General features: G+C 61.4%; 48 protein-coding genes (1 of these 48 running past the window's edge). 22 read left to right on the plus strand and 26 right to left on the minus strand.

The genetic code is table 11. The features are described 5' to 3' along the window. Window positions 1–107: 107 nt before the first annotated feature. From JNA92_RS08410 to gltS, 7 genes are all read right to left on the minus strand, one after another. Window positions 108–596 (minus strand): RDD family protein, encoded by a 489-nt coding sequence (locus JNA92_RS08410; RefSeq protein WP_241804259.1) that lies wholly within the window; start codon window positions 594–596, stop codon window positions 108–110. 91 nt (window positions 597–687) lie between these two features. Then, window positions 688–900, minus strand: a complete 213-nt coding sequence (locus JNA92_RS08415; RefSeq protein WP_012316046.1) for a cold-shock protein — start codon at window positions 898–900, stop codon at window positions 688–690. A 355-nt stretch (window positions 901–1255) separates the two neighbouring features. Continuing rightward, on the minus strand, window positions 1256–2377 hold the full coding sequence (gene gcvT, locus JNA92_RS08420; RefSeq protein ID WP_241804260.1) for a glycine cleavage system aminomethyltransferase GcvT: 1122 nt from the start codon (window positions 2375–2377) through the stop codon (window positions 1256–1258). Between the two features lie 28 nt (window positions 2378–2405). Continuing rightward, window positions 2406–3782, minus strand: a complete 1377-nt coding sequence (locus JNA92_RS08425) for an L-serine ammonia-lyase (protein ID WP_241804261.1) — start codon at window positions 3780–3782, stop codon at window positions 2406–2408. Between the two features lie 148 nt (window positions 3783–3930). After that, window positions 3931–6786, minus strand: a complete 2856-nt coding sequence (gcvP, locus tag JNA92_RS08430; RefSeq protein WP_241804262.1) for an aminomethyl-transferring glycine dehydrogenase — start codon at window positions 6784–6786, stop codon at window positions 3931–3933. Window positions 6787–6797: 11 nt separating this feature from the next. Further along, window positions 6798–7181 carry a glycine cleavage system protein GcvH gene (gene gcvH, locus JNA92_RS08435; protein ID WP_241804263.1) on the minus strand — a complete coding sequence of 128 codons (384 nt, stop codon included), beginning with the start codon at window positions 7179–7181 and terminating at the stop codon, window positions 6798–6800. A 277-nt stretch (window positions 7182–7458) separates the two neighbouring features. Continuing rightward, on the minus strand, window positions 7459–8664 hold the full coding sequence (gene gltS, locus JNA92_RS08440) for a sodium/glutamate symporter (RefSeq protein WP_241804264.1): 1206 nt from the start codon (window positions 8662–8664) through the stop codon (window positions 7459–7461). 798 nt (window positions 8665–9462) lie between these two features. Between gltS and JNA92_RS08445 the strand changes: the two genes are divergently transcribed. Both JNA92_RS08445 and JNA92_RS08450 read left to right on the plus strand, forming a co-directional pair. Next, window positions 9463–11202, plus strand: a complete 1740-nt coding sequence (locus tag JNA92_RS08445; protein ID WP_241804265.1) for an S-type pyocin domain-containing protein — start codon at window positions 9463–9465, stop codon at window positions 11200–11202. Between the two features lie 2 nt (window positions 11203–11204). Continuing rightward, on the plus strand, window positions 11205–11486 hold the full coding sequence (locus JNA92_RS08450) for a bacteriocin immunity protein (protein ID WP_241804266.1): 282 nt from the start codon (window positions 11205–11207) through the stop codon (window positions 11484–11486). Between the two features lie 103 nt (window positions 11487–11589). Here the strand turns inward: JNA92_RS08450 and JNA92_RS08455 are convergent, their stop codons facing one another. The 6 genes from JNA92_RS08455 to arcD (JNA92_RS08480) form a co-directional block, all read right to left on the minus strand. Further along, on the minus strand, window positions 11590–13098 hold the full coding sequence (locus JNA92_RS08455) for a sigma-54-dependent transcriptional regulator (RefSeq protein ID WP_241804267.1): 1509 nt from the start codon (window positions 13096–13098) through the stop codon (window positions 11590–11592). 149 nt (window positions 13099–13247) lie between these two features. Beyond that, a complete protein-coding gene (locus tag JNA92_RS08460; protein WP_241804268.1) occupies window positions 13248–13616 on the minus strand; it encodes a DUF5064 family protein in 369 nt (122 codons plus the stop codon). 56 nt (window positions 13617–13672) lie between these two features. Then, window positions 13673–14602 (minus strand): carbamate kinase, encoded by a 930-nt coding sequence (arcC, locus tag JNA92_RS08465; protein ID WP_241804269.1) that lies wholly within the window; start codon window positions 14600–14602, stop codon window positions 13673–13675. A gap of 119 nt (window positions 14603–14721) precedes the next feature. Further along, window positions 14722–15732 carry an ornithine carbamoyltransferase gene (locus tag JNA92_RS08470; RefSeq protein WP_241804270.1) on the minus strand — a complete coding sequence of 337 codons (1011 nt, stop codon included), beginning with the start codon at window positions 15730–15732 and terminating at the stop codon, window positions 14722–14724. Between the two features lie 67 nt (window positions 15733–15799). Next, window positions 15800–17053: an arginine deiminase gene (arcA, locus tag JNA92_RS08475; RefSeq protein ID WP_241804271.1), complete on the minus strand. Its 1254-nt coding sequence runs from the start codon at window positions 17051–17053 to the stop codon at window positions 15800–15802. A gap of 32 nt (window positions 17054–17085) precedes the next feature. After that, window positions 17086–18513 (minus strand): arginine-ornithine antiporter, encoded by a 1428-nt coding sequence (arcD, locus tag JNA92_RS08480; protein ID WP_241804272.1) that lies wholly within the window; start codon window positions 18511–18513, stop codon window positions 17086–17088. Window positions 18514–18949: 436 nt separating this feature from the next. Between arcD (JNA92_RS08480) and arcD (JNA92_RS08485) the strand changes: the two genes are divergently transcribed. Next, a complete protein-coding gene (gene arcD, locus JNA92_RS08485; RefSeq protein ID WP_241804273.1) occupies window positions 18950–20377 on the plus strand; it encodes an arginine-ornithine antiporter in 1428 nt (475 codons plus the stop codon). Here the strand turns inward: arcD (JNA92_RS08485) and JNA92_RS08490 are convergent. From JNA92_RS08490 to gap, 6 genes are all read right to left on the minus strand, one after another. After that, window positions 20363–20770, minus strand: a complete 408-nt coding sequence (locus JNA92_RS08490; RefSeq protein ID WP_241804274.1) for a YbaN family protein — start codon at window positions 20768–20770, stop codon at window positions 20363–20365. The two genes, arcD (JNA92_RS08485) and JNA92_RS08490, sit on opposite strands and share 15 nt — an antisense overlap. A 54-nt stretch (window positions 20771–20824) precedes the next feature. Next, window positions 20825–21418 (minus strand): biliverdin-producing heme oxygenase, encoded by a 594-nt coding sequence (locus JNA92_RS08495; protein ID WP_241804275.1) that lies wholly within the window; start codon window positions 21416–21418, stop codon window positions 20825–20827. A gap of 249 nt (window positions 21419–21667) precedes the next feature. Beyond that, window positions 21668–24253, minus strand: coding sequence for a TonB-dependent receptor (locus tag JNA92_RS08500; RefSeq protein ID WP_241804276.1), 2586 nt, complete (start codon window positions 24251–24253; stop codon window positions 21668–21670). Between the two features lie 126 nt (window positions 24254–24379). Next, window positions 24380–25342, minus strand: coding sequence for a FecR family protein (locus JNA92_RS08505; RefSeq protein ID WP_241804277.1), 963 nt, complete (start codon window positions 25340–25342; stop codon window positions 24380–24382). 90 nt (window positions 25343–25432) lie between these two features. Continuing rightward, window positions 25433–25945, minus strand: a complete 513-nt coding sequence (locus tag JNA92_RS08510; protein WP_241804278.1) for an RNA polymerase sigma factor — start codon at window positions 25943–25945, stop codon at window positions 25433–25435. A 164-nt stretch (window positions 25946–26109) separates the two neighbouring features. After that, window positions 26110–27111: a type I glyceraldehyde-3-phosphate dehydrogenase gene (gap, locus tag JNA92_RS08515; protein WP_241804279.1), complete on the minus strand. Its 1002-nt coding sequence runs from the start codon at window positions 27109–27111 to the stop codon at window positions 26110–26112. Between the two features lie 264 nt (window positions 27112–27375). On the opposite strand from gap, the gene edd reads away from it, so the two are divergent. The 11 genes from edd to JNA92_RS08570 all read left to right on the plus strand — a co-directional run bounded on the left by edd (window position 27376) and on the right by JNA92_RS08570 (window position 40652). Beyond that, window positions 27376–29202 (plus strand): phosphogluconate dehydratase, encoded by a 1827-nt coding sequence (gene edd / locus JNA92_RS08520; protein ID WP_241804280.1) that lies wholly within the window; start codon window positions 27376–27378, stop codon window positions 29200–29202. Beyond that, window positions 29199–30158 carry a glucokinase gene (locus JNA92_RS08525; protein WP_241804281.1) on the plus strand — a complete coding sequence of 320 codons (960 nt, stop codon included), beginning with the start codon at window positions 29199–29201 and terminating at the stop codon, window positions 30156–30158. Before edd ends, JNA92_RS08525 begins: the two co-directional genes overlap by 4 nt. A 193-nt stretch (window positions 30159–30351) precedes the next feature. Next, on the plus strand, window positions 30352–31077 hold the full coding sequence (gene gltR, locus JNA92_RS08530; protein ID WP_241804282.1) for a two-component system response regulator GltR: 726 nt from the start codon (window positions 30352–30354) through the stop codon (window positions 31075–31077). Next, a complete protein-coding gene (locus JNA92_RS08535) occupies window positions 31058–32512 on the plus strand; it encodes an ATP-binding protein (protein ID WP_241804283.1) in 1455 nt (484 codons plus the stop codon). The genes gltR and JNA92_RS08535 overlap by 20 nt, the downstream gene beginning before the upstream one ends. Before the next feature lie 113 nt (window positions 32513–32625). Next, window positions 32626–33852 (plus strand): AGE family epimerase/isomerase, encoded by a 1227-nt coding sequence (locus JNA92_RS08540; RefSeq protein ID WP_241804284.1) that lies wholly within the window; start codon window positions 32626–32628, stop codon window positions 33850–33852. A gap of 104 nt (window positions 33853–33956) precedes the next feature. Continuing rightward, entirely contained in the window at window positions 33957–35243 is a 1287-nt protein-coding gene (locus tag JNA92_RS08545) for an ABC transporter substrate-binding protein (protein ID WP_241804285.1), read from the plus strand. Window positions 35244–35391: 148 nt separating this feature from the next. Then, on the plus strand, window positions 35392–36300 hold the full coding sequence (locus JNA92_RS08550) for a carbohydrate ABC transporter permease (RefSeq protein ID WP_241804286.1): 909 nt from the start codon (window positions 35392–35394) through the stop codon (window positions 36298–36300). After that, complete coding sequence (locus JNA92_RS08555) at window positions 36293–37138, plus strand: carbohydrate ABC transporter permease (RefSeq protein WP_241804287.1); 846 nt, start codon at window positions 36293–36295, stop codon at window positions 37136–37138. The genes JNA92_RS08550 and JNA92_RS08555 overlap by 8 nt, the downstream gene beginning before the upstream one ends. A 3-nt stretch (window positions 37139–37141) precedes the next feature. Beyond that, a complete protein-coding gene (locus JNA92_RS08560; protein ID WP_241804288.1) occupies window positions 37142–38296 on the plus strand; it encodes an ABC transporter ATP-binding protein in 1155 nt (384 codons plus the stop codon). A 91-nt stretch (window positions 38297–38387) separates the two neighbouring features. Next, window positions 38388–39680 carry a carbohydrate porin gene (locus JNA92_RS08565; RefSeq protein WP_241804436.1) on the plus strand — a complete coding sequence of 431 codons (1293 nt, stop codon included), beginning with the start codon at window positions 38388–38390 and terminating at the stop codon, window positions 39678–39680. 117 nt (window positions 39681–39797) lie between these two features. Further along, entirely contained in the window at window positions 39798–40652 is an 855-nt protein-coding gene (locus JNA92_RS08570) for a D-hexose-6-phosphate mutarotase (protein WP_241804289.1), read from the plus strand. On the opposite strand, the gene hexR is transcribed toward JNA92_RS08570, so the two are convergent. Then, window positions 40645–41508 carry a DNA-binding transcriptional regulator HexR gene (gene hexR / locus JNA92_RS08575; RefSeq protein ID WP_204920633.1) on the minus strand — a complete coding sequence of 288 codons (864 nt, stop codon included), beginning with the start codon at window positions 41506–41508 and terminating at the stop codon, window positions 40645–40647. The genes JNA92_RS08570 and hexR overlap by 8 nt on opposite strands. A 211-nt stretch (window positions 41509–41719) precedes the next feature. Between hexR and zwf the strand changes: the two genes are divergently transcribed. Genes zwf through JNA92_RS08590 form a run of 3 tightly spaced genes read left to right on the plus strand, consistent with a single transcriptional unit; the run spans window position 41720 to window position 44581 of the window. Further along, entirely contained in the window at window positions 41720–43189 is a 1470-nt protein-coding gene (zwf, locus tag JNA92_RS08580; RefSeq protein ID WP_241804290.1) for a glucose-6-phosphate dehydrogenase, read from the plus strand. Then, the gene (gene pgl / locus JNA92_RS08585) at window positions 43176–43889 is read left to right on the plus strand and encodes a 6-phosphogluconolactonase (protein WP_241804291.1); all 714 of its coding nucleotides are present in this window, start codon (window positions 43176–43178) and stop codon (window positions 43887–43889) included. The genes zwf and pgl overlap by 14 nt, the downstream gene beginning before the upstream one ends. A 17-nt stretch (window positions 43890–43906) precedes the next feature. Next, a complete protein-coding gene (locus JNA92_RS08590) occupies window positions 43907–44581 on the plus strand; it encodes a bifunctional 4-hydroxy-2-oxoglutarate aldolase/2-dehydro-3-deoxy-phosphogluconate aldolase (RefSeq protein ID WP_241804292.1) in 675 nt (224 codons plus the stop codon). Between the two features lie 27 nt (window positions 44582–44608). Here the strand turns inward: JNA92_RS08590 and JNA92_RS08595 are convergent, their stop codons facing one another. The 3 genes from JNA92_RS08595 to aepX form a co-directional block, all read right to left on the minus strand. Further along, window positions 44609–45355 (minus strand): PHP-associated domain-containing protein, encoded by a 747-nt coding sequence (locus tag JNA92_RS08595; RefSeq protein ID WP_241804293.1) that lies wholly within the window; start codon window positions 45353–45355, stop codon window positions 44609–44611. Between the two features lie 162 nt (window positions 45356–45517). After that, the gene (locus JNA92_RS08600) at window positions 45518–45919 is read right to left on the minus strand and encodes an HD domain-containing protein (RefSeq protein ID WP_241804294.1); all 402 of its coding nucleotides are present in this window, start codon (window positions 45917–45919) and stop codon (window positions 45518–45520) included. Further along, a complete protein-coding gene (gene aepX / locus JNA92_RS08605; RefSeq protein WP_241804295.1) occupies window positions 45900–46784 on the minus strand; it encodes a phosphoenolpyruvate mutase in 885 nt (294 codons plus the stop codon). The genes JNA92_RS08600 and aepX overlap by 20 nt, the downstream gene beginning before the upstream one ends. Window positions 46785–46994: 210 nt before the next feature. Here aepX and JNA92_RS08610 point away from each other — a divergent pair, with 210 nt between their 5' ends. After that, entirely contained in the window at window positions 46995–48188 is a 1194-nt protein-coding gene (locus tag JNA92_RS08610; RefSeq protein WP_241804296.1) for an MFS transporter, read from the plus strand. Between the two features lie 111 nt (window positions 48189–48299). On the opposite strand, the gene leuA is transcribed toward JNA92_RS08610, so the two are convergent. The 3 genes from leuA to xseA form a co-directional block, all read right to left on the minus strand. Further along, window positions 48300–49973: a 2-isopropylmalate synthase gene (gene leuA, locus JNA92_RS08615; RefSeq protein WP_125924466.1), complete on the minus strand. Its 1674-nt coding sequence runs from the start codon at window positions 49971–49973 to the stop codon at window positions 48300–48302. Window positions 49974–50340: 367 nt separating this feature from the next. Continuing rightward, a complete protein-coding gene (locus JNA92_RS08620) occupies window positions 50341–51168 on the minus strand; it encodes a M23 family metallopeptidase (RefSeq protein WP_196996972.1) in 828 nt (275 codons plus the stop codon). A gap of 3 nt (window positions 51169–51171) precedes the next feature. Next, window positions 51172–52551 carry an exodeoxyribonuclease VII large subunit gene (gene xseA / locus JNA92_RS08625; RefSeq protein ID WP_241804297.1) on the minus strand — a complete coding sequence of 460 codons (1380 nt, stop codon included), beginning with the start codon at window positions 52549–52551 and terminating at the stop codon, window positions 51172–51174. A 192-nt stretch (window positions 52552–52743) separates the two neighbouring features. Here xseA and JNA92_RS08630 point away from each other — a divergent pair, with 192 nt between their 5' ends. The 4 genes from JNA92_RS08630 to JNA92_RS08645 all read left to right on the plus strand — a co-directional run. Continuing rightward, a complete protein-coding gene (locus JNA92_RS08630) occupies window positions 52744–53301 on the plus strand; it encodes a sugar ABC transporter ATPase (RefSeq protein WP_241804298.1) in 558 nt (185 codons plus the stop codon). 86 nt (window positions 53302–53387) lie between these two features. Further along, entirely contained in the window at window positions 53388–54857 is a 1470-nt protein-coding gene (gene guaB / locus JNA92_RS08635; RefSeq protein ID WP_241804299.1) for an IMP dehydrogenase, read from the plus strand. Between the two features lie 119 nt (window positions 54858–54976). After that, complete coding sequence (gene guaA / locus JNA92_RS08640; RefSeq protein ID WP_241804300.1) at window positions 54977–56554, plus strand: glutamine-hydrolyzing GMP synthase; 1578 nt, start codon at window positions 54977–54979, stop codon at window positions 56552–56554. A gap of 169 nt (window positions 56555–56723) precedes the next feature. Beyond that, window positions 56724–57508 carry the 5' portion of a multicopper oxidase family protein gene (locus JNA92_RS08645; protein ID WP_241804301.1) on the plus strand. 601 nt of this gene lie beyond the right edge of the window, so 785 of the gene's 1386 nt are visible here — the first part of the coding sequence; its start codon is at window positions 56724–56726; its stop codon lies beyond the right edge, outside the window.

A 57508-nucleotide genomic window follows, 5' to 3' on the forward strand; every position in this document is an offset into this window, starting at 1 on the left:
CAAGCCGGCTCCCACCGGTACAGCGCAGCCCTCAAGCGATGCGCGGTACTTGTGGGAGCCGGCTTGCCGGCGATGGGCCGCAAAGCGGTCCCCTAATTGCTTGGCTGTCATTTCGTCTGTTTTGGCACCCGCACCAACTCGGTTTGCGAGTAAATGTCATGCCAGCCGCGCTTTCGCTTGTCGATCAGCGACCAGAGAAACCCCAGCCCCAGGCACAGCCATGAGGCGATCGACACGATAAAGCGCAGCAGCGCCTGCCACAGGCTGATTGCGCTGCCGTCAGGGTTTTGCACGCGCACGCCCCATACCTGCATGCCCAGAGTCTGCCCGCCGTGGGTCCAGAACTTGGCAAAGAAACCGAACAGCGCAAACAGCAGGAACGTCGACAGCAGCGGGTCGCCGTCCAGGGCACCAGCCTCGGTCAGTTCGCGCATGCGCGCCTCGCCGATGATCGCCATCTGGATCATCTTGTAGGCCCCTGCGGTGACGATCAGCAGGGCCGTACACAGCAGGAAATCGTAGAACATCGCCGCCAGGCGCCGGCCCAGGCCGACCGGCGGGAAATCACCTTGGGGTGAAAGCAGAGGCTTGGGCATGCAGGACAGCTCCGGAGGGGGAAGCCGTCATTCTACGGGCAAAAAAAAGCCCCTGCACAGGGCAGGGGCTTTCTTCGAAGTCGCGACCGGCTTAGCCGAGGACTTGAACCTTGTCAGCCTGCAGGCCTTTTTGGCCCTGAACTGCTTCGAAGGTGACCTTCTGGCCTTCTTTCAGGCTCTTGAAGCCGTTGCCCTCGATGGCACGGAAGTGCACGAACAGATCAGCACCGCTTTCTGGGGTGATGAAGCCGTAACCTTTCTCGTCATTGAACCACTTGACGGTACCGTTCTGACGCTCAGCCATTGTCTTATTTCCTATGAAGCTTAAATTTGAATGACAGTTACTTTCACGTTATCGAAAGTGAAAGAGTACTGGGCTGGGTTGCAGGAAAGTAAGTCACGTCGAACGGGTTGTAGCAGATTGCGGCTACTGGCCCAGGTCACGAACTGTTGCGACCCATGCAAACACAGTGCATTGACTCTACGCCAACTCCCAAGAAAAAAACAAGCCCTTGATCAGCTGGAAAATCGGGCTTTTTTCGATAACTGGAAAATTCGTCGCAAACGGCATGACGCCTGGCCTGGCGCCATGTTCATAAGTTATGGAGCAGGTTCGAAAACGAATAAGTCGACCTGCCCGCAAACCTCATGTACCGCGTTCAACCGCGATAGTAACGTTGCGCCACAAAAGGCGTTTTGCTGACTTTCAGGGCAACCTTCTTGCCGCGCACCAAGGCAAACAGTGGCGTGTCCAGCGCACCATGTTCGATATCGACATAACCCATGGCCACCGGCGCGCCAAGTGTCGGGCCGAAGCCGCCACTGCTGACGTTGCCCACAGGCTTGTCAGCGGCATCGACAATCTCTGCGCCTTCGCGCACAGGTGTACGTTCCTGTGGCAGCAGGCCCACACGCTTGCGGGCCACGCCTGCTTGCTGCTGGGCAAAGATCACCTCGGCGCCGGGGAAGCCGCCGGCACGCGCCCCTTCGGCACGGCGAACCTTGGACATGGCCCAGAGCAGGCTGGCCTCGACCGGCGTGGTGGTGGTATCCATGTCGTGGCCATACAGGCACAGGCCAGCTTCCAGGCGCAGAGAGTCGCGCGCGCCCAAGCCGATCGGCTGCACCTGCGGATCGGCCAGCAGGTGGCGGGCCAGGGCTTCGGCGGCCTTGGCCGGCACCGAAATCTCATACCCGTCTTCGCCGGTGTAGCCAGAGCGGCTGACGTAGCAGTCTTCGCCCAGCAGGGTGACGGGGCGTACCTGCATAAAGGTCATGCCGGCTACTTCCGGGGCCAGGCGCGCGAGCACGGTGACTGCGGCCGGGCCTTGCAGGGCGAGCAGGGCACGCTCCTCGAACAGTGGCTGAATCTGGCAACGGTCACCGATATGCTGCTGCAGGTGGGCCAGGTCCTGCGCCTTGCAGGCGGCATTGACCACCAGGAACAGCGTGTCGTCGCCCAGGTTGGCAACCATCAGGTCGTCGAGGATGCCACCTTGCTCGTTGGTGAGCATCGCATAGCGCTGCATGCCCACCGGCAGGTCGATGATATCCACTGGCACCAGGCTTTCCAGGGCCTGGGCGGCATCCTTGCCGCGCAGCATGATCTGGCCCATGTGCGAGACATCGAACAGCCCGGCCTGCTCACGGGTGTGCAGGTGCTCCTTGAGTACGCCCAGCGGGTACTGCACCGGCATGTCGAAGCCGGCGAATGGCACCATGCGCGCGCCCAGTTCCAGGTGCAGGGCGTGCAGCGGGGTCTTGTGCAGTGTTTCGGACATCGGTGACTCCTTGGGTTTTGTTGTCGGGTCAACATTCGATGATGTTGACGGCCAGACCGCCGCGGGCGGTCTCCTTGTATTTGCTTTTCATGTCGGCGCCGGTCTGGCGCATGGTACGGATGACCTTGTCGAGCGAGACGTAGTGCTGCCCGTCGCCACGCAGGGCCATGCGCACCGCATTGATGGCCTTGACCGAGCCCATGGCGTTGCGCTCGATACAGGGCACCTGTACCAGCCCACCGATCGGGTCGCAGGTCAGGCCCAGGTTGTGCTCCATTCCGATCTCGGCGGCGTTTTCCACCTGTTGCACGCTACCGCCCATCACCTCGCACAAGGCGCCGGCTGCCATCGAGCAGGCCACGCCGACTTCGCCCTGGCAGCCGACCTCGGCCCCGGAGATCGAGGCGTTTTCCTTGTACAGGATGCCGATGGCCGCGGCAGTCAGTAGAAAACGCACCACGCCGTCTTCACTGGCGCCGGGGACGAAGCGCATGTAGTAGTGCAGTACCGCCGGTACGATGCCCGCTGCACCGTTGGTCGGGGCAGTGACCACGCGCCCGCCGTAGGCGTTTTCCTCGTTGACCGCCAAGGCATAGAGGTTGACCCAGTCAAGTACCGACAACGCATCGCGAAGGTTGGCTTCCGGGTGCTGGCTGAGTTGGCGGTACAGTGCTGGTGCCCGGCGTTTGACCTTGAGCCCGCCCGGCAGGATGCCCTCGTGCCGGTAGCCGGCGGCGACGCAATCCTGCATCACCTGCCAGATCCGCAGCAGACCTGCACGGGTTTCGGCCTCGGGGCGCCAGGCCGCCTCGTTGGCCAGCATCACCTGGCTCACCGAGAGGTGATGGGCGGTGCAGTGCCCGAGCAGTTGCTTGGCGGTCTTGAACGGGTAGGCGAGAACGGTGCTGTCTTCGACGATACGGTCCAGCCCGGCGGCCTCTTCATCGACCACGAAACCGCCGCCTACCGAGTAGTACTCCCGGCTGCGGATTTGCAGGCCGGCCGCGTCGAAGGCGCGAAAGATCATGCCGTTGGGGTGGTAGGCCAAAGGCTTGCGGATCAGCGCCAGGTGCTGTTTCTCAATGAAGGCGATGCTGTGTTCACCGAGCAGGCGCAGGTGGCCGCTTTCACGGATTGCTTGCAGGCGGGCGGGAATGGCTTCGGTGTCGACGGTATCGGGGTGCTCGCCTTCCAGGCCAAGCAATACCGCCTTGTCGCTGCCATGGCCTTTGCCCGTGGCCCCCAACGAGCCATACAGTTCGGCCTTGACGCTGGCGGTGCTGGCCAGCAGGCCGTCGCGGCGCAAGCCTTCGGCGAACCGCGCGGCAGCGCGCATCGGGCCGACCGTGTGGGAGCTGGAGGGGCCGATGCCGATCTTGAACAGGTCGAAGACGCTCAGTGACATGGTGCTTGCTCCAGAGGTATCCGGTTATCCCATTGGGGCTGCTGCGCAGCCCATCGCCGGCAAGCCAGCTGCCACAGGTGCTGCAACCTGCCGCGTGACCTGTGGGAGCCGGCTTGCCGGCGATGGGCCGCGCAGCGGCCCCACGCGGTCAGGCGTCCTGGTAGCTCTCGATCGACGGGCAGGCGCACACCAGGTTGCGGTCGCCGAACACATTGTCGACCCGGCCCACAGGCGGCCAGTACTTGCCTTCCACCAGGCTTGGCAGCGGGTACACCGCCTGTTCGCGGCTGTAGCCGTGGCCCCACTCGCCAGCCAGCTCGGCAGCGGTGTGCGGCGCGTTCTTCAGCGGGTTGTCATCCTTGTCCAGGCTACCGTTCTCCACCGCGCGAATCTCTTCGCGGATCTGGATCATCGCATCGCAGAAGCGATCCAGTTCTTCCTTGGCCTCGCTTTCGGTCGGCTCAATCATCAGCGTGCCGGCCACCGGGAAGGACATGGTCGGGGCATGGAAACCGAAGTCGATCAGGCGCTTGGCCACGTCGTCGACGCTGATGCCGCTGGTGTCCTTGAGCGGGCGCAGGTCGAGGATGCACTCGTGGGCGACCAGGCCATTGCCGCCGGTGTACAGAACAGGATAGTGCTCTTCCAGGCGGCGGGCGATGTAGTTGGCATTGAGGATCGCCATCTGCGAGGCACGCTTGAGGCCGGCACCGCCCATCATGCGGATGTACATCCAGGTGATCGGCAGAATGCTGGCGCTGCCGAACGGTGCGGCGCATACCGCGCCGTCACGGTTGTCCAGTTGCGCGTGGCCGGGCATGAACGGCGCCAGGTGCGACTTGACGCCGATCGGGCCGACGCCTGGGCCACCACCGCCGTGCGGAATGCAGAAGGTCTTGTGCAGGTTCAGGTGCGAGACGTCGCCGCCGAACTTGCCCGGTGCGCACAGGCCCACCATGGCGTTCATGTTGGCGCCGTCGATGTACACCTGGCCGCCGTTGTCGTGAATGATCGCGCAGATCTCGCCGATCGCTTCTTCGAACACGCCGTGGGTCGACGGGTAGGTGATCATGATCGCGGCAAGGCGCTCGCGGTGCTCGATCGCCTTGGCGCGCAGGTCCTCGACATCGACGTTGCCACGCGCGTCACACGCGGTGACCACGACGCGCATACCGGCCATGTGTGCGGTTGCCGGGTTGGTGCCATGAGCCGAGGACGGGATCAGGCAGATGTCGCGATGGCTTTCGCCGCGGCTGCGGTGGTAGGCACGGATGGCCAGCAGGCCCGCGTATTCACCCTGGGAGCCGGCGTTGGGTTGCAGCGACACGGCGTCATAGCCGGTGGCGGCGCAGAGCATGGCTTCCAGCTCGGTGGTCATCTGCAGGTAACCCTGGCTTTGCTCGGCCGGGGCGAACGGGTGCAGGTTACCGAACTCGGCCCAGGTCACCGGGATCATTTCACTGGCGGCGTTGAGCTTCATGGTGCACGAGCCCAGCGGGATCATGCTGCGGTCCAGCGCCAGGTCCTTGTCGGCCAGGCGGCGCAGGTAGCGCATCAGCTCGGTTTCGCTGTGGTAGCGGTTGAACACCGGGTGTTCGAGGATGGCCGACTGGCGCAGCAGGGCGGCAGGCAGACGCGAGCCGGTACTGGCGGCCAGGGCGGCGAAGTCCGGTTGGGCCTGCTGGCCACCGAACAGCTGCCACAGTGCCTCGACGTCAGCCTGGGTGCTGGTCTCGTCGAGCGACAGGCCCAGGTGGGCGGCGTCGATCTGGCGCAGGTTGATGCGCTGGGCGCGTGCCTTGTCGTGCAGGCTTGCGGTAGCGCTGCCGGTGGCCAGGGTCAGGGTGTCGAAGGCGGTCTCGCCGACCACTTGCACGCCGAGGGTTTTCAGGCCGGCAGCGAGGATCGCGGTCAGCGCATGGGTGCGTTCGGCGATGCGCTTGAGGCCCGCAGGGCCGTGGTACACGGCGAACATGCTGGCAATGTTGGCCAGCAGCACCTGGGCGGTGCAGATGTTGCTGGTGGCCTTTTCGCGGCGGATATGCTGCTCGCGGGTTTGCATGGCCAAACGCAGGGCAGTCTTGCCGAAACGGTCGATCGACACACCGACCAGGCGGCCCGGCATGTCACGCTTGAAGGCGTCGCGGGTGGCGAAGTAAGCCGCGTGCGGGCCGCCAAAGCCCAGGGGTACGCCAAAGCGCTGGGCGCTGCCGATGGCCACGTCCGCTTCGAACTCGCCTGGTGGGGTCAGCAGCGTCAGCGCCAGCAGGTCGGCGGCCACGGCGACCAGGGCGTTGGCGGCGTGGAAGCGCTCGACGACTTCACGGTAATCGAACACTTCGCCGTTGCTGGCCGGGTACTGCAGCAAAGCGCCGAAGAAGGCGCTGACATCGCCCAGCTCACGCTCGTCGCCCACCACGATCTCGATACCCAGCGGCTCGGCACGGGTGCGCAGCACGTCGAGGGTCTGCGGGTGGCAGTGCACGGACGCGAAGAAGGCATGGCTGGCCTTGTTCTTCGACAGGCGCTTGCAGAAGGTCATGGCTTCGGCGGCGGCGGTCGCTTCGTCGAGCAATGAGGCGTTGGCGATCGGCAGGCCGGTCAGGTCGCTGACCAGGGTCTGGAAATTGAGCAAGGCTTCCAGGCGGCCTTGGGAGATTTCTGGCTGGTAAGGCGTATAAGCGGTGTACCAGGCCGGGTTTTCCAGCAGGTTGCGCAGGATCGGCGCTGGGGTGTGGGTGTTGTAGTAGCCCTGGCCGATGTAGTTCTTGAACAGCTGGTTTTTACCGGCGATAGCTTTCAGCGCGGCGAGGGCATCGGCCTCGCTCTGGCCGTCTTCGGCGCCCAGTACACTGGTGCCCTTGATGGTGTCGGGGATGACTGCGGCGGTCATCGCCTCCAGCGAGTCGAACCCCAAGGTGGCCAGCATGGCCTGCTCGTCTGCGGCGCGCGGGCCGATGTGGCGGGCGATGAATTCGTTGGCGGTGCCGAGGTTGATGGTCATGGTCGGGCTCCTCAGGCGTCGTCGTTGGCTTTGATCAGGCGGTCGTAGGCGTCCTGGTCGAGCAGGGCTCCGACTTCGCTCATGTCGGCAGGCTTGAAGCGGAAGAACCAGCCTTCGCCCAGCGGATCTTCGTTGACCAGCTCCGGGCTGTCGTTGAGCCCATCGTTGACGGCGACCACTTCACCGGCCAGTGGCATGTACACACCGCTGGCGGCCTTGACCGACTCGACGGTGGAGGCTTCGGCACCTTTGTCGTACTGCTGCAACTCCGGCAGTTGCACGTAGACCACATCGCCGAGGGCGTTCTGGGCGTAGGCGGTGATGCCTACGGTGACGCTACCGTCGGCTTCGACGCGCAGCCATTCGTGATCTTCAGTGAAACGCAACTCGCTCATGGGGAATCCTCGGGAAGCAGGGCGTTGGGCGCGGTGGGTTCGCGCTCTTGGGGTTGCTTTCCCTTAGCAATAATGCGGCCAGCCTTAAAAAATCCTTAAAAAACAGGTAGTTATTGAAATTTCATGGTGGTTGTAAAACGTTTTTGGAATGAAAACGCTACAGTTGCCCAGGCGGGGAAAAGCGTTGGAGGATCAAACCCTTGCGCAGAGTGATCTGCAGAGGTGTGTATTGATTTCAATACATCGTATTGAAATCAATACAGGGTCGAGCGCGGGCTTAGCCGGTCACAAAAAACGGTAATGCCAGATACAGCTTGATGACGATGACATTGATGATGTCGATGAAGAATGCGCCCACCATCGGCACCACCAGAAACGCCAGCTGCGAAGGGCCGAAGCGGTGGGTGACGGCTTGCATGTTGGCGATCGCCGTAGGCGTGGCGCCGAGGCCGAATCCGCAATGCCCCGCCGCCAATACCGCTGCGTCGTAATTGCGGCCCATGACCCTGAAGGTGACGAAGATCGCGAACAGTGCCATCAGCAACGTTTGTGCGGCCAGGATAATCAGGAAAGGCAGGGCCAGTGCCGCCAGGTCCCATAACTTGAGCGACATCAGCGCAATGGCCAGGAACAGCGACAGGCTGACATTGCCCAGCACTGATACTTCGCGTTCGAACACCTTATACACCCCCAGTGCAGAGAGGCCGTTGCGTAACAGGACACCCACAAACAACACGCAAACGAAAGTCGGCAATTCGAACGCAGTGCCCTGCAGTTGGCTATTCAACAACGTGCCACCCAACAGGCTCACCGAGATGAGCGCCAGCGTCTCGATGATTGAGAACGGCGTAATCAGGCGTTCTTTTTCAGGCTCTTCAAAGCCTTTAGGAAAGTGCACGACCGCCTGATTCACGCCGGGTGTCTGCACGCGCTTGATCAACAGCCGGGCGACCGGGCCCCCGATCAGGCCGCCCAGTACCAAACCAAAGGTGGCGGAGGCCAAGGCCAGTTCCGAGGCGGAGGCCAGGCCGTGTTTTTCGCTGAAGATGCTGCTCCAGGCGGCCCCTGTGCCGTGGCCGCCGGACAGCGTGATGGAGCCTGTCAGCAAGCCCATCAACGGGTCCAGCCCCAACGCCCTGGCCAGGCCGATGCCCATGGCATTCTGCACCAGCAGCAAGCCGGTCACCGCGATCAGGAAGATGCCGACCACGCGCCCGCCTTTTTTCAGGCTGGCGAAGTCTGCGCTCAGCCCGATGGTGGCGAAGAACGCCAGCATCAGCGGTGCTTGCAATGAAGTATCGAATTGCACTTGCAGATCGAAACCGCGTAATACCAGCAACATCAGGGCAACGACCAGGCCGCCTGCAACAGGTTCGGGGATATTGTAGGTTCGCAGGATAGCGACACGCGCCACCAGGCCATGGCCCAGTAACAGCACCAGGGAGGCGGCGACCAATGTGCCATAGAAGTCGAGTTCAAGCATGAGAGGCGCTCTCTCCATCAACCAAAAAGAGCGTCATTCTCGCAGCAGTGCTTGTTGAAGTATTGGCTCGCCCTGTAGGGATAGTCTGAAACCTGATCGCGGAAAGTTCTAATCCTTGCCCGGACTACCATGATTTGCGCAACGTGTGCGTCATCGGGTCTGCGATGTTTGCAGCAGTCCCGCTGTTTATCCAGGAAATCAGACGCGGCCGGTAGATCAAATCGTTGTCAGCTCGCATTCAAATGATCGGACATTACAAATGCTACCGTCTACCCAAATCGATACGCATCAGATTAGTCATGTGCTTTTAGTGCAGGAAGAAGCATGGTGCCGGCCGATCATGCAGTGTTTCCCTATGATGGAATAGTTACCTATCTTTAATAGGCAGGTGGTTGGGGTAAGTATCTGTGTATCAGTTATTTGTTCCTTGCTTGTAGGATTTGTCTATTTTCAGATGCTCATCTCCTTTTTCTTGATCTGGCGTATTAGGCTCGGTGCTGCGGTGCAACACTTTGTGCATTTTGTTGAGGGTGGTTGGGGAGTTGGCTAAGCCACTTTTCTCGGTTTTGCTCGCCCTGAAATTTATCAATAGCAATCGCAAGTGTTGTGGCGGGCGCATCCGAGGCTAATGAGAGTTTATCAAGGAGATATAATGGCCCGAAAAAAAGACAAGTCATATTGCCGCCAACCTATGTCGGGGCTCAACCTTCACGCCCTGGGGCTTCTGCTCCTGGAGGCGGCGTCGCCAATCATGTGGGACCGATTTTGGACGGGTTTAAGATATCAGCCGCTGGCGCAATGAAAATCGCTGATGAGGCAGCCAGGGTCGTTTATCTTAAAAGCTTATCTGCACTGGTTGGCCGGCTTGAGCAAGAAATCGCTGTTATACGTAAGGAACGGGGTAGCGGTCAGCGGTCACCAATCGAAAGCCTCCAGGAAGATATCGCTGCTCGGTCAGTCTTTTTGGGTCGAAAAATAGCAGATCTGGAGCTGCAGCGAACACGGGCGAATAGTTATTACGGGGGTTCTCCGTTTGGAAGGAAGGCTGAGGAATATGCCCAGGCTACCTTCAAGAATATTGCAACAGGTCTTATCAAAATAGCGAGTGCTCAAGAAGCTCTCAATGCTGCGTATCGTGCCGCTTATATGGTGCAGTTGCGAGAAGCCGAAATACCGATGCTTCAAGCGCAAATAGCAACGCTGCAACAAGCTCTTCACACTGGGCAGGAGCAACTCGGAGCGGAAGCTGAGGCCCACGCTCGGGCCAAGGTAGAGGCAGAGGCAGAAGCTGCGGCTCGGGCCAAGGCAGAGGCAGAAGCTGCGGCTCGTGCCCAGGCGGAGGCAGAAGCTGCAGCTCGAGATCAGGCAGAGGCCCGTGCCGAAGCTGAAGCGCATGTTAAAGCCCAAGAGGCGGCTGAGAGGGCGTTGGCAGAGCAAGCCATGCGCCAAGCCAACACTTATAAAGCGCTGCTATCTGAGGTAGCGGCAAAGCCAGCCATCGTCATGGCTACGGCAGCGGCTCCAGTGCTAGAGGCTGGTGTAGCACTGGGTACGGCCATTCGCTCAGCCGTCGCATCGTTGAGTGTCGCTTCGATCGAAGCTGTGGCTGGGCCTTTCCTCGTGGGTACCTTCGCACTGCTCTACGCCCCCAAACTGGGGAATGGGGAGTTACCAGACAACTATGTCCTGACCTCGCCGCTGACCGACCTGACGGTTGAATTGAATCCTGCATCTCAAGCTGCCGCCCTTGAGCTTGGCACGGTCGATCTTCCAGTGCGGATGGGCGACAAGCGCGAGCAAGTCGGGTCTATCGAGCTGTTCGCCGCCCGCACCGGGGGGGCCGTCATTCCTTCCACAGTGCCGGTACTGGCGGCAGCGTATGACGCCCCAAGCGGTCAGTACACCGTCACCACCGGTGACATACCGTCCAGAACACTGACATGGACGCCCGCAGTCGAGCCGCAGGACAGCTCGACAACCTTACCAGCGACTCCTCCATCTGGAGCGGCACTGGTTGGACCGACGCTCGAGCCACTTGAGGGCCGGCTCGACATTTACCCTGAGCTGCAAGATTTTGGGTTCGATGACTACGTCATCATTTTCCCCGCCGATTCGGGATTGCCGCCGCTTTATGTGATGTTCAAAAGCTCGCGGAATAAACCGGGGGTTGTGTCGGGTAACGGAGTATTGCACAAAGGCCCGCTGCTGGTTGAAGACAGTGAGAATGGGGCCGCTATACCGACTTCGATTGCCGATCAGTTACGAGGGAAAAGCTTTAGTAGTTTTGATGCGTTCCGAAGACAGCTCTGGAAAGTAATTGCAGATAGTTCCTACTCTGATCAGTTTGATGAGGCTGCCTTGTACATGATGCGTAAAGGCTTGGCCCCCCTCGCTTCCGCATCTGAGCAAGTGGGGGGTAGAATTAAGTACGAAATTCATCATAAAATAAAGATTGTGGAAGGGGGTGCTGTTTACGATGTGGATAATATCGTTATCTTGTCTCCGAAATTTCATATAAATATTCACAGGAAAGGGTGAGCGTGGTGAAGGAAATATCTGACTATACTGAAGCTGAATTCTTGAGTTTTGTGTTGGGAATATATACTGCCAATTCAGAGCTTTATCCTACTGAGCGCGCACATACTAAAGCGATACTGGAGTTCAAGCGATTGTCTGGACACCCGCTTGGAACTGACCTCATGTATTATCCAACCAAGCATGGGTTGAAGGACTCTCCTGAGGAAGTTGTGCGCGTCGTTAAGGAGTGGAGGGCTGCGCAGGGCCTGCCGGGTTTTAAGGCTGAACAGCAGTCTAGCGAATGACTTAGACTTAGCAATTCAGGTGGTGTTGCTAGCGTTCGCAATACCACCTGAGTTATGTATCTGCCATCAAATAAGGGTTTTGTCAGGTTGATGGCGTGAATACTCAACTTTTGCTACGAATTCCGTATTTGCGCAACCGCTGGGCGATGGCCGTATGCGAAGTCTGCAGTCTTCCCGCCAACTGCCGGGTCGAGGGATAACTGGCATACAACCGCTGCAGCAGTTCACGCTCGAAATCACCCACTGCCTGCTCAAGGCTGCCCACCTCACCATCCTGCCCGCGCGCTACCGAGGTACCGGCAATGTCGAGGTCGCCGATATCCACCAGGTTGCTTTCACAGATGGCCGCCGCGCGGAATATCACGTTCTGCAACTGGCGCACGTTGCCCGGCCAAGGGTTGGCCAGCATCGCCGAGTGGGCAGCTGGGGTCAGGCGGCAGGCGGGGCGCTGGATCTGCGTGCAGGCCTGCTGCATGAAGTAGTGCGCGAGCATCAGGATGTCCTGGCCGCGGTCACGCAGTGGCGGCACCTGCAGGTTGAGCACGTTGAGGCGGTAGAACAGGTCTTCGCGGAACGTGCCCTCGGCAACCATGCGTTCCAGGTCGCGGTGGGTGGCGCTGATGATGCGCACATCGACCTTTACCTCGCGGTCGCCGCCCACGCGGCGGAAGCTGCCATCGCTGAGAAACCGCAGCAGTTTGGCCTGCAGGTACGGCGACATCTCGCCAATCTCGTCGAGAAACACCGTGCCCTGGTTGGCCAGCTCCATCAGCCCGGGCTTGCCACCCCGTTGGGCGCCGGTGAAGGCGCCGGGGGCATAGCCGAACAGCTCGCTCTCGGCCAGGCTTTCGGGCAGCGCGGCGCAGTTTAGGGCCAGGAAAGGCGCCGCTTGGCGGCTGCTGATGGCATGGCAGGCACGGGCCACCAGCTCCTTGCCGGTGCCGGTCTCGCCATTGACCAGCAGGGGCGCATCCAGGGCCGCTACCCGCAGGGCGCGGGCCTTGAGGGTGCGGATCGCCGGGGACTCGCCGAGCAACCCATCAAAGCCCTCTGCATGGTCGTGGTGCAGGGCCGACAGGCGTTCGCCCATGCGGTTGGGCGGGTACAGGGTCAACAGGCCACCGGCGTTGGTGATGGGCGTAGCGTCCAGCAGCAGGCTCTGGCCGTTGAGCTGCATCTCGCGCATCGGCAGATGGAAGTTGTTGTCCAGCAGGGCCTGCAGCAGGCCGGGGTCACCGAACAGCTCGCCAACAGACCGCCCCGCTGACTCACGCCCGCACAAGGCGATCAACGCGGGGTTGGCCAGCAGCACCAAGCCTGCGCTGTCGACGGCCAACACCGGGTCACTCATGGCGGCCAGCAGGGCATCGAGCTGCAGGTGGCGGCGCTGGCCGGGGAGGATGTCGACCACGTCTACCGACTGCACGCCATGTACCTCGAACAGCGCGTCGTGCAGTTCTTCGAGCACGGCTGGGCTCAGGGTTGGGGCGTCGATATAGACGTTCGGTGGGACCATCTCCACGGCGTCCAGGTTGAGGTTGCGGGCACCGAGCAGGGCGAGGACTTCCTGGGTGATGCCGACGCGGTCGATGAAGCTGACGTGGATGCGCATGGGGAGGCGGGGGTCATGGCCGGGGAGGGCGGTAGTATGCCTTGGGATCAGGGTCGAACCCAATCGCCGGCACGCCGGCTCTCACAGATGCCCCGCTTTTCTGAGGCTCGGCGGGGTGCCTGTGGGGGCCGGTTTGCCGGCGATTGGCTTCACTCTAAATGTTCAGGCTTGATCGGATCGCCGGACTTCACATCCAGTTTGGCGCGGATGTCCTCGAACATCTGGTCGTAGATCTTGTGCGGTGAACTGAGCGTTTCAAATTTCTTGGGTGGTGTGAGGTGATTCTGCGCCTTGCGGCTGAGCACCATCAAAAAGCTCGGCAAGACCTGGTCTTTGGCCAGGAAGAACGTTTCATCCACCGGTTTGCCCTCGATGCTTCCATGCAGGCGAAACTGCACACCTCGGCCTTCCTTGGGATCCTGGGTCGCTTCGTACTCGATGTTGAGGTCGTAGCTGTGGTCATGGGTATTCAGCGCAGTGCGCTCGATATGCACGTGACCAGGTTCGAACTGGGCCATGGCGGAATCCTCCGAAGGGTCGAAAATGGCGGGCGGCCTGCGCCCGCCTACTGCAGTCAACGGTAGCTGATGCCTGGCTTGGCGGTTGAAACACGGGTGCCGGCGGTGCCTTTGACGATATCCTCGATATTCTCCAGCGAGCTGATCACCGCGACCTTGCCGGTGGCGCGGGCGAAATCGCTGGCGGCCTGCACCTTCGGCCCCATGGAGCCGGCGGCGAAGCCCAGGCGTTCGAGTTCGTCGGGGTGGGCCTGGGCAATGGCTTGTTGCGTGGGCTTGCCCCAGTCGATATAAGCCGCATCGACGTCAGTGGCGATTATCAGCAGGTCGGCTTCCAGTTGCTCGGCCAGCAGCGCCGAGCACAGGTCCTTGTCGATGACCGCTTCGATGCCTTTGAGCTTGCGGTTTTCATCGTACATGGTGGGGATGCCGCCACCGCCGGCGCAGATCACGATGCTGTTTTTTTCCAGCAGCCACTTGATCGGGCGGATCTCGAAGATGCGCTTGGGTTTGGGGCTGGCCACCACGCGGCGGTACTTGTCGCCGTCGGCCTTGACCACCCAGCCTTTTTCCTTGGCCAGGCGTTCGGCTTCTTCCTTGCTATAGACCGGGCCGATGAACTTGGTAGGGTCCTTGAAGGCCGGATCGTTGGCATCGACCTCGACCTGGGTCAGCAGGGTGGCGAACGGCACTTCGAACGCCAGCAGGTTACCCAGCTCCTGTTCGATCATGTAGCCGATCATGCCTTCGGTTTCGGCACCAAGTACGTCCAGCGGGTAGGCTTCATCAGGTTTGTACGACAGGGCCTGCAATGACAGCAAGCCAACCTGGGGGCCGTTACCGTGGGCGATGACCAGCTCGTTGCCGGGGTGAATCTTGGCGATCTGCTCGGTGGCGGTGCGGATATTGGCGCGCTGGTTGTCAGCGGTCATGGGCTCGCCGCGACGCAGCAGGGCGTTGCCGCCCAATGCAACAACGATACGCATGGGAATGTCCTTGTGTGGGCAGCTTCAAGCGCCAAGCTACAAGCTCAAGATGAGGCGGGCTGCAGTCATGTGCCGCTGTTCTTGCAACTTGGAGCTTGAGGCTTGCAGCTATTCAGCGTTTAGAGATCAGCCAGGGTCGACACCAGGATCGCCTTGATCGTGTGCATGCGGTTTTCCGCCTGTTCGAAAGCGATGCAGGCGGGCGACTCGAACACGTCGTCGGTCACTTCGATGCCATTGGCCAGGTCCGGGTACTGTTCGGCGATCTGCTTGCCGACCTTGGTCTCGGAATTGTGGAACGCCGGCAGGCAGTGCATGAACTTGGTCCGCGGATTGCCGGTGGATTTCATCAGTTCCGTGTTCACCTGATAGGGTTTGAGCTGCTTGATGCGCTCGCCCCAGGCTTCGATCGGCTCACCCATCGACACCCAGACGTCGGTGTGCACGAAGTCCACACCTTTGACCGCGGCTTTCGGGTCCTCGGTCAGGGTGATGCGTGCACCGCTTTCCTCCGCGTACTTCTTGCAGCGCTCGACCAGGTCGTCATGCGGCCACAGCGCTTTGGGCGCAGCGATACGCACGTCCATACCGAGCTTGGCGCCGATCAGCAGCAGCGAGTTGCCCATGTTGTTGCGGGCGTCGCCCAGGTAGGCATAGCTGATGTCGTGCAGCGGCTTGTCGCTGTGCTCACGCATGGTCAGCACGTCGGCGATCATCTGGGTAGGGTGGTACTCGTCGGTCAGGCCATTGAACACCGGCACCCCAGCGAACTTGGCCAGCTCTTCGACGATTTCCTGCTTGAAGCCGCGATACTCGATGGCATCGTACATACGCCCCAGTACCCGGGCGGTGTCCTTCATGCTTTCTTTGTGGCCGATCTGCGAAGAGTTGGGATCGATGTAGGTGACGTTGGCACCCTGGTCATAAGCGGCCACTTCGAAGGCGCAGCGGGTGCGGGTCGAGGTTTTCTCGAAGATCAGGGCGATGTTGTTGCCCTTCAGATGCTGCTGCTCGGTTCCGGTGTACTTGGCACGCTTGAGGTCGCGGGACAGGTCCAGCAGGTACTTCAGCTCGCGGGTGGTGTGGTGTTCCAGGCTGAGCAGGTTGCGGTTGTGAATGTTGAACGCCATGGTGATTCTCCTTGAGTTCGGTAATCGGCCCGGCCACCGCCTTGTGGGGCAGCAGGGAAAATGGTCGTTAGTAATCGATGGGGTCACGCACGATCGGGCAGGTCATGCAGTGGCCGCCGCCACGGCCCCGGCCAAGCTCGCCGGCACTGATGGTGATGACCTCGATGCCAGCCTTGCGCAGCAAGGTGTTGGTGTAGGTGTTGCGGTCGTAGCCGATGACCACGCCAGGCTCCATCGCCACCACGTTGTTGCCGTCATCCCACTGTTCGCGCTCGGCGGCGAAGCTGTTGCCGCCGGTCTCGACCACGCGCAGCTTTACCCCCAGTTGCTCGCCCACCACTTCGATGAACGACTTGTTCTCGCGGCGCACGTCCATGCCGTAGGGCTTGCTTTCGTCCGGCCGGATGATGAACGGCACGATTTCTTTCACCACCTCGGGGAAGATTGTCACCAGGTCGCGGTCGCAGAAGCTGAAGACGGTGTCCAGGTGCATCGCCGCGCGGGATTTCGGCAGGCCGGCAACGATGACCTTCTCCACTGCGCCCTTGGCGAACAGGTTCTGCGCCAGCTGCCCGATGGCCTGGCGTGAAGTGCGCTCGCCCATGCCGATCAGCACGATGCCTTTGCCGATCGGCATCACGTCACCGCCTTCAAGGGTGGCGTTGCCGTGTTCTTTGTCCGGGTCGCCGTACCAGACCTGGAAGTCGGCACCGGTGAACTGCGGGTGGAATTTGTAGATGGCGGTCGTCAGCAGCGTTTCCTGGCGTCGTGCCGGCCAGTACATCGGGTTCAGCGTAACCCCGCCGTAGATCCAGCAGGTGGTGTCGCGGGTGAACTGGGTGTTCGGCAGCGGTGGCAGAATGAAGCTGGAGTGGCCCAGGTAGTCGTTGTACATCTTGACCACGTCGGCGCCCTCGCTTTGCGGCAGGTCCTGGCCGGCCACACCGCCGATCAGAAACTCGGCGAGGTGGCGCGGCTCCAGGCCTTCGAGCCAGCTGCGCACTTCGTTGGTCAGCCCCACACCTACGGTGTCAGGGGTGATCTTGCGGTCAAGGATCCACTTCAGCGCGTCTTTGTTCTGCACGATATCGGTCAGCAGGTTGTGCATCTCCAGCACATCCACGCCGCGCTCGCGCATCTTGGTGACGAAGTCGAAATGGTCGCGTTTGGCCTGGTCGACCCAGATCACATCATCGAACAGCAGTTCGTCGCAGTTGCTCGGGGTCAGGCGCTTGTGCGCAAGCCCTGGGGCGCACACCATTACCTTGCGCAGTTTGCCGGCTTCGGAGTGCACACCGTACTTCTGTTTTTCAGCGGACATGGTTCTTTCCTCCAATTGAACGATGACGTGGGTCACAGGGTCAGGAAGCCGTCATACAGGCCATAGGCCGCCACCAGGGCGCCGATGACCACAGCCGCGAAGATCAGTTTTTCCACGTTGGTGAAGATCGGTTGGCCAATTTCACGCTTGGCCTTGGCGAACAGGATGACCCCAGGGGCATACAGCAAGGCCGAGAGCAGCAGGTACTTCATGCCGCCTGCATACAACAGCCAGATGGCGTAGATCAGTGCGATGGCGCCGATGAGCAGGTCTTTATTGCGTTCGCTGGCGGCCTGCTCGTAGGTTTCACCGCGCATGGCCAGCAAGAAGCCATAGGCTGCCGACCACAGGTAGGGCACCAGAATCATCGAGGTGGCGAGGTAGATCAGTGACAGGTAAGTGCTGGCGGAGAACAGTGTGATCACCAGGAAGATCTGCACCATGGCATTGGTCAGCCACAGGGCGTTGGCCGGCACCTGGTTGGCATTTTCGCGGCGCAGGAACTCCGGCATGGTGTGGTCTTTGGCTGCGGCGAACATGATCTCGGCGCACAGCAGCACCCACGACAGCAGTGCGCCGAGCAGCGAGATGATCAGGCCGACGCTGATCAGCACCGCGCCCCAATGGCCAACCACGTGCTCCAGCACGGCCGCCATCGACGGGTTTTGCAGTTTGGCCAGTTCCGGTTGAGTCATCACACCCAGCGACAACACGTTGACCAGCACCAGGAACAGCAACACGGTGATGAAGCCGATGACCGTGGCCTTGCCGACGTCGGCGCGTTTTTCCGCTCGCGAGGAGAAAATGCTCGCACCCTCGATGCCGATGAACACCCAGACGGTGACCAGCATCATGTTGCGCACCTGGTTCATCACGCTGCCCAGTTCCGGCGTACCGGTGGCCCAGATGTCAGCGGTGAAGATGTCGAGCCGGAAGGCGAACAGGCAGATCAGCGCGAACAGCACCAGCGGCACCACCTTGGCAACGGTGGTGACCAGGTTGATGAACGCCGCTTCCTTGATGCCGCGCAGGACCAGGAAATGCACTGCCCACAGCAGCACCGATGCGCCGATGATGGCGGCCGGGGTGTTGCCTTCGCCGAAGATGGGGAAGAAGTAGCCTAGGGTGCTGAACAGCAGCACGAAGTACCCGACGTTGCCCAGCCAGGCACTGATCCAGTAGCCCCAGGCCGAGGAGAAGCCCATGTAGTCACCGAAGCCGGCCTTGGCGTAGGCGTATACCCCGCCGTCCAGATCAGGCTTGCGATTGGCCAGGGTCTGGAACACGAAGGCCAGGGTCAGCATGCCCACTGCGGTGATTGCCCAGCCGATCAGTACGGCGCCAACGCCTGCGCTCGCGGCCATGTTTTGCGGCAACGAGAATATACCGCCACCAATCATCGAACCGACGACGAGTGCAACGAGTGCGCCAAGTTTAAGTTTTCCGGAAGAATCAGACATTTAACAACTCCATACCAGGAGAACGTTGACGACAGAATAAAACCGTCGCCGTGGCCATGATCTGACATGGATCAGTTCATGGCGTTGTGAAGTAGGAAATTTCCTTCACTTGACTCCTGGAGCGTGCCGACAGCCCTGTTGCAGGCCCTGTACCCTGGCACCTCCATGTACAACCAAAGCAAACGCCGTGTTCAACCTGCGAACTCTGACGCTAGTCGCTTTTGCAGTTTTCGCAAACTTTTCTCAACAAATCCCAGGGGGGATCGAGGGATTAAAGTTGCACGTCGGACAAGCGCTTATCTGGGGTGGCTGGTATAGACAAAAGAGTTATGAGTGCTATAGCTTTAATGGCTTTGTCTATTATAAGCAGCCGTATTCATATACTGATAAAGCTGTTTCAGCGGTATGACAACACGAACGACAGACGGGGAATCGCATGAGCGAACCAGGACAGAAACTGCGCCTAGGCGCGTTGATAGCACTGGTGGTCGGTTCGATGATCGGCGGCGGTATATTCTCGTTGCCACAGAACATGGCCGCGCGCGCGGATGTCGGTGCCGTGCTGATTGGTTGGGGTATCACGGCGGTGGGCATGCTGGCGCTGGCCTTCGTGTTCCAGACCTTGGCCAACCGCAAGCCTGAGCTGGACTCAGGGGTGTATGCCTATGCCAAGGCAGGGTTTGGCGATTACATGGGCTTTTCGTCAGCGTGGGGGTACTGGATCAGCGCCTGGCTGGGCAACGTGGGGTACTTCGTGCTGCTGTTCAGTACCCTTGGCTTCTATTTTCCGGTGTTCGGTGAGGGCAATACGCCCATTGCCATCGGCTGTGCCTCGTTGCTGCTGTGGTCGGTGCACTTTCTGGTGCTGCGTGGCATCAAGGAGGCGGCGTTCATCAACCAGGTGACCACCGTGGCCAAGGTGGTGCCGCTGCTGATCTTCATCGTCATTGCCGCCTTCGCCTTCCGCGCCGACATCTTCACTCGGGATATCTGGGGCGTGAGCAACCCGCAGTTCGGCAATGTGCTGGACCAGGTGCGCAACATGATGCTGGTCACCGTATTCGTGTTCATCGGCATCGAAGGCGCCAGCGTCTATTCGGGGCGGGCGCTGCGCCGGACGGATGTGGGCAAGGCCACGGTGATCGGTTTTCTCGGGGTACTGGCGCTGCTGGTGCTGGTCAACGTGCTGTCGCTGGGGGTGATGACCCAGCCGGAACTGGCCGGCTTGCAGAACCCCTCACTGGCCTCGGTGCTTGAGCACATCGTCGGGCCATGGGGCGCGTTGCTGATCAGCATCGGCCTGGCAGTTTCGCTGCTTGGCGCCTTGCTCTCCTGGGCGCTGCTGTGTGCCGAAATCCTCTTCGCCACGGCCCGGGACAAGACCATGCCGCGCTTTTTGGCCAAGGAAAATGCCAACCATGTGCCGGCCAATGCCCTGTGGCTGACCAACTGCATGATCCAGGGGTTCTTGCTGATCACCCTGGTTTCGGCGGGTACCTACACCAGCCTGATCTACCTGGCGTCGTCGATGATCCTGGTGCCGTACCTGTGGTCGGCTGCCTATGCGGTGCTGTTGGCGCTGCGCGGGGACAGTTATGCCGGGCAGGAGGCGCTGCGCCGCAAGGACCTGTTGGTGGCGTTGGTGGCGCTGTTGTATGCGGTGTGGCTGCTGTATGCCGGCGGGCTCAAGTACCTGCTGCTCTCGGCATTGCTGTACGCGCCAGGGGTGATCCTGTTCGCCCGGGCCAAGCGTGAGCAAGGCCAGGTGCTGTTCACCACGTGGGAGAAGGTGATCTTTGCCGCGGTGCTGATTGGCGCGGCCCTGGCCGCTTATGCGCTGTATTCAGGGCTACTGAGCCTGTGACGCAGGCGGGCATGCCTGCTCTGGCCGTGACCAGATCCACAGGTTGCCCAGGGCCATGCCGGCGATGGCCAGAAACACCGGCCAGTGATGGTCGAGGAAGGCCAGCATCAGGCCAGCGCACAGCAGCATGCTGAGGGTTGCGCTGACCTTCGCCCGGCGTTGGATGACCTTGCCATTGCGCCAGTTGAACAGGATGGGCCCGAACAGCCTGTGGTTCTCCAGCCATGCCGACAGGCGCGGCGAGCTGCGTGTCGCTGCCCAGGCAGCCAGGAGGATGAACTCGGTGGTCGGCAGGCCTGGAATGACGATGGCGACCAGGCCGATACCCAGGCTCACGTAAGCCAGGATGCCATAGAGCAGGCGCGAAAGTTTCGAGCGGGCAGGTCGGGTCATGGTCTCACTGCAGAAAACGGTCCGGCCACCGGAAGGGCGGCCGGGTAGAGCATATCAGGCCAGCGCGCTGTCGGCGGCGTAGGCATGTTTGAGCAGTTCGGTGAAGCGCTCGAAGGCGGACACTGCGCCGCGCTCGGCTGCAGCGTCGTCTTCGGCAGACAGCGCCAGGCCATCGAGGGTTCGGATGAACTGCTTCCAGCCTTCGGCGCGGCCTCCGGCCGGTTCGCCCAGGTGGCGTGCGCCAAAGCTGTCGGACAGCCCCAGGGCCACGGCCCGTTTGATCAGAAATGCGGCGCCCAGTTTGGAGCCTTCGGAGACGAAGATCCAGCCCAACGCCTCTGCCAGGCTTGGGGCGCGCAAGGCGCCGGGTACTGCAGCCGGTACTTCGGTGTTGAGGTCTGCCAGGTCCAGGCGGGCTTGTTCGGCGCGGCAGCGCTGGGCCAGGTCAGGCACGATGGCGATCAGTTTCGGGTCGTTGTACAGGGCCTGCAGTTCGGATTGGAACAGGTACTGGGCGACGACGAAGCGGGCGAAACTCTCGCGGCTGTCGAACGGCGCATGCGATTTGACCAGCGCATCGAGCTCGGTGTGCGGTGCGTGGGTGACCTGGTTGAGACGTTGCGAGCGCAGGGCTGGGCGGTCGGTCATGGTGTTTCCTTGGGAATGGGTGGCGTCTAGGGACAAGACGAAACAGCGGCGTGAGGACAGTAAAAATAACTGGGCGTTGTGTTGTGATTTCCGGCCCTATCGCCGGCAAGCCGGCTCCCACTGGGATCGCGCCAGCTTTTAGACATTGAGCAAGACAGTTGCTCCCATAGGTACAGCGCAGTTCTTCAGCCTTGCGCGCTGCCTGGGGAGCCGGCTTGCCGGCGATAGGGCCAGTACCGATCAGCTCAGTCAGATATCCCACACCACATTGATGGCGAAGTTGCGCCCTGGCATGGTCAGGCGGTCGAGGTTGGCCGGCTGGGTCACGCCCGCCTCACCCTGGCCGTCGTAGCCGCGCACCGAATCCCACTGCCAGTATTTCTTGTCGGTCAGGTTGTACAGCCCAGCGTTGACCGTTACGTCGTCGGTCACCTTGTAGAAACCGCTCAGGTCCAGCACGCCGTAGCCAGGGGTACGGAACTGCGAGCTCTGTCCGTCCGGGGCGAAGAACGTAGTGTCGTCGACGCGGGTCTTGCGCTTGACCAGGGTCCAGCTCAACAGACCACCGTAATTGGGCTGCTCATACCCCAGGCCGAACACGCCGGTCAGTGGGTTGACGCTGTTCAGCGGCTGGCCGTTGTCGTCGTTGCGGCCGTGGGCGTACGCGATCGAGCCTTGGGTGTAGAGCCCCTCCGGAGCACCGAAATGGTCGAGGTTGAGGCGGCCTTTGACCTCTGCGCCCTTGATGGTGGCGTGCTTGATGTTGTTGGCCTGGAAGGTGGTTTCCAGGTTGGCCGACTGCACGGCGTCTTCGTCGATGAAGTCGCGGTACTTGTTGTAGAACACCGCAGCGCTGAAGTTACCGGCGTCGAAGTTGCCGCGCAGGCCGGTCTCGTAGCTCTTGCTCTTCTCCGGCTCAAGCCCGGGGTTGCCCTGCACGCTGTAGCCCAGTGTCGGGTTCTCGAAGCGGCCGTACATCGACTTGGCAGTCGGTGTGCGGAAGCCTTCGGCGTATTGGCCGTACCAGGTGTAGTTTTCGTTGAAGGCGTAGGTCAGGCCGAACTTGGGCGACAAGCGGTGCCACTTCTTGTCCGAATCATCGAGGCTGCCAGGTGCGGCTCCGGAGCCTTGGATGCCCCGCAGGAATTCGTCGGTGAATTTCGGCTCCATGCGCGTGTAGTCGTAGCGGGCACCGGGCAGGAAGGTCCAGTTGTTCCAGCGGATCTCATCCTGCACGAACAGGCTGTAGGTGTTGATGGTCGGGTCCGGGAAATCGCTGACCAGGGCCTGGCCGTCGCGCGAGCTGTCCTGGCCGATGGCGGTGCAGGTACCACCAATGGCCACACAGGTGCCGGAGCCGCTGCGTGAGCCGGTCACTTCTTCATGCTTTATGGTGGTGCCGTAGGTCAGCAGGTGATCGGTCTGGCCGATGCTGAAAGCTTTGTCCAGCTGGGCATCGAACACCCATTGGCGGTCCTTGTAGGTGGTCTGGCGGTCGCGCAGCACCTGCCGCCCCGACGCGACATACAGCTCATCGGTACGCTGGTCGGTCTTGGCGATCTGGTAGTTCAGGCTCCATTTCACGTGGTCGGCGACCAGGCTGTCGAGGCCGAACTCGTGGTTGATGCCGAAGCGCTCGCGGGTGACGGTGTCGTTGCCCTGGCGCGTGCGGTAGGCGTTCATGGCAGCAAAGCCTGGAATGAACGGCCCTCCCACGGCGCTGAGGATGTTCTGGTCGCGGTCGTCCTTGTAGCGCTCATAGGTCAAGCCAAAGCGTGCGTCGTCGGCGTAGTTCCAGCCCAGCTTGGCCAGCACGTTGGTGGTGCGCACATCTTCCGGGTTGGCTTCGGTGCGTGACAGCCCGGTGCCGCCGTGTTCGCCATACGATTCGGTTTCGTGGCCATTGCGCTGGCTCACATGCAGCAGGCCGTCGAAGTCGCCCTGGCGGCCGGCCACGGTGGCAGAGGTCAGCCAACTATCGTCGGCCGAGCTGTAGCCGGTCTTCAGGCGCGCGCCCACATCCCTGCCGGGCTTGATGATGTCGTCCGGGTCGAGGGTGAAGTAGCTCACCGCGCCACCGATGGCGTTGCTGCCATACAGCACCGAGGCCGGGCCGCGCAGGATCTCCACGCGCTTGACGATTTCCGGGTCGACGTAGTTGCGCTGCGTCTGGGCGTAGGGGCCGTAGAAGAAGCTGTCGGGGATCGACACACCGTCGATCTGGGTGAGGATGCGTTCGCCGTCGATACCGCGGATGTTGTAGCCGTTCAGGCCACTGCGCTGGCCAACGCCGCCGACCGACACGCCAGGCTCGTAGCGCACCAGTTCCTGGATGTCATTGACGTTCTGCCGGTCCAGCTGTTCGCGGGTCTGCACGCTCACGGTGCTGGGTACCTGGCTGACATCCTGAGCGCTGCGAGTCGCGCTGACGGTCATTTGCTGCAGGGCAATGGCGTTGCCCGCCTGACGCTCCAGCACCACATTACCGTTGCTGATCTTGCGATAGCCCAGGCCGGTACCTTGCAGCAGTTGTTTCAGCGCTGCTTCCGGAGGCAGCGAGCCGCGGACGCCTGGCGAATCCACACCCTCGGCCAGTTCGGCGCTGAAGCCCACCTGCCAGCCGGTCACCTGGCTGAAGGCATTGACGGCCTCGACCAGGGGCTGCTGGGCGATGCTGAAGCGGTAGCCGCCCATATGCGGGGTTGTTGCCTGCGCAGGTTCCGCGGCCAGCGCCGGGAGGCCGCAGGCGCCACTGGCGAGCAGGGCCAGGGTCAGCAGGGACAGTTGGCCGGTACGGCGGGGAAGGTGGGACGGGCGAGTTGGACCTGTGGACATCGAAAGCGCTCCCTGACGCGCGAACTGTTATAGGTGATTACCGTTCCTGTTTTCAAACAAGAATCAGTTGCATTGGCTATAACGAGACGGGCGGGCCAGGGCGATCGCGTAAAAATAATGTTCAGGTCAGTTGAGGATGACCACGGCGGGGTATTCGTGCAGTTGCGCCGAGGTGATATGGGCCAGCGCGCGCAAGGTCTCCAGCGGCTGGTCGAGGCGGTAGTTGCCGGTGACCGCGATATCGCCGAGGTGGGCGTTGCGGTTGATGATCCAGCCCGGGTAATAGCGCCGCACCTCGGCCAGCACCTGGCTAAGTGGGCAGTTTTCGAACACCAGGCGCCCATCGACCCAGGCGAGGTCCTTGTGCATGTCCGGGCGCTGGCGCTGGCCGAAGCCTTTCGGGCCGACGCTGATACTGTCGCCAGCGCTCAGGCGGATCCGCTGGTCGCTGGCGGCCTGCAGGTCGACATCGCCGCGCTGTACCCGGACCTGTGCTTCGCCATCGAGGTAGCGCACGGCAAAATCGGTGTCGCGCACCTGTGCCCGTAGCGGGCCGGCCTGAACTTCCAGGGGGGGTTGGCTGCCACCGGGTACCTGGAAATACGCCTCGCCTTGTAGCAGCCGGGCCACCTGACGGCCGTCGCGCAGGTCGCTGGCGAAGGCCGAGTCGGTATTGAGCAGCACCTTGGCGCCGTCATCGAGTTGCAGGCGCTGGCGCTCGCCCACCACGGTCAGATGATCAGCTTGCAGGCGCATCGGCAGGTTGCCGACGGTGAACAGGCCGACCAGCAGCACTGCGGCAGTGGCCAGGGGTTTCCAGTGGGCGCGCAGGCGCCCGCCTACCGAGCGTCGCCGGCCCTGGTCCATCTTCATGGCAGCCTGACGCAGGGGGGAACCGTTCCACAGGGCTTCGGCTTCGACGTAGGCTTCGGCGTTTTCCGGCGCAGCACTGAGCCACTGCTCGAAGGCCAGGGTGTCGGCTTCTGTGGCGCATTGCAGACGTACCAGCCAGTCCAGCGCTTCGTCCATCGCTCGGGCACGGACATTGGGCCCGTTGGTGGGCGGGCGAGGGGCGCAGCTGTCGGTCACGGTGAATCCTTGAAATGATTTTCCCGAATGATCAAGGCTAAGGCGGGGCGTGGCAAGCGCTTCGCCGAAGTAGGGTGGCCAGCGGTCGCCTCACTTCAAGCGTTCGGCCACACCCATGCAGATTGCCATGATCAGCTTCAGTTCCTTCTGGACCGTGCTGGCCGAGACATTCAGTTGCTCGGCAATTTCCAGGTAGCTGGCACCGTGCAGGCGGCTGAGGATGAAAATACGCTGCTGACGTTCACTCAACTGGTTGAGGCTGACGCTCAGGTGCTTGAGCAGCTGCTCGGCGTGTGCCGCATCTTCGCTGCTGCTCAGCGGCGCGGCGACGTTGTGGAGGATTTCTTCGGGCACATCGTCCACCAGCATGCGCGCCTGCACCCGGCGTGCGCGCAGATGGTCCAGGGCCAGGTTGCGCGCGGTCTGGAACACGAAAGGCTCAAGGTGCTCGATGGGCCGCTCCCCCAGGGCGCGGGACACCCGCAGGTAGGTTTCCTGAAGCAGGTCCTCGGCGGTGCTGGGGTTGCCCACCATGCGTTGCAAGGTTCGCAGTAGGGGGAGGCGCTGAACGAGGAAGACAGAATTGAACCGGGACTGACTCACAGGGGGACCTGGCCGACGAAAGGTTAATGATAATGCTTATCATCTTGCCTGGAGGTCAAGCCTGGAATTGTTAGGAAACGGTAAAGATTGTCTGAGGGCGCGGCGTGAAGGCGCGAAAGGGCTGCTGAGCAGCCCCAACGTCGTTCCAAGCGCAACGGGCGTGCTCAGCGAGCGCTGCACAACGCCAGGCAGTTATCCAGCATGCGGTTGGAGAAGCCCCACTCGTTGTCATACCAGGCCAGCACCTTGAGCATCCTGCCGTTGGCGCGGGTATGGTTGGCATCGAAGATCGACGACAACGGGTTGTGATTGAAATCGCAGGAGACCAGCGGCAGGGCATTGTAGCCGAGCACTTTGGAGTGCCGGCTGGCTTCGAGGAACAGCTGGTTCACCTGCTCGGCCGTGGCCTCGCGCTTGAGGTTGACGGTGAGGTCGACCAGCGACACGTTGATCACCGGCACCCGTACCGCCATGCCGGTGAGCTTGCCGGCCAGCTCTGGCAAGACCAGGCCCACGGCTTCGGCGGCGCCGGTCTTGCTCGGGATCATCGATTGGGTGGCCGAGCGCGCCCGGTACGGGTCGCTGTGGTAGACGTCGGTCAGCACCTGGTCGTTGGTGTAGGCATGGATCGTGGTCATCAGCCCCTGCTCGATGCCGAACTCGCGGTCCAGTACCTGGGCGATCGGCGCCAGGCAGTTGGTGGTGCAGGAGGCGTTGGAAATGACCTGGTGCGAGGCACGCAGGATGTCGTGGTTGACGCCGTACACCACGGTGGCGTCGGCGCCCTTGGCCGGTGCCGAGACGATCACCTTGCCAGCCCCCGCAGCCAGGTGCGCTGCGGCCTTGGCGCGGTCGGTGAACAGCCCGGTGCACTCGAACACCACGTCGATCGCCTCCGCCTTCCAGGGCAGCTCGGCCGGATTACGGATGGCGCTTACCGCGATACGGTCACCATTGACCGTCAGGCTCTCGTGATCGGCTTGCACCGACGCATCGAATGTACCGTGTACGCTGTCGTACTTGAGCAGGTGGGCGTTCATGCTGCTGTCGCCCAGGTCGTTGATGGCGACGACCTGCAGGTCGTGGCGGTAGCCTTGGGTATACAGTGCGCGCAGGACATTGCGACCGATGCGGCCGAATCCGTTTATGGCGATACGTAGTGTCATGGCAGTACCTCTGGCAGTTCGAGTGAAACCTTTGGCACGAAGCAGCTTCACTGAAACGGTTTTGTTGTTGGAATTACAAGATTATTCACTGAGCGATAGAAAACAAGCCTTTTTACTGGCAGTATTTTGTTTAAATATACAACGAGTGGTCGGGCATGCCACCGTCTCGATGCGCAGGGTCTCTTACACAGGAGCCTAGGCCGCAATCGTTTGGAGGGGAAATGCCTGGTAAACCGCCCTTACCGCTAGCCTGGAGTCCAGTACATGCACCCGCGCATCCTTGAGGTCACCCAACGGCTGACCGAACGCAGCCGTGCCACCCGTGAACGCTACCTGCAGCTGATTCGCGGCGCGGCCAGTGACGGACCCATGCGGGCCAGCCTGCAGTGCGCCAACTTCGCCCATGGCGTGGCCGGGTGTGGCGCCGACGACAAGCAGAGCCTGCGCCTGATGAATGCCGCCAACGTGGCCATCGTCTCGGCCTACAACGACATGCTCTCAGCGCACCAGCCGTACGTGCATTTCCCCGAACAGATCAAGAAGGCCCTGCGCGAGGTTGGCTCCGTCGGCCAGTTCGCCGGTGGTGTGCCGGCCATGTGCGATGGCGTGACCCAGGGTGAGCCTGGCATGGAACTGGCCATCGCCAGCCGTGAGGTGATCGCCATGTCCACTGCAGTGGCACTGTCGCACAACATGTTCGACGCTGCGCTGATGCTGGGCATTTGCGACAAGATTGTTCCCGGCTTGATGATGGGCGCGCTGCGCTTCGGCCATCTGCCGACCATTTTCGTGCCGGGTGGGCCAATGGTTTCCGGTATCTCCAACAAGCAGAAGGCCGATGTGCGCCAGCGCTATGCCGAGGGCAAGGCCAGCCGCGAGGAATTGCTGGAGTCGGAGATGAAGTCCTACCACAGCCCGGGCACGTGCACCTTCTACGGCACCGCCAACACCAACCAGTTGGTGATGGAGGTGATGGGGCTGCACCTGCCGGGCGCCTCCTTCGTCAACCCGTACACGCCACTTCGCGACGCGCTTACCGCCGAGGCCGCGCAGCAAGTGACGCGCATGACCAAGGCCAGTGGCAGCTTCATGCCCTTGGGCGAGATCGTCGATGAAAAATCGCTGGTCAACTCCATCGTGGCCCTGCATGCCACCGGCGGGTCTACCAACCACACCCTGCACATGCCGGCGATCGCCCAGGCGGCAGGTATCCAGCTCACCTGGCAGGACATGGCCGACCTGTCCGAGGTGGTGCCGACCCTGTCCCACGTCTACCCCAACGGCAAGGCCGACATCAATCACTTCCAGGCTGCCGGCGGCATGTCGTTCCTGATCCGCGAGCTGCTCGATGCCGGCTTGCTGCACGAAGACGTCAACACCGTCGCCGGCCATGGGTTGCGCCGCTACACGCAGGAACCGTTCCTCGACAACGGCAAGCTGGTCTGGCGCGAGGGCCCGCAGCAGAGTCTGGACGAGAGCATCCTGCGGCCAGTGGCGCGGCCGTTCTCGGCCGAAGGCGGGCTGCGGGTGATGGAAGGCAACCTTGGGCGCGGCGTGATGAAGGTGTCTGCGGTGGCCCCCGAGCATCAGGTGGTCGAGGCTCCGGCACGGGTGTTCCAGGACCAGCAGTCGCTGGCTGACGCGTTCAAGGCCGGCGAACTGGAGTGCGACTTCGTGGCTGTGGTGCGCTTCCAGGGGCCGCGTTGCAACGGCATGCCGGAGCTGCACAAGCTGACGCCGTTCCTCGGTGTGCTGCAGGACCGCGGCTATAAAGTCGCACTGGTCACCGATGGGCGCATGTCGGGTGCATCGGGCAAGATCCCGGCCGCTATCCATGTCTGCCCTGAAGCCTTCGATGGTGGGCCGCTGGCACGGGTGCGCGATGGTGATATCGTGCGGGTAGATGGTGTCGAAGGCACGCTGCAGCTCAAGGTGTCGGCCGTGGAACTGGCCAGCCGCGACCTGCCCCCGCCGCCCCAGGGCAACGACCTGGGCTGCGGGCGCGAGCTGTTCGGCTTCATGCGCATGGCGTTCAGCTCGGCCGAGCAGGGCGCCAGCGCCTTTACCTCGGCCCTGGAGAACCTCAAATGAAGGACCTGCTGGTTGGCGACATCGGTGGCACCAATGCCCGTTTTGCGTTGTGGCGTGACAACCAGCTGCACCAGGTGAAGGTTTTCGCTACCGCTGACTACACCAGCCCGGAGCAAGCCATCGAAGCTTACCTGCACGGCCAAGGCATCGCCCGTGGCGGGTTGTCGGCGGTGTGCCTGGCGGTGGCCGGGCCGGTCGACGGTGATGAGTTTCGCTTTACCAACAATCACTGGCGGCTGAGCCGCAGTGCGTTCTGCAAGACATTGCAGGTTGACCAGCTGCTGCTGATCAACGACTTCACGGCGATGGCCCTGGGCATGACCCGGCTGCAAGCGCACGAGGTGCGCCAGGTGTGCCCCGGCAAGGCCGACCCGGCGCGACCTGCACTGGTGATCGGGCCGGGCACCGGCCTTGGCGTCGGCAGCCTGCTGCGCCTGGGTGAGCAGCATTGGCTGGCGTTGCCCGGTGAGGGCGGGCACGTCGACCTGCCGGTAGGCAATGCCCGCGAAGCGGCGATCCATCAGCAGATCCACGGGCAGATTGGCCATGTCAGCGCTGAAACCGTGCTCAGCGGTGGCGGCCTGGTGCGTTTGTACCAGGCCATCTGTGCGCTGGACGGTGATACGGTCCGGCACAAGACACCCGCAGACATCACCGATGCCGCCCTGGGTGGTGAGCCACGGGCTCTGGCGGTGGTCGAACAGTTCTGCCGCTTCCTCGGGCGTGTTGCAGGTAACAATGTTCTGACCCTTGGGGCGCGCGGTGGGGTTTATATTGTCGGCGGTGTGATTCCACGGTTTGCCGAGCTGTTCATGCGTAGCGGGTTTGCTGCAAGTTTTGCCGACAAGGGCTGCATGAGCGGGTATTTCGCGGGTGTGCCGGTGTGGTTGGTGACGGCAGAGTTTTCTGGACTGCTGGGCGCTGGCGTGGCATTACAGCAGGCTCTGGATCATTGAGAGGGGGCCGCTTTGCGGCCCAATCGCCGGCAAGCCGGCTCCCACGCAGGTCGCTACAGCACTGGGTATCAGTGAGAGCACTCGGTAACAATGGGGGCACTCGGTATCGGTGGGAGCCGGCTTGCCGGCGATTGGGGCGCGAAGCGGCCCCGAAGCAGGCAAAAGACCTGCGACAACAAGAGGGCGGGACACCTTGAGCACTGCCGGTAAATCGATCCTGATGGTGGATGACGATCAGGAAATCCGCGAGCTGTTGCAAACCTACCTGAGCCGCGCTGGCTTCCAGGTGCATGCCCAAGCCGATGGGCAAGGTTTTCGCCACGCTCTGGAAAACACTCACTGCGATCTGGTCATTCTCGATGTGATGCTGCCCGACGAGGACGGCTTCAGCCTGTGTCGCTGGGTGCGCCAGCACCCGCGCCAGTCGCGGGTACCGATCATCATGCTGACCGCCAGTTCCGACGAGGCCGACCGGGTCATCGGCCTTGAGCTCGGGGCGGACGATTACCTGGGCAAGCCGTTCAGCCCGCGGGAGCTGCAGGCACGCATCAAGGCCCTGCTGCGGCGCGCGGAATTCGGCCAGGCCGCCCCAGCCAGCGCGGTGCTGGCCTTCGACGACTGGCGCCTGGACACGGTCAGCCACCGGCTGTTCCACCGTGATGGAGAAGAGGTGATCCTTTCCGGTGCCGACTTCGCCCTGCTCAAGCTGTTTCTCGATCACCCCCAGCAGATCCTCGACCGCGATACCATCGGCAACGCTACCCGTGGCCGTGAGCCGATGCCGCTGGACCGTATCGTTGACATGGCGGTCAGCCGCCTGCGCCAGCGTCTGCGCGACACCGACAAGCCGCCACGGCTGATCCGCACGGTACGCGGCAGTGGTTACCTGCTGGCTGCGCATGTCTGCTGTGCGTCCTGAGCGGCGCTGGCGCTTGCTGCCGCGCTCGCTGCTGGGGCGCATGCTGCTGTTGACCTTGCTGGTGGTGCTGCTGGCGCAGGGCTTGTCCAGCGTCATCTGGGTCACGCAGCTACGTGCCAGCCAGGTGCAAGGCCTGCGCGCCAGTGCCGGCAGCCTGGCCCATTCGATGAGTGCCAGCGTCAGTTATTTCCGTTCTTTGCCGGTGGCCTACCGGCCGATGGTACTGGACCAGTTGCGCAGCATGGGGGGGACGCGTTTTTTCGTGTCGCTCAACGACAAGCCCCTGGACATGCCGGTATTGCCCCTTACCCCACGCAAGCGGGCGGTGATCGAAGTGTTTCAGCAGGTACTGCATGAACGGCTGGGCGCCCAGATGGAAATTTCCGTCGAGTTCGTCGCCCCCGATGACCTGCGCATCTTCAACAGCGGCCTCAAGCTCGATGAGCTGCCGCGTTCCTGGGCGCATTACTCGCTGACCCTGGAGCCACTCAACCCGCCCGTACTGGTCACGCAGATTCGCCTGGGCGAAGACGAGTGGCTGTACATCGCCTCGTTGCTGCCTGAGCCCTACACCGGCCTTGAAGCCGAGCGCCTGCCACGCCAGCAGATCGGCTTCATCGTCCTGACCACCGCCTTGCTGCTGTTGTTCATCGGCCTGCTGGTGCACTGGCAGAGCTGGCCACTCAAACGCCTGGCGCGGGCTGCGCGGGATCTGTCGCTGGGCGCCGATGTGGCGCCAGTGCCCGAGGGCGGTGGCAGCGAGGTGGTCGAGGTCGGGCGAGCGTTCAACAGCATGCGTGAGCGTATAAGCCGCTACCTTACCGAGCGCAGTCAGTTGTTCAGCGCCATTTCCCACGACCTGCGCACGCCTATCACCCGGCTGCGGCTGCGTGTGGAACTGTTGGAAGATGAGCGCATGCAGGCCAAGTTCAGTCAGGATCTCGATGAGCTGGAGCTGTTGGTCAAAGGCGCTTTGCAATGCGTGAAAGACACTGACATCCACGAGAACATCGAGCCGGTCGATCTCAACCAGGTCCTGGAGATTCTCGCCGAGCCGTATCTGGGGGATGGCCGCATCACCGTGGAAGGCCAGGCCCTGGCGCCGTACCCGGGCAAGCCGCTGGCCTTGCGCCGCTGCATCGGCAACCTGATAGACAATGCCATCAAATACGGCGAGCGTGCCCACCTGCGCATCATCGACAGCGCGCAGGGTTTTGTCCTGCAGGTGGATGACCAAGGCCCGGGCGTGCCACAGCAGCGCCTTGAGCAGGTGTTCGAGCCGCATTTCAGGCTGGCCGGGCAGCAGCAGGGGTATGGCTTGGGCTTGGGGATTGCACGCAACATTGCCCACAGCCATGGGGGGGAGGTGAGCCTGCTCAACTTGCGCGAGGGCGGGTTGCGCGTGACCCTCCATCTGCCGCGTGGCGTTGAGTGAAGGTAGGGTGACGCTGTGTCACCGATCGGTGACACAGCCGCAAGCCTTCGTGACATCCCAGCCAGGACGGCTGGCTAGAATCTGCAAACCTCACACAGGGAAGAAGCAGGAGCATGGACTACATCGATTCCCCGGAACATACCGCCTGGCTCGCAAGCGAGGGCCAGCGGCTGCTCCGTTTCGCCAAGGCCTCGCAAGCCCCCGAAGGTTTTGGCAATCTCGACGCCCGCGGCAATCTGCCCCCTACGGCTGTCGCCGAGACCATGAACACCGCACGCATGACCCACAGCTTCGCCTTGGCCCACCTCCAGGGGGCGCCTGGCTGCCTGGCATTGGTGCAGCACGGTGTACACGCCTTGTGCGGGCCTTTGCGCGACGCCGAGTACGGCGGTTGGTTCGCCCGGCCGCACGGGCAGGGCGACAATGGCAAGGCGGCTTACCTGCATGCCTTCGTCGCGCTTGCCGCCAGCTCTGCCGTGGTGGCGGGCGCTGCGGGCGCACAGGGGTTGCTGGCGCAGGCGATACAGGTCATCGAGGAGCGCTTCTGGAGCGAAGAGGAGGGTGCAATGCGCGAATCCTTTTCCAGCGACTGGCAGCAGCCCGAAGCCTACCGCGGTGCCAACAGCAACATGCACGCCACCGAGGCCTTCCTCGCCCTGGCAGACGTGACCGGTGATGTGCGTTGGTTAGAGCGCGCCTTGCGTATCGTCGAGCGCATCATTCACGGCCATGCTGGCGCCGGTGGCTACCGGGTAATCGAACATTTCGATGCCCACTGGCAACCGCTCCCCGAATACAACCAGGACAATCCTGCAGACCACTTCCGCCCTTACGGCACAACGCCAGGCCATGCATTCGAGTGGTCCCGTCTGGCCCTTCACCTCGAAGCTGCACGACGTCAGGCCGGGCTTCCCGTTCCGGCATGGCTGCTGGCCTGTGCGCGGGGCTTGTTCGCCAACGCCTGCACCCATGCCTGGAGCGTCGACGGTGCCGAGGGCATCGTCTACACCTTGGGCTGGGACGATCGGCCCAGGGTGCGCGAGCGCCTGCACTGGGTGCATGCCGAAGCCTGCGCCAGCGCCGCAGCGCTGCTGCGGCGGACCGGCGAGCAACAGTACGAACGATGGTACCGGCGCTTCTGGGCCTTCATCGACACCCACTTTATCGACCGCGCAGCCGGTAGCTGGCACCACGAACTCGGCCCGGACAATCAGCCAGCGGCGACGATCTGGGCTGGCAAGCCAGACCTCTATCACGCCTACCAGGCTGTACTGCTGCCAACGCTGCCCCTGGCTCCCAGCCTGGCCAGCGCACTGGCGCGCAATGTAACCAAACGATGACATTCATGCATCGCTTCGTTACCTGACGCAGCGGGCACTCTGATTAGACTCCATGCAATGCAAGCGCTCGACTTGCCCGGCATAACAACAAGAAAGGTACTCCGATGAATTCGACTCTCCGCCTCGCTGCCGCCATTTCCTTCGCCTCCCTGTTCCCGCTCAGTGCCTTCGCCGCCGACTCCAAAGGCAGTGTCGAAGTGGTGCACTGGTGGACTTCCGGTGGGGAAAAAGCGGCGGTCGATGTGCTCAAGGCCCAGGTCGAGAAGGATGGCTTCACCTGGAAGGATGGGGCTGTTGCCGGCGGTGGTGGGGCCACGGCCATGACCGTGCTCAAGAGCCGCGCGGTGGCCGGTAACCCGCCGGGTGTCGCCCAGATCAAGGGGCCGGACATCCAGGAATGGGCTTCCACCGGCCTGCTGGACCCGGATGTGCTCAAGGATGTGGCCAAGCAAGAAAAGTGGGACTCGCTGCTCGATAAGAAAGTCGCCGATACCGTCAAGTACGAAGGTGACTACGTGGCCGTGCCGGTGAACATCCATCGCATCAACTGGCTGTGGATCAACCCAGAAGTGTTCAAGAAGGCCGGCATCGACAAGGCGCCGACCACCCTCGACGAATTCTACGCCGCCGCCGAAAAACTCAAGGCGGCCGGCTTCATCCCGCTCGCCCATGGCGGCCAGCCATGGCAGGACAGCACGGTGTTCGAGAGTGTGGTCCTGTCGGTGATGGGGGCAGACGGTTACAAGAAAGCGCTGGTCGACCTCGATGAAGCCACGCTGACCGGGCCGCAGATGGTCAAGTCGCTGACCGAGCTGAAGAAGGTCGCCACCTATATGGACCCCGACGGCAAAGGCCAGGACTGGAACCTGGAAGCGGCCAAGGTCATCAATGGCAAGGCCGGCATGCAGATCATGGGGGACTGGGCCAAGAGCGAATGGACCCTGGCCAAGAAGACCGCTGGCAAGGACTACCAGTGTGTAGCGTTCCCTGGCACCGACAAGGCTTTCCTGTACAACATCGACTCGCTGGTGGTGTTCAAGCAGAACGACGAAGGCACGGCCGCTGGCCAGCAGGACATCGCCAGAAAGGTGCTGGGCCAGGACTTCCAGAAGGTCTTCAGCATCAACAAAGGCTCCATTCCCGTTCGTAACGACATGCTCGCAGACATGAGCGCCTACGGCTTCGACGCCTGCGCCCAGACGTCTGCCAAGGACTTCATGGCCGACGCCAAGACCGGCGGCCTGCAGCCGAGCATGGCGCACAACATGGCCACCACGCTGGCCGTGCAGGGCGCCTTCTTCGATGTGGTGACCAACTACATCAACGACCCCAAGGCAGACCCTGCAGATGCAGCGAAGAAGCTGGCTGCGGCGATCAGATCGGCCAAGTGAAAACCTGATGGCCCCATCGCCGCCAACCCGGCGCCCACAGTTGCTTCGATCCCTTTGAACACTGTGGCGTACCGGTGGGCGCCGGCTTGCCGGCGGTGAGGCCAGTACCGTCAATACAGGGGCTGCCCAGGCCCCGGGTAATCACATCATGACTACAGCAACCGCCCAACTGCGGGCCTCCCCCCTGGATGCGCTGCAGCGCTGGCTACCCAAGCTGGTGCTGGCACCGAGCATGTTCATCGTCCTGGTGGGCTTTTACGGCTACATCCTGTGGACGTTCGTCCTGTCCTTCACCACCTCGACCTTCCTGCCGACTTACAAGTGGGCGGGCCTTGCGCAATACGCCAGGCTGTTCGACAACGATCGCTGGTGGGTGGCGAGCAAGAACCTGCTGGTGTTCGGCGGGCTGTTCATCGGTATCAGCCTCGCCATCGGCGTACTGCTGGCGGTGCTGCTCGACCAGCGCATCCGCCGCGAAGGTTTCATCCGCACGGTCTACCTGTACCCCATGGCCCTGTCGATGATCGTCACCGGTACCGCTTGGAAATGGCTGCTCAACCCAGGCATGGGCCTGGACAAGCTGTTGCGTGACTGGGGCTGGGAAGGGTTCCGCCTGGACTGGCTGATCGACCCCGACCGCGTGGTGTACTGCCTGGTCATCGCCGCCGTGTGGCAAGCCTCGGGTTTCATCATGGCGATGTTCCTTGCCGGCCTGCGCGGGGTCGACCAGTCGATCATCCGTGCTGCACAGATGGATGGTGCAAGCCTGCCACGCATCTACTGGACCGTGGTGCTGCCGAGCCTGCGCCCGGTGTTCTTCAGTTCGCTGATGATCCTCTCGCACATTGCGATCAAAAGCTTCGACCTGGTGGCCGCAATGACTGCCGGTGGCCCGGGCTACTCGTCCGACCTGCCGGCCATGTTCATGTACTCGTTCACCTTCAGCCGCGGCCAGATGGGCATGGGCTCGGCCAGCGCCATCCTCATGCTCGGGGCGATCCTGGCGATTCTCGTGCCTTACCTGTACTCGGAGCTGCGGAGCAAACGCCATGCATAGCCCCATCGAAAAACCGCTGCCAAGCATCAGCCGCATCGCCATCCACGCGGTGTTGCTGATCGCCGTGCTGCTTTACCTGGTGCCGCTTGTGGTGATGCTGCTGACCAGCTTCAAAACCCCGGAGGACATCAGTACCGGCAACTTGCTGAGCTGGCCGACCGTGGTCAGCGGCATCGGTTGGGTCAAGGCCTGGGGCACGGTCAGCGGCTATTTCTGGAACTCGATCATGATCACCGTGCCAGCGGTGCTGATCTCGACCGCCATTGGTGCACTCAACGGATATGTGCTGTCGATGTGGCGTTTCCGTGGGTCCCAGTTGTTTTTCGGCCTGCTGTTGTTCGGTTGCTTTTTGCCGTTCCAGACCGTGTTGCTGCCAGCCTCGTTCACCCTCGGCAAACTGGGCCTGGCCAGCACCACCAGCGGGCTGGTGCTGGTGCACGTGGTCTATGGCCTGGCCTTTACCACGCTGTTCTTCCGCAACTTCTATGTGAGCATTCCCGATGCGCTGGTCAAGGCCGCACGCCTGGACGGTGCCGGGTTCTTCACCATTTTCCGCCGCATCATCCTGCCGATGTCGACACCCATCATCATGGTCTGCCTGATCTGGCAGTTCACCCAGATCTGGAACGACTTCCTGTTCGGCGTGGTGTTCTCCAGCGGCGATTCGCAACCGATCACCGTGGCGTTGAACAACCTGGTCAATACCAGCACCGGGGCCAAGGAGTACAACGTCGACATGGCGGCGGCGATGATCGCCGGCCTGCCAACCCTGCTGGTCTACGTGGTGGCAGGCAAGTATTTCGTTCGCGGGCTTACAGCCGGCGCGGTCAAGGGGTAAGTCATGGCAACGCTTGAACTTCGTAATGTGAACAAGACCTACGGCAGCGGCCTGCCGGACACCCTCAAGGACATTCAGCTGTCGATCAAGGACGGCGAATTCCTGATTTTGGTCGGCCCTTCGGGCTGCGGTAAATCGACGTTGATGAACTGCATCGCGGGCCTTGAAAACATCACCGGCGGCGCGATTCTCATCGATGATCAGGATGTCAGTGGCATGAGCCCCAAGGATCGTGACATCGCCATGGTGTTCCAGTCCTACGCGCTGTATCCGACCATGAGCGTGCGCGAGAACATCGAATTTGGCCTGAAGATCCGCAAGATGCCGCAGGCCGCGATCGACGAGGAAGTGGCCCGTGTGGCGAAGTTGTTGCAGATCGAACACCTGCTTGCACGCAAGCCGGCGCAGTTGTCCGGTGGCCAGCAGCAGCGGGTGGCGATGGGCCGCGCGTTGGCGCGGCGGCCGAAGATCTACCTGTTCGACGAACCGTTGTCCAACCTCGACGCCAAGCTGCGCGTCGAGATGCGCACGGAAATGAAACTGATGCACCAGCGACTGAAAACCACCACGGTCTATGTCACCCACGACCAGATCGAGGCCATGACCTTGGGCGACAAGGTTGCGGTGATGAAGGACGGCATCATTCAGCAGTTCGGTACCCCGCAACAGATCTACAACGACCCGGCCAATCAGTTCGTCGCCAGCTTCATCGGCTCACCACCGATGAACTTCATTCCGGTGCGCCTGGCCAGGCAGGACGGGCGCCTGCTGGCCCTGCTCGACAGCGGCCAGGCACGGTGCGAGCTGCCGTTGGGCATGGCCGTCGACGAACTCGACGGGCGCGAGGTCATCCTCGGCATCCGCCCGGAGCAGATCAGCCTGGGTACCGGCGAGGGCAATGGCCTGCCGGGCATTCGCGCCGAGGTGCAGGTAACCGAACCCACCGGCCCCGACCTTTTGGTCTTCATCACCCTCAACCAGACCAAAGTGTGCTGCCGCCTGGCGCCGGATGTGGCGTGCCGAGTTGGTGACAGCCTTAACCTGCAGTTCGACCCGGCTCGGGTGCTGCTGTTTGACGCCGCCAGCGGCGAACGCCTGGACTTGAATACTGCCAACGTTTCAGTGAAGGACAACGTGACTCACCTCAAGAGCCGTTGAATCGTCGACACCATCAATAAGAAAAAGAGGACGCAAAGGGATGGAACAGCGCAATCGCATAAGGACCTTGGGCTCGCTGGCCCTGCTGGCCATGGTTGGGAGCAGTGGAGCTCAGGCCGCCGAGGCCTTCTCCAGCGAATCGAAATGGATGACCGGCGACTGGGGGGGAACCCGTACCGAGCTGCTGGAAAAAGGCTACGACTTCACCCTCGACTATGTGGGTGAGGTCGCCGGTAACCTCAATGGCGGCTACAACGACGACAAGACCGCGCGCTACAGCGACCAGTTCGCCCTCGGCGCGCATCTGGACCTGCAGAAGATCTTTGGCTGGCACGATGCCGAGTTCAAACTGGCGATCACCGAGCGAAGTGGCCGCAACCTTTCCAATGACCGCATCAGCGACCCGCGGGCCGGCCAGTTCAGTTCGGTGCAGGAGGTATGGGGGCGCGGCCAGACCTGGCGCCTGACCCAGATGTGGATCAAGCAGAAGTACTTCGACGGTGCCCTGGATGTGAAATTCGGCCGGTTCGGCGAAGGCGAGGACTTCAACAGCTTCCCCTGTGACTTCCAGAACCTGGCCTTCTGTGGATCGCAGGTGGGCAACTGGGTCGGCGGCATCTGGTACAACTGGCCGGTCAGCCAGTGGGCGTTGCGGGTCAAGTACAACATCACGCCGGAGTTCTTCGTGCAGGTCGGCGCGTTCGAGCAGAACCCTTCCAACCTGGAAACCGGCAACGGCTTCAAGCTCAGCGGCAGCGGCACCAAGGGCGCGATCCTGCCGGTGGAGGCGGTGTGGTCACCGCACGTCAACGGCCTGCCGGGCGAGTACCGCCTGGGCTACTACTACAGCACGGCTGATGCCGAAGACGTCTACGAGGACGTCAATGGCAACCCGCAAGGGATCAGCGGCGCCGGCTTCAAGTCACACTCCAGCAAGCATGGCTGGTGGGTGGTTGCGCAGCAGCAGGTCACCGCCCATGGTGGCGACACCAGCCGCGGTCTGAGCCTGTTCGCCAACTTCACCGTGCATGACAAAGCGACCAACGTGGTCGATAACTACCAGCAGGTAGGGCTGGTCTACAAAGGCGCCTTCGATGCGCGGCCCAAGGACGATATCGGCTTTGGTATCGCCCGCATCCACGTCAACGATGACGTGAAAAAACGTGCCGAACAGCTCAATGCCCAGAGTGGCATAAATGACTACGACAACCCGGGCTTCGTGCCGCTGCAGCGTACCGAATACAACGCCGAGCTCTATTACGGCTTCCACGTCACCAACTGGCTGACCGTTCGCCCGAACATTCAGTACATCAAGAGCCCCGGCGGGGTGGACGAGGTGGACAACGCGCTGGTCGCTGGTTTGAAGATTCAGTCGTCATTCTGAGCCTGTTTGTTGTAAATTTACGCCAATCCAAAAACGGCTCCCGGCATCCACTGGCTTGCAGTGGTTGTCGGGGATAGGCCGAGACAGCGCTATCTCAAACAACAAGAGCTTGGAACCATGCCTGAACATCCGCTACATCGCTTCTTTACCGCACAGCGGCCCAGGCCGACATTCGAGTGGGAGCGTTACCAGCAGCGCGATGTGCTGATCATTGACCACCCCCGTTGCCAGGCGGTGTTCAGCCGCCAGGGTGCGCAACTGCTGCACTTCCAGCCGGCCGGTGAGCGGCCCTGGTTGTGGTGTGCCGAGCAGTGGCCGCAGGTGGGGGCGATCCGTGGGGGCGTGCCGGTGTGTTGGCCGTGGTATGGTCGCCACCCCAGCGAGGACCTGTGGCCTGCCCACGGCTGGGCGCGCCTGCTGGACTGGAAGCTGGTGGACAGCCGTGAGGACGAGGAGGGCGTGAGCCTGAAGTGGCGCCTGGACTTGTGCGACTGGCAGGTCGACCTGCATGCTCGCCTGGGCAGCCGCATGGAACTGAGCTTGAGTACCGAGCACCAGGACAGCGAACCCTGCCAGTTGAGCCATGCACTGCTGGCCTACTGGCGTATCAGCGACGTTTCCGAGATAGCGCTGTCCGGGCTTGAAGATATCCAAGGCTATGACCGTCTGAGCCGGCAAGCCTGCCGCGAAGACGGCGCGTTGAAGCTCAAGGGCGGCTGCCAGAAGGTCTATCCCGGCACGCCGCGCGTACAGCTGCAGGACCCGGCCTGGCAGCGAGAACTGTGCATCGATACGGGTGACAGTGACGATACCGTGGTCTGGCACCCCGGCAACCGCCCGTTGATGGGGGTGAGCGGGCGCGAGTGCCAGGGTTTCGTCTGTGTCGAGGCGGCCAGCGGCAGCGGTGAAGGCCTGAGCCTGGCGCCGGGGCAGCGCGCCCATTTACGGCTGCAGGCGCACCGGCTCAGTTGAGTTCGTCGTCCTCGATCGGGTAGCGGCTGGCGTTGAGGCTTTCCTTGATCTTGCGCAGGTGCGGCTGGAAGTCCACACCGCGGCGCAGGGTCATCCCGGTGGCGAGCACATCGAGCACGGTAAGCTGGATGATCCGCGACGTCATCGGCATGTAGATGTCGGTGTCTTCCGGTAGCGGGATGTGCAGGCTGAGGCTGCACGCTTGGGCCAAGGGGGAGCCGGCGGCGGTCAGGCCGAGCACCGAGGCGCCGTTTTCACGGGCCAGGCGCGCTACCTCCACCAGTTCGCGGGTGCGCCCGGTGTAGGAGATGATCACGAACAGATCGCCAGTGTGAGCCACCGAAGCCAGCATGCGCTGCATCAGCACGTCGGCGTGGGCCGAGACGGCGAGGTTGAAGCGGAAAAACTTGTGTTGGGCGTCCAGGGCTACCGGGGCGGACGCGCCCAGGCCGAAGAAGTGGATCTGCCGGGCCTGGATCATCATGTCCACGGCGCGGCTGACCTGCTGCGGGTCAAGCTGCTGGCAGGCGCTGTCGAGCGAGGCGATTGCACTGGCAAAGATCTTCTGGGTGTAGGCTGCAGGATCGTCATCGGCCTCGACCGCGCGGCTGACATAGGCCGCACCACTGGCGAGGCTTTGCGCCAGCTGCAGCTTGAGCTCGGGGTAACCGCTGACGCCGAACGAGCGGCAGAAGCGGTTGACGGTCGGTTCGCTGACCTTGGCCGCCTGGGCCAGTGCGGCAATGCTGAAACGGGTGGCTTGTTGCGGGTTGAGCAGGATGACTTCGGCGACTTTGCGTTCGGCCTTGTTCAGCTCGTCGAGGCGTCCCTGGATCTGCTCCAGGAGGTTTCGCACGCGGTCCATGGGTGTGTCCTTGGGTCGAGAAGACAGCCGGCTGGCGGAGCAGCAGGCTTTTTGCACAGTCGTCTATCGTACTGTCGGTGCGGGTGGCGCACCACTTATCTGTAACACTTGTGTGTAATGTTGTGGTTTTTACTACATTTTCTCTTGAAAACCGTATGTGAAAGCGGTATTCCTAGGCCAACTTTAGGAAAGAACCAACATCATGGCTGCGATCAGTGTTGAACCTTGCACCTTTGCCCTGTTTGGCGCCTTGGGCGACCTGGCATTGCGCAAGCTGTTTCCTGCGCTCTACCAGCTCGACCGCGCCAATTTGCTGCACGCCGATACTCGCCTGCTGGCGCTGGCACGCGAGCCTGGCAGCGTACAGGAGCACCTGAATACCATCGAGGCCCATCTGCGCAAGCACGTGGCGGAGGCTGATCTGGAGCCTGCGGCGCTGGCGCGTTTTCTGGGGCGTCTGAGTTACCAGCACCTGGACTTCCTGCAGCCGGAGGGCTACCAGGCCCTGGCTGAGCAGGCACCTGCCGGGCTGCCGTTGATTGCCTATTTCGCCACTGCGGCGGCCGTGTATGGCGCAATCTGCGAAAACCTCGACAAGGCGGGCCTTGCCGCGCGCACCCGGGTGGTGCTGGAAAAGCCCATCGGGCACGATCTTGAGTCATCGCGCCGGGTGAACGACGCCGTGGCGCGGTTCTTCCCGGAAAGCCGTGTTTACCGCATCGACCATTACCTGGGCAAGGAGACGGTGCAGAACCTGATTGCCCTGCGCTTCGCCAATAGCCTGTTCGAAACCCAGTGGAACCAGAACTCGATCTCCCACGTGGAAATCACCGTGGCCGAGAAGGTCGGCATCGAAGGCCGTTGGGGCTATTTCGACAAGGCCGGCCAGCTGCGCGACATGATTCAGAACCACCTGCTGCAGCTGTTGTGCCTGATCGCCATGGACCCGCCCAGCGAGCTTTCAGCCGACAGCATCCGCGACGAGAAGGTCAAGGTGCTCAAGGCCCTTGCCCCGATCACTGGCGAGGGCTTGAGTACCCGCGTGGTGCGCGGCCAGTACATCGCCGGCTACAGCGACGGCAAGCCGGTGCCGGGTTACCTGGAGGAAGACAACGCCAACGCCCAGAGCGACACGGAAACCTTCGTCGCCCTGCGTGCCGATATTCGTAACTGGCGTTGGTCGGGGGTACCGTTTTACCTGCGTACCGGTAAGCGCATGCCGCAGAAGCTGTCGCAGATCGTCATCCACTTCAAGGAGACGCCGCACTACATCTTCGCCCCGGAGCAGCGCTTGCAGGTCGGCAACAAACTGATCATCCGCCTGCAGCCGAGTGAAGGCATCTCTCTACGTGTGATGACCAAGGAGCAGGGCCTGGACAAAGGCATGCAACTGCGCAGCGGCCCCTTGCAACTGAATTTTTCCGACACCTGGCGCACCGCGCGGATTCCGGATGCCTACGAACGCCTGCTGCTCGAGGTGATGCGCGGCAACCAGAACCTGTTCGTGCGCAAGGATGAAATCGAATATGCCTGGAAGTGGTGCGACCAGTTGATCGCGGGCTGGCAAAGCGCCGGCGATGCGCCCAAGCCGTATGCGGCTGGGTCCTGGGGGCCGATGAGCTCGATCGCACTGATTACACGTGATGGGAGGGCGTGGTATGGGGATATCTGAATTGAATTTGCCGACATCGGTCAAGGCGCATCAGCTGAATGATGCCCGCGTACTTTCGGCAACATTGGCGGCTGATGTGGCCGAGCGCTTGCGCGCAGCCATCGCCGCGAAAGGGCGGGCTTGCCTGGTGTTGTCCGGCGGCCGCAGCCCGGTGCCGTTCCTGGAGAAGCTGGCGACCGAGGCCCTGGACTGGTCCAAGGTCACCGTCAGCCTGGCCGACGAGCGCTGGGTGCCGGTTGAGCACGCCGACAGCAATGCCGGTTTGCTGGCCCGCCATTTGTTCCAGGGAGGCGCTGCCAAGGCTCGTTTTATCGGGCTGTATCAGCAGGCCGAGAACCTCGACGCGGCGGCCGCCCAAGCCGACCAGGCATTGGCCGATCTGCCGGCCATCGACGTGCTGGTACTGGGCATGGGCGACGATGGTCATACCGCTTCGCTGTTCCCCGGCAGCCCGAATCTGGCCGAAGGCCTGGACCTGAACAGCACGCGCCGCTGCCTGCCGTTGCTGGCGCCGAGCGTGCCGCACCAGCGCCTTTCGCTGACCCGTTCCCTGCTGGCCAGCGCCGCGTTCATCGCGCTGTCCGTGCAGGGCCCGGGCAAACTCGCTACCCTGCGCGCCGCGCTGGCGGGCAACGACCTCAATGAAATGCCGATTCGCGCCTTTCTTCACGACCCCTTGGACATCTACTGGTGCCCATGAGCAAAGGATCCACTGTCATGACCACCCTTGAACGCCCCCAGCCTCTGCTCTCGATGGCCGAGAAAGCCGCCCGGATCGATGCGATCTGTGGGGCGGCGCGCATCCTGCCGGTGATCACCATCGCCCGTGAGGAAGACATCCTGCCGCTGGCCGATGCCCTGGCCGCTGGTGGTATCCGCACCTTGGAAGTAACCCTGCGCTCGCAGTATGGCCTGAAGGCTATCCAGGTGCTGCGTGAGCAGCGTCCGGACCTGTGTGTCGGCGCCGGTACGGTGCTCGATCGCGGCATGTTTGCCGCGGTTGAAGCCGCTGGCGCGCAGTTTGTCGTGACCCCGGGGATCACCCAGGACATCCTCGAGGCTGGGGTGGACAGCGATATCCCATTGTTGCCGGGCATCAGCACGCCTTCGGAAATCATGATGGGGTATGCCCTGGGTTACCGCCGCTTCAAGCTGTTCCCGGCGGAAATCAGTGGCGGCGTGGCAGCGATCAAGGCCTTTGGTGGCCCGTTCGGTGATATTCGATTCTGTCCTACCGGTGGGGTCAACCCGGCCAACGTGCGCAACTACATGGCGCTGCCCAATGTGATGTGCGTGGGCGGAACCTGGATGCTCGACAGCAGCTGGATCAAGAACGGCGACTGGGCGCGGATCGAAGCGTGTAGCGCCGAGGCGATGGCTTTGCTGGACTGATACTGAATTTGTTGTGTGCTTTACGGCTTATGGGGCGCTTGGTCGGCGCCCTTTTTTTTGCCCGACGTTTTTGAATTGCCAGTGCGATGCGTCGCGATCCGGTTCGTGCGTTGTGTGATGGCTGTGCAGCCATTTTTTCAGGGTGAGTGGACTGTGCGTGTTATCTTCATTTATAAGTGTTTTACAAGCGCCTATGGATATGAATGAGTGAGAGTCAGACCCTCCTGTAGTGTCGAGATTTAATGTCGATGCTAATGTCAAGAATTTATGTATGTTAGTGAGGTCTTTGGCCGGGACCTCGATCGCGTTTATGCAGCGTTTTAAAGCTTCAAGATCTGAGCATGTCTTACCTGGCCAAAAAATATGGTGGGCTACTAGTTTAAAAGGTCTGCCTCGCTTCTCTAGCAGTCCATGAAGCGTATCCAGGGTATACGCGCTCGCTCGTCGATCAAGACTCAGCAGTGTTTCCAGGTCAGCATGCACGCCAATGTTCATATTGTTCGCGAGATGTAGCTCTGCACCGGGTAACACAAGGACACCGTTACAAATAACTGAGCCATCTCCCTGCGTGCTACCACCGAGGCGATTGCTGCAGAATAGACCCAGCATCAGTTTTTCGTAAGCATCAGCTTCGATGTGTTCGGTGATGCGGATTGCATCGAGTTCATTAAAGTTTGCTACTTTCAGCGTCTGGCTCACTGAGTTCCAATCCGGCTCTGCTTGCTGCTTCCACATGAGCAGATGCACATGAGCATCCAATATTGTCCTTTTCATTCATCACCTCATTACGGCCATGATGATTTTTTCATACCTTGAATACGCATTCACGAATCCATTGTCATACGGCGTGTCATCAAATTTTCGGATGGATAGCGCGTCATGGTGGTATGGCTGGTTTTGAAATGCCAAGATTTCTTCGCTTGTCATACGTCCCCCTTAGTTAAGTAAGCTTGACAGTGATCCCGAACTCAGTTGATCGTTGTAGTTTTCATTAACGGTGATTAAGTATCGCTTTGCATCAATATGGAATTGAATGGGGATGCAGACTGACTGAGGGAACCATCGGTTTAGCCATTGGGCACCCAGATCAGCATGCTGGCAGTCCTTTTCATATGGAGTCATTTCTGGGTCACTGTTGCATAGGAAATGGCCAATGTCGTGGAACAACGCTGCGACAATCAGTTCTTCCGCACAGCCCTCAGTCAATGCCTGGTGAGCACTCCAAAGCGAGTGCTCCAAGAGTGTCTCGCCGTTGCTAAGCTTTACTTTTTTACATTCAAGCATGATTGTTTTGAGCATGTGGCAGGCAGCCCGCATGCTAGCTTTCTTGTCGAGCATAAATCAGCTCCGCATCCTTTAGTTCGTCGTAGTCCAAAAGTTGAAATACTTCGGAGAGCGAACAGATGTTATTGTCGATGTTGCAGATGCTATTGTCTGCCTGAATTTGTGCTGCTGCATTTCGCATTGCAAGCAATGAGGCCCGCATCATTTGGTTTGCACATATATACACCGAGACCCCAACTTCCTGTAGTAGCTCCGTCGACACGTTTTTATAGGTTGTTGGGGCAACTATCAAAGGGTAGCGTCCTGCCCAGCACTTACTGAATTCCAATATGTCGAATCCGTCTGTCTCTTTGGAGTGTATAAAAATTCCATCGGCACCTGCTTCGTAGTACTGCTCCGCTCGTTTCAAAGCCGCCTGGACACTCATTCCGGCTACCAATGCTTCTGTACGAGCGATAACAATAAAGTCATCGTCCCGTTTCGAATCCTGCGCAGCTTTAATCTTTCCGCAAAATTCATCCACGCTACTAAGTGCGTGCTCATGGCTGACGAACGAGTTCATTTTAGGAAACTGTTTGTCTTCTAAAGAAACTCCAGCTATCCCATAGTGCGACAGGCGCTTAACTATGTGCCTTACATTATTGAAATTACCGAAGCCTGAATCTCCGTCGAAAAGAACAGGGATATTTACTGCGTCAGCTATGCATTGAGCGACCTCCATGACCTGACTCCATGATGCCTCATTGCAATCGCGAAGCCCCATCGCTGAGGAAATAGCGAGTCCCGACGCCCAAATAGCTGGATAGCCCGTCTCCTCGACTATTCTAGCGGAGAGCCCATTGTGGGCCTCCAGAATCAGGTCGAGCCTGCCGTTGAATAATAGTTTTCGGAAACTTCCTACAGTTTTTTTTCTTGACATCACAAACTCCGTCTTTTGTTGTTGTGGATGAGTTGCTGATTCAGTCTTAGTCGCACTTGGTGAAAAATTCAATGCTCTGTATGTTTTTTTTACATTTGCTCTTCCATAGATAAAATTGTCACTGTCAGGTGACAATTCAACCTAATCTGCTGGTTGACGGTAGATTGGCCGCGATTTACGCTTCGTTGATTGATTTGTAACTAGTTAATTATGAACAATCAATCAAAGGCGATAACATGTCTGCTTCTTGCTTTCTTTGTCGAGGCGTGTGCAGCGCAGGTGATTTTTATCTACGTACCGCTAAGCAGGCTAAGTGGGTCGGGGGATGAAGTTTTCTCAGCGCTGCTAAGAGCGACCGTTTATTTAGGTCCAGTTGCCTTTGGTTATTGGGCTGGGAGACTTGTGGATGGAGTTCGCTCGCGAGCCTTAGGTTTCTTGGTCGCGCTGGGGCTATGCTGTGATGTGGCGTTGTATGCGATTCGGCGAGGGGGATGGACGTTGTTAGAGACGTTTGTTCTATTAAGTGTGATTTCCATCGGGATATATATACTCAGCAATCTTCGTGCTTGCCTGATACCCCGTATCCTCCATAAAGATTTACTCCCGCGCATGAATGCACGATTACTTATCGTCGAGCACTGTGCGCTCATCCTATCGCCCGTCGCCGTCTCATATTTTTTGATGTTGCAAAATCCGGCGGTAGTATTTTATGGTGCTTCCATTTGTTTTTTGCTTTCAAGTTTTCTGTATCGCTACTCCTCTTTCGAACTCCCGCCTCGCATCGCCCCGGTTGTCCCCACTTCCTTTATCTCCAGCTATAGGGCGCTTGTGCAAAACAAGCCGCTGGTGCATGTTGTTTATATCGTCGTGGGCAATAATGCCTTCACAGCTATTTATCTTTTTTTCGTGCTCCTGAGTGCTGCGGACAGTGGGGTATTCAATATCAGCGAAACACCATTCCTTTTGGTTTCATATGCTTTGGGTTCCATTTTTTCCGGATTAGTCGCACCGAGGATGATGCGTGCATTAAATACCCGCATTGCTGTGTGTACATGCAGTGCTGGAATGGCTGCATCAGGGGTGTCGCCACTTGGACTAGGAACGGTTGAGTCTTACTATGTGTCGGCCTTTTTCGTGGGCTTCTTTGGGGCCTATGTGATCATTACAGCTTGGACATTGAGACAGGCGCTGGTACCCGCGGATTTGCTTGGCAGAGTCACCGGAATTACCAGTGCACTCTTCAAAGTTTCGATGCTGCTTTCTGTCCCATTGGCAGGGTTGATAAGCAGTTCTTTTGGCAGTGCTGTAGCCATACTTGCGGGTCTTGTGCCCGTAGGGTTAGGGCTCGCACCTATGGCAGTCGCTTCGTTGAAAGTGAAAATGGGTAGTCCTCATACTGACTGACGGGCCTGATTTTTCTTAAACTGTTGTTTAAGCTGGCTGACAGTCCAGCTGGTGAATCCAGGGTAAAAAAAAGCCCGCATCACAGATGCGGGCTTTTTTGGGGGGGGCAAGTTACGCAGCCTTGGCCTCTTGCTGGCTCAGCGAGCGGTTCAGCGCGCTGAACAGTGCCTTGAAGCTGGCAGTGGTGATGTTCTCATCGATACCCACGCCGTGCACCGGGCGGCCACCGGCCACGCGCAGTTCGATGTAGGCCGCGGCCTTGGCGTTGGTGCCGGCACCGATAGCGTGCTCGTTGTAGTCCATGATCTCCACCGCAACCGGCAGGCCGGCTACCAGGGCTTCGAGGGCGCCATTGCCCTTGCCGCGCCAGTGCAGGGTAGTTTCGCCTTCACCGGCGACTTCCACTTCCACGGCGCTATGGCCGTTTTCTTCCTGCAGGCGGTGGCTGACCAGTGCGTACGGGCTGTTGGCCTGGAGGTATTCCTTGTGCAGCAGGCTGTAGATCTGCTGCGCGGTCATTTCCAGGCCAAGGCGGTCGGTTTCACCCTGCACCACCTGGCTGAACTCGATCTGCATGCGGCGCGGCAGGCTGATGCCGTACTCCTGCTCGAGCAGGTAGGTGATGCCGCCTTTGCCCGACTGGCTGTTGACGCGGATCACGGCCTCGTAGCTGCGGCCGATGTCGGCCGGGTCGATCGGCAGGTACGGCACTTCCCACAGCTCGCCTTCTTGCTGCTTGGCGAAGCCCTTGCGGATGGCGTCCTGGTGCGAGCCGGAGAACGCAGTGTGTACCAGGTCACCGACATACGGATGACGCGGGTGAACCGGCAGCTGGTTGCACTCTTCGACCACCTTGCGCACGCCGTCGATGTCGGAGAAGTCCAGTTGCGGGTCGATGCCCTGGGTGTAGAGGTTCAGTGCCAGGGTCACCAGGTCGACGTTGCCGGTACGCTCGCCATTACCGAACAGGCAGCCCTCGGCACGGTCGGCACCGGCCATCAGGCCCAGTTCTGTGGCGGCGATGCCGGTGCCACGGTCGTTGTGGCAGTGCAGGCTGATGATCACGCTGTCGCGGCGGCTGATGTTGCGGCAGAACCACTCGATCTGATCGGCGTAGATGTTCGGCGTGGCAACTTCCACGGTGGCCGGCAGGTTGAGGATGACCTTGTGCTCTGGCGTCGGGTTCCACACTTCGATGACTGCGTCGCAGACTTCCTTGGCGAACTCAAGCTCCGTCGCGCTGAAGGTTTCCGGCGAGTACTGGAACGTCCACTGGGTTTCCGGCTGCTGGGCGGCGTACTTGACGAACAGCTTGGCCGCGTTCACCGCGATGTCCTTCACGCCTTGCTTGTCCTGGTTGAAGACGATGCGGCGGAACGACGGGCTGGTGGCGTTGTACAGGTGGACGATGGCCTTCTTGGCCCCGCGCAGCGATTCGAAAGTACGCGCGATCAGGTCTTCACGGGCCTGGGTGAGCACCTGGATGGTGGTGTCATCCGGGATGTGACCCTCTTCGATCAAGGTGCGCACGAAGTCGAAATCGGTCTGCGAGGCGGACGGGAACGAGGCTTCGATTTCCTTCACGCCAACCTGCACCAAGGTCTTCCAGAACCGCAGCTTCTTCTCCGAGTCCATCGGCTCGATCAGCGACTGGTTGCCATCACGCAGGTCCGAGCTGCACCAGATCGGCGCTTCGGTGATGGTCTTCGACGGCCAGGTACGGTCTGGCAGGTCGATGGTCGGGAAGGCGCGGTACTTCTTCGAAGGGTCTTTGAGCATGGTCATGGAAGCAATCCTTTTGTGTGCGGCCGAGATCGGGCCTGCCGAGCGATAACGAGATGAAGAGGCGAGGCGACGCGATCAGCCTGGTAGTCGGGCGCTGACCAGGCAGAGGCTGCGATGTTGTCGGAGCAGGATGAGGGTGCTGGAGGTTTTCATGCCTTCAACCCTAACCAGTGGGGTGAGGGATGGCAAGGGCTGCCGAAAAATTGAGATAAATGCTTAAAAAAATCTTTATGGCGAGATTTTATGGCGGTTATTTGTCTCAAGCTTTATACCTGTTGCGCGGTATTTTTTGATTGCGCAAATCAAGCCAAGGGGTGCAAAAGGGCGGGCCCCATCGCCGGCTTGCCGGCGATGAAGGCGCTACGGATCAAGGTTGGAACGCCCCAATGAAGATGGCCGGATCCACCCGCGCATCATTCAGGCTAACGTTCCAGTGCATGTGCGGCCCGGTCGCCCGCCCGGTCGACCCAACCTTGCCCACCACATCCCCGCGGCGCAGCTGCTGGCCGACATTCACGTCGATCTTCGACATGTGGCAGAACATGCTGATGAAGCCCTGCCCATGGTCGACGAACACCGTGCGGCCATTGAAGAAATAATCGCCCACCAGAATCACCTTGCCATTGGCCGGTGTCTTGATCGGCGTGCCGGCTGGCACCGCGAAATCCAGCCCCGCATGCGGGTTGCGCTCTTCACCGTTGAAGAAGCGGCGTACGCCGAACTTGCTCGACAGTGGGCCGCTGACCGGCTTGTCGAGGATCAGGTTGCTCGGCAGGTTGGGGCTGAAGCTGCGGTAGGCCTTGATCTGCTCGGCCAGTTCACGGTCGATGCGCTTGAGGTCGGCGGGGTTGGGGTTGACCTGGCGCTTGTTCTTCAGGGTGATGTGCTGCTCGGGGTACTTCTTGGTGCCGACGCTGAACGGCAGGGTGCGCCCGCCTTGGGACAGCACGGCCGTGCCGGGCTTTTGCGTCAGTGGAATGCCGACGATGGCCAGCCAGTTGTCCTGCTCTTTGACCACCAGCACCGGCTTGCCGTCGAAGCGGGCGCTCGGCGCTGTGGCCGCCGGGCCCAGATCGACCACGGCAACGCCACCCGGGACAGGTTTGTTCAGGGTGCGGGTGATGTAGCTGGCCTGGGCGCCGCCAGCCAGCAACAACAGGGATAGGGCAAGCAGAGGGGCGAACAGGCGGGGCATGTGTCAGTCCAGTAGGGAAAGGGTGACCGGAGTCAGGTGGTTGTCCTCGACGCGCACCTGCAATTCGCCTTCATTCAGGCGGGCTGTCAGGCGCTGGCCGTTGCGGGTTTGCTCGGCACTGCGGATGGCTTGGCCATGCTCGTCGAGCAGGATGCTGTAGCCGCGTGCCAGGGTCGCCAATGGGCTGACCACTTGCAGCGTCTGCAGTTGCGCCTGAAAGCGCTGGCGACGGTCCTTGAGCACCTCGCGCATGGCCCGCGGCAGGCGCTCGGCGAGGCTGTCCAGGCGTTGGCTGAGCAGTTTCAGCGTGCGCCCCGGATGTTGCGCGGCCAGGCGGGTGTCCAGGCGCGCCAGGCGTTCGCGGCGCTGGTTGAGGCCCTGCAGGAACGCGCGGCGCAGGCGCATGTCCAGGTCGTCCAGGCGCTGGGCCTGCTGGCGCAAGCGCTCGCCGGGGTGGCGCAGGCGCCGGGTCAGCGATTCCAGGCGCAGGCGGTCGTGGGCCAGGCGGTTCTGCATGCGCAGCAGCAGGCGCCGCTGCAACCCTTCAAGGCGCTGCTGCAGCCCGCTGTTATCGGGGGCAAGCAGCTCGGCAGCGGCTGAGGGCGTAGGGGCGCGCACATCGGCAACGAAGTCGCTGATCGATACGTCGGTCTCATGGCCCACGGCGCTGACGATCGGTGTGACGCAGGCCGCGATTGCACGCGCCACGGCCTCTTCGTTGAAGCACCACAGGTCTTCCAGCGACCCGCCGCCACGGGCCAGGATCAGGGCATCGAAACCGCGGCTGTCGGCCAGGCGAATCGCGCGCACGATCTGCGCGATGGCTTCGCGGCCCTGCACCGCTGTGGGGATCAGGTTCAGTTCGACTTGCGGAGCGCGGCGGCCGAAGACGCTGATGATGTCGCGGATGACCGCACCGGTGGGCGAGCTGATGATGCCAATGCGTTGCGGGTGGGCTGGCAGCGCCTTCTTGCGTTCGGCACTGAACAGGCCCTCGGCCCCGAGCTTTTCCTTCAGTGCCTCGAAGGCCAGGCGCAGGGCGCCGTCACCGGCCGGTTCGACCGTGTCGAGAATCAACTGGTAGTCGCCACGGCCTTCGAACAGCGAGACCTTGCCACGCACTCGCACTGCCAGGCCATCACGCAGGGCCTGGCGGACCCGCGTGGCGCTCTGCCGGAACAGCGCGCAGCGCACCTGGGCGCCGCTGTCCTTGAGGGTGAAGTACATGTGGCCGGAGGCCGGGCGGGCGAGGTTGGATATCTCGCCTTCCACCCAGACACTGCGGAACACGTCTTCCAGCAGCACACGGGCACGGCCGTTGAGCTGGCTGACGGTGAGGACCTCGCGGTCCAGGCCGAGTCGTTCGAAGGGGTCTTTGATCATGGGGGCATGATAAGGGGGTGGGGGGAGGGCGCCAAGTGCAGGGGGCAATTTTGCCTTGGACTAGGTGGTTGCGCACAGAGGCCTCGGCTGTTACAGCGATGGCGCCTGCGGCCTTGCGCTGACCAGGTCGCTACCTGGGCGCGTGAACGGTAGAATTGCCCGACCACCGCAATCCCCAGGCCCGTTTCGCCCATGAACACCCAGAGCATCATCGTCCCTAAACTTTCCACCGTACCTGTGCACGAGGCCCGCGCCCGGGCCATCCTGCGCTGGCTGGTGCGCGAAAAAGTGGTCGAGGAGCAACTGACCACCTGTGGTCGCACCGGCAACCGCATGGGCCATGCCCTGGCCGAAGGTGCGCGCAAAATCGCCCTGCACCCGGAACAACTCCCGATCGGCGTGCCGGTGAACGGCCTTGAAGTGATGCTCAAACGCTGCATCTATACGCCCACCGAGGGTTTCCTCGAAGAAGCCGGCTGCCCCGAGTGCCGGCGCGAGGTGGGCGAACCGTTGTTCGAAAGCCTGGAGGAGTGGATGCCGGGGGTGAGTGACAACTTCACCTGCCCGTTGTGCGGCTTCGAAGACGACATCAATGGCTTCATTTACCTGCAGCCATGTGCCTTTTCCAACCTGGGGTTCATCTTCAACAACTGGGGCGAGGCCGGGTTTACCCAGGCCTTTCTCGACAGCTTCGCCGACTGGCTGGACCAGCCGGTGGCGGTGGTGCAGGTAAAACTGCCAGAACGCTGACCGAAGGCCCTTATTTTGCATTGAGCGGCGCGCCGTGGATGAGTATAATGGCGCGCTTCCATTTTTCCCGCCCGGGAGCCCCCGCGATGCTGCGTATCAGCCAAGAAGCCCTGACTTTCGACGATATCCTCCTTGTACCTGGCTACTCCGAGGTACTGCCCAATGAAGTCAGTCTCAAGACCCGTTTGACTCGTGGCATCGAGCTGAACATTCCTCTGGTTTCCGCCGCCATGGATACCGTGACCGAAGCGCGCCTGGCCATTGCCATGGCCCAGGAAGGCGGCATCGGCATCATCCACAAGAACATGACCATCGAACAGCAGGCCGGCGAAGTCCGCAAGGTCAAGAAGTTCGAGGCTGGCGTGGTCAAGGACCCGATCACCATCGACGCCGACGCCACTGTGCGCGACCTGTTCGACCTGACCCGCCTGAACAACATCTCGGGTGTTCCGGTGCTGGAGAACGGCGACCTGGTCGGTATCGTCACTTCCCGTGACGTGCGCTTCGAAACCCGCCTGGATGCCAAGGTGCGCGACGTGATGACGCCCAAAGAGCGCCTGGTCACCGTGCGCGAAGGCGCCGACAAGAACGAAGTCCGCGAGCTGCTGCACAAGCACCGCCTGGAAAAAGTCCTGATCGTCGACGACAAGTTCACCCTCAAGGGCATGATGACCGTCAAGGACATCGAAAAGGCCAAGGCCTACCCGCTGGCCAGCAAGGACGACCAGGGTCGCCTGCGCGTCGGCGCTGCGGTCGGCACCGGCAAGGACACCGGCGAGCGCGTTGCTGCCCTGGTTGCCGCTGGCGTTGACGTGGTTGTCGTCGATACCGCCCACGGCCACTCCAAAGGCGTGATCGACCGTGTTCGCTGGGTCAAGGAAACCTACCCGCACGTTCAGGTGATCGGCGGCAACATCGCCACTGGCGCTGCGGCCAAGGCCCTGGCAGAAGCCGGCGCCGACGCCGTGAAGGTCGGTATCGGCCCAGGCTCGATCTGCACCACCCGTATCGTCGCCGGTGTCGGCGTCCCGCAAATCAGTGCCATCGCCAACGTTGCCGCCGCACTGGAAGGTACGGGCGTGCCACTGATCGCCGACGGCGGCATCCGCTTCTCGGGTGACCTGTCCAAGGCCATCGTCGCCGGTGCTTCCTGCGTGATGATGGGGTCGATGTTCGCCGGTACCGAAGAGGCTCCGGGTGAAGTCGAGCTGTTCCAGGGCCGTTCCTACAAGGCCTACCGCGGCATGGGCTCGCTGGGTGCCATGGCGCAGGCGCAAGGCTCCTCCGACCGTTACTTCCAGGACTCCTCGGCCGGTGCCGAGAAGCTGGTGCCGGAAGGTATCGAAGGCCGCGTACCGTACAAGGGCGCCCTGGCCGCGATCATCCACCAGCTGATGGGCGGCCTGCGTTCGTCCATGGGCTACACCGGCAGCGCAACCATCGAAGAGATGCGTACCAAGCCGGAATTCGTGCGCATCACCGGTGCCGGCATGGCCGAGTCCCACGTGCATGACGTGCAGATCACCAAAGAAGCCCCTAACTACCGGGTCGGCTGAAGCCTCCAGCGGTAAGTAGCAAGCTCCAAGCGGTAGTTGCGTTGCAGCAGCTACCGCGTTTTCCCCGATCAACTTGCAGCTCGCAGCTAGACGCTTGCAGCTGCACCAGAGATTGAGTCATGGCCCTCGACATTCACGCTCACCGCATCCTGATCCTCGATTTCGGTTCTCAGTACACCCAGCTGATCGCCCGCCGCGTGCGTGAGATCGGTGTCTACTGCGAACTGCATCCGTTCGACATGGACGATGAAGCGATCCGCGAATTCAACCCGCGCGGCATCATCCTCGCCGGCGGCCCCGAGTCGGTCCACGAAGCCAACAGCCCGCGTGCTCCGCAGGCCGTGTTCGACCTGAACGTACCGCTGCTGGGCATCTGCTACGGCATGCAGACCATGGCCGAGCAACTGGGCGGCAAGGTCGAAGGTTCGGACCTGCGCGAGTTCGGTTATGCCCGTGTTGACGTGGTCGGCAAGAGCCGCCTGCTCGACGGCATCGAAGACCACGTCGATGGCGACGGCGTACTGGGCCTGGACGTGTGGATGAGCCACGGCGACAAGGTCACCCAGATGCCGGGCAACTTCAACATCCTGGCCAGCACCCCGAGCTGCCCGATCGCCGGCATGTTCGACGACGCGCGCGGCTACTACGGCGTGCAGTTCCACCCGGAAGTGACCCACACCAAGCAGGGCGGTCGCATCCTGTCCCGCTTCGTGCAGGACATCTGTGGCTGTGAAGCCCTGTGGACCCCTTCGAACATCGTCGAAGACGCCATCGCCCAGGTGCGTCAGCAAGTCGGCTCGGCCAACGTTCTGCTGGGCCTGTCTGGCGGTGTCGATTCCTCGGTGGTCGCTGCGCTGCTGCACCGCGCCATCGGCGACCAGCTGACCTGCGTCTTTGTCGACAACGGCCTGCTGCGCCTGCACGAAGGCGATCAGGTGATGGCCATGTTCAAAGAGAACATGGGCGTGAAAGTGATCCGTGCCGATGCCGAGAAGCAGTTCCTCGACAACCTGGAAGGCGAAGCCGACCCGGAGAAAAAGCGCAAGATCATCGGCCGTACCTTCATCGATGTGTTCGACGCCGAAGCCAGCAAACTGGAAAACATCCAGTTCCTCGCCCAGGGCACCATCTACCCGGACGTGATCGAGTCGGCCGGCGCCAAGAGCGGCAAGGCTCACGTGATCAAGTCGCACCACAACGTGGGTGGCCTGCCGGAGGAAATGAACCTCAAGCTGGTCGAACCGCTGCGTGAGCTGTTCAAGGACGAAGTGCGCAAGATCGGCCTGGAACTCGGCCTGCCGTACGACATGGTCTACCGCCACCCGTTCCCAGGCCCAGGCCTGGGTGTGCGGATCCTCGGTGAAGTGAAGAAGGAGTACGCCGACATTCTGCGTCGCGCCGACCACATCTTCATCGAAGAGCTGCGCAAGGCCGACTGGTACCACAAGACCAGCCAGGCGTTCGTGGTGTTCCAGCCGGTGAAGTCGGTGGGTGTCGTGGGCGACGGCCGTCGCTACGCCTGGGTCGTGGCCCTGCGTGCTGTCGAGACCGTGGACTTCATGACCGCGCGCTGGGCGCACCTGCCTTACGACCTGCTGGAGACCGTCAGCGGCCGTATCATCAACGAAATCGACGGTATCTCGCGCGTCACCTACGACGTGTCGAGCAAACCGCCGGCCACTATCGAGTGGGAATGAGTTGAGCCACGAGGGCGCCGCAAGGCGCCCTCGTCGTATCTGGGAAGGGCGATGAGCCCCCTGCGACGAGACTTCACTTAATCTTTCGCATTTGCAGGTGTATCGTATTCGCCCTTCATCGCCAGCTGTGCTGGCAGCTTGATTGCGCTCAAACGAGGTACCCGCACCGATGTCCTTCACCCGTCGACAAATGCTCAAGGGCCTCACTGGCCTGGTTGTGGTAGGCCTGGGCGCCGGAGGCGCAGCGCGGTACTGGCTGGGCAAGGTCGAGGATGAGAATGCCGGGCACGACTACGAACTGATCGCGGCGCCTCTGGAGGTCGAGCTCGTGCCTGGCTTCAAGACCGAGGCCTGGGCCTTCGGCCCGTCGGCACCCGGTACCGAGCTGCGGGTCCGCCAGGGCACCTGGTTGCGGGTGCGCTTCATCAACCACCTGCCGGTGGAAACCACCATTCACTGGCATGGCATCCGCCTGCCGCTGGAGATGGACGGTGTGCCGTATGTGTCGCAGTTGCCGGTCAAGCCGGGCGAGTATTTCGACTACAAGTTCCGCGTGCCTGACGCCGGCAGTTACTGGTATCACCCGCACGTCAGCAGCTCTGAAGAGCTCGGGCGCGGCCTGGTCGGCCCACTGATCGTCGAGGAGCGCGAGCCCAGCGGTTTTTTGCATGAGCGCACGCTGAGCCTGAAGAACTGGCACGTGGACGAGCAGGGTGCCTGGCTGCCGTTCAGCATCCCCCGCGAAGCGGCGCGCAATGGTACCGCTGGCCGGCTGATCACCATCAATGGCCAGGCTGATTCGGTAACCGAATTACCGGCCGGGCAGGTTGTGCGCCTGCGTCTGCTCAACCTGGACAACACCTGGACCTATCGCCTGAACCTCAAGGGCGGTGATCACGAGGCCAGAATCTATGCCCTCGATGGCAATCCGGTCACCCCGCGTGTGCTCGATGA

Origin of the sequence: Pseudomonas putida (assembly GCF_022627325.1) — a bacterium.
GTDB classification, from domain to species: Bacteria; Pseudomonadota; Gammaproteobacteria; order Pseudomonadales; family Pseudomonadaceae; genus Aquipseudomonas; species Aquipseudomonas putida_X.

What these genes read in the sequence shown, in the direction of transcription:
- JNA92_RS08410 (WP_241804259.1), bottom strand. Translation starts at nt 596, where the DNA reads ATGCCCAAGCCTCTGCTTTCACCCCAAGGTGATTTCCCGCCGGTCGGC.
- JNA92_RS08415 (WP_012316046.1), bottom strand. Translation starts at nt 900, where the DNA reads ATGGCTGAGCGTCAGAACGGTACCGTCAAGTGGTTCAATGACGAGAAA.
- gcvT (WP_241804260.1), bottom strand. Translation starts at nt 2,377, where the DNA reads ATGTCCGAAACACTGCACAAGACCCCGCTGCACGCCCTGCACCTGGAA.
- JNA92_RS08425 (WP_241804261.1), bottom strand. Translation starts at nt 3,782, where the DNA reads ATGTCACTGAGCGTCTTCGACCTGTTCAAGATCGGCATCGGCCCCTCC.
- gcvP (WP_241804262.1), bottom strand. Translation starts at nt 6,786, where the DNA reads ATGACCATCAACCTCGGCACCGCCAACGAATTCATCGCCCGCCACATC.
- gcvH (WP_241804263.1), bottom strand. Translation starts at nt 7,181, where the DNA reads ATGAGCGAGTTGCGTTTCACTGAAGATCACGAATGGCTGCGCGTCGAA.
- gltS (WP_241804264.1), bottom strand. Translation starts at nt 8,664, where the DNA reads ATGCTTGAACTCGACTTCTATGGCACATTGGTCGCCGCCTCCCTGGTG.
- JNA92_RS08445 (WP_241804265.1), top strand. Translation starts at nt 9,463, where the DNA reads ATGAAAATCGCTGATGAGGCAGCCAGGGTCGTTTATCTTAAAAGCTTA.
- JNA92_RS08455 (WP_241804267.1), bottom strand. Translation starts at nt 13,098, where the DNA reads ATGCGCATCCACGTCAGCTTCATCGACCGCGTCGGCATCACCCAGGAA.
- JNA92_RS08460 (WP_241804268.1), bottom strand. Translation starts at nt 13,616, where the DNA reads ATGGCCCAGTTCGAACCTGGTCACGTGCATATCGAGCGCACTGCGCTG.
- arcC (WP_241804269.1), bottom strand. Translation starts at nt 14,602, where the DNA reads ATGCGTATCGTTGTTGCATTGGGCGGCAACGCCCTGCTGCGTCGCGGC.
- JNA92_RS08470 (WP_241804270.1), bottom strand. Translation starts at nt 15,732, where the DNA reads ATGGCGTTCAACATTCACAACCGCAACCTGCTCAGCCTGGAACACCAC.
- arcA (WP_241804271.1), bottom strand. Translation starts at nt 17,053, where the DNA reads ATGTCCGCTGAAAAACAGAAGTACGGTGTGCACTCCGAAGCCGGCAAA.
- arcD (WP_241804272.1), bottom strand. Translation starts at nt 18,513, where the DNA reads ATGTCTGATTCTTCCGGAAAACTTAAACTTGGCGCACTCGTTGCACTC.
- arcD (WP_241804273.1), top strand. Translation starts at nt 18,950, where the DNA reads ATGAGCGAACCAGGACAGAAACTGCGCCTAGGCGCGTTGATAGCACTG.
- JNA92_RS08490 (WP_241804274.1), bottom strand. Translation starts at nt 20,770, where the DNA reads ATGACCCGACCTGCCCGCTCGAAACTTTCGCGCCTGCTCTATGGCATC.
- JNA92_RS08495 (WP_241804275.1), bottom strand. Translation starts at nt 21,418, where the DNA reads ATGACCGACCGCCCAGCCCTGCGCTCGCAACGTCTCAACCAGGTCACC.
- JNA92_RS08500 (WP_241804276.1), bottom strand. Translation starts at nt 24,253, where the DNA reads ATGTCCACAGGTCCAACTCGCCCGTCCCACCTTCCCCGCCGTACCGGC.
- gap (WP_241804279.1), bottom strand. Translation starts at nt 27,111, where the DNA reads ATGACACTACGTATCGCCATAAACGGATTCGGCCGCATCGGTCGCAAT.
- edd (WP_241804280.1), top strand. Translation starts at nt 27,376, where the DNA reads ATGCACCCGCGCATCCTTGAGGTCACCCAACGGCTGACCGAACGCAGC.
- JNA92_RS08525 (WP_241804281.1), top strand. Translation starts at nt 29,199, where the DNA reads ATGAAGGACCTGCTGGTTGGCGACATCGGTGGCACCAATGCCCGTTTT.
- JNA92_RS08535 (WP_241804283.1), top strand. Translation starts at nt 31,058, where the DNA reads ATGTCTGCTGTGCGTCCTGAGCGGCGCTGGCGCTTGCTGCCGCGCTCG.
- JNA92_RS08540 (WP_241804284.1), top strand. Translation starts at nt 32,626, where the DNA reads ATGGACTACATCGATTCCCCGGAACATACCGCCTGGCTCGCAAGCGAG.
- JNA92_RS08545 (WP_241804285.1), top strand. Translation starts at nt 33,957, where the DNA reads ATGAATTCGACTCTCCGCCTCGCTGCCGCCATTTCCTTCGCCTCCCTG.
- JNA92_RS08550 (WP_241804286.1), top strand. Translation starts at nt 35,392, where the DNA reads ATGACTACAGCAACCGCCCAACTGCGGGCCTCCCCCCTGGATGCGCTG.
- JNA92_RS08555 (WP_241804287.1), top strand. Translation starts at nt 36,293, where the DNA reads ATGCATAGCCCCATCGAAAAACCGCTGCCAAGCATCAGCCGCATCGCC.
- JNA92_RS08560 (WP_241804288.1), top strand. Translation starts at nt 37,142, where the DNA reads ATGGCAACGCTTGAACTTCGTAATGTGAACAAGACCTACGGCAGCGGC.
- JNA92_RS08565 (WP_241804436.1), top strand. Translation starts at nt 38,388, where the DNA reads ATGGTTGGGAGCAGTGGAGCTCAGGCCGCCGAGGCCTTCTCCAGCGAA.
- JNA92_RS08570 (WP_241804289.1), top strand. Translation starts at nt 39,798, where the DNA reads ATGCCTGAACATCCGCTACATCGCTTCTTTACCGCACAGCGGCCCAGG.
- zwf (WP_241804290.1), top strand. Translation starts at nt 41,720, where the DNA reads ATGGCTGCGATCAGTGTTGAACCTTGCACCTTTGCCCTGTTTGGCGCC.
- pgl (WP_241804291.1), top strand. Translation starts at nt 43,176, where the DNA reads ATGGGGATATCTGAATTGAATTTGCCGACATCGGTCAAGGCGCATCAG.
- JNA92_RS08590 (WP_241804292.1), top strand. Translation starts at nt 43,907, where the DNA reads ATGACCACCCTTGAACGCCCCCAGCCTCTGCTCTCGATGGCCGAGAAA.
- JNA92_RS08595 (WP_241804293.1), bottom strand. Translation starts at nt 45,355, where the DNA reads ATGAAAAGGACAATATTGGATGCTCATGTGCATCTGCTCATGTGGAAG.
- JNA92_RS08600 (WP_241804294.1), bottom strand. Translation starts at nt 45,919, where the DNA reads ATGCTCGACAAGAAAGCTAGCATGCGGGCTGCCTGCCACATGCTCAAA.
- aepX (WP_241804295.1), bottom strand. Translation starts at nt 46,784, where the DNA reads ATGTCAAGAAAAAAAACTGTAGGAAGTTTCCGAAAACTATTATTCAAC.
- JNA92_RS08610 (WP_241804296.1), top strand. Translation starts at nt 46,995, where the DNA reads ATGAACAATCAATCAAAGGCGATAACATGTCTGCTTCTTGCTTTCTTT.
- leuA (WP_125924466.1), bottom strand. Translation starts at nt 49,973, where the DNA reads ATGACCATGCTCAAAGACCCTTCGAAGAAGTACCGCGCCTTCCCGACC.
- JNA92_RS08620 (WP_196996972.1), bottom strand. Translation starts at nt 51,168, where the DNA reads ATGCCCCGCCTGTTCGCCCCTCTGCTTGCCCTATCCCTGTTGTTGCTG.
- xseA (WP_241804297.1), bottom strand. Translation starts at nt 52,551, where the DNA reads ATGATCAAAGACCCCTTCGAACGACTCGGCCTGGACCGCGAGGTCCTC.
- JNA92_RS08630 (WP_241804298.1), top strand. Translation starts at nt 52,744, where the DNA reads ATGAACACCCAGAGCATCATCGTCCCTAAACTTTCCACCGTACCTGTG.
- guaB (WP_241804299.1), top strand. Translation starts at nt 53,388, where the DNA reads ATGCTGCGTATCAGCCAAGAAGCCCTGACTTTCGACGATATCCTCCTT.
- guaA (WP_241804300.1), top strand. Translation starts at nt 54,977, where the DNA reads ATGGCCCTCGACATTCACGCTCACCGCATCCTGATCCTCGATTTCGGT.